At 72.9% G+C, this 54,067-nt stretch carries 56 protein-coding genes and 1 tRNA gene (2 of these 57 cut by a window edge); 26 read left to right on the top strand and 31 right to left on the bottom strand.

Annotation, left to right across the window (positions count from 1 at the left end):
- The 6 genes in view from BCF33_RS13220 to fdhD are tightly spaced (at most 29 nt apart) and all read right to left on the bottom strand, a layout consistent with a single transcriptional unit that may run on beyond the window.
- Window positions 1-6 carry the beginning of an MATE family efflux transporter gene (locus BCF33_RS13220; RefSeq protein ID WP_106161410.1) on the bottom strand. The gene continues 1,491 nt to the left of window position 1, outside the view, so the window shows 6 of its 1,497 coding nt (coding positions 1-6); its start codon is at window positions 4-6; its stop codon lies off the left edge, out of view.
- 29 nt (window positions 7-35) lie between these two features.
- Window positions 36-338: a cytochrome o ubiquinol oxidase subunit IV gene (locus BCF33_RS13215; RefSeq protein ID WP_106161408.1), complete on the bottom strand. Its 303-nt coding sequence runs from the start codon at window positions 336-338 to the stop codon at window positions 36-38.
- Window positions 335-952: a cytochrome c oxidase subunit 3 gene (locus BCF33_RS13210; protein ID WP_106161406.1), complete on the bottom strand. Its 618-nt coding sequence runs from the start codon at window positions 950-952 to the stop codon at window positions 335-337. Before BCF33_RS13210 ends, BCF33_RS13215 begins: the two co-directional genes overlap by 4 nt.
- Complete coding sequence (locus BCF33_RS13205) at window positions 949-3,024, bottom strand: cbb3-type cytochrome c oxidase subunit I (protein WP_106161404.1); 2,076 nt, start codon at window positions 3,022-3,024, stop codon at window positions 949-951. Before BCF33_RS13205 ends, BCF33_RS13210 begins: the two co-directional genes overlap by 4 nt.
- Window positions 3,017-4,006, bottom strand: a complete 990-nt coding sequence (locus BCF33_RS13200) for a cytochrome ubiquinol oxidase subunit II family protein (protein WP_106161402.1) — start codon at window positions 4,004-4,006, stop codon at window positions 3,017-3,019. Before BCF33_RS13200 ends, BCF33_RS13205 begins: the two co-directional genes overlap by 8 nt.
- Entirely contained in the window at window positions 4,003-4,872 is an 870-nt protein-coding gene (gene fdhD, locus BCF33_RS13195; RefSeq protein WP_106161400.1) for a formate dehydrogenase accessory sulfurtransferase FdhD, read from the bottom strand. Before fdhD ends, BCF33_RS13200 begins: the two co-directional genes overlap by 4 nt.
- Window positions 4,873-5,005: 133 nt before the next feature.
- On the opposite strand from fdhD, the gene BCF33_RS13190 reads away from it, so the two are divergent.
- From BCF33_RS13190 to BCF33_RS13155, 8 genes are all read left to right on the top strand, one after another.
- Window positions 5,006-7,303: an FdhF/YdeP family oxidoreductase gene (locus tag BCF33_RS13190; RefSeq protein WP_106161398.1), complete on the top strand. Its 2,298-nt coding sequence runs from the start codon at window positions 5,006-5,008 to the stop codon at window positions 7,301-7,303.
- 108 nt (window positions 7,304-7,411) lie between these two features.
- Window positions 7,412-7,576: a DUF1328 family protein gene (locus BCF33_RS13185; RefSeq protein WP_106161396.1), complete on the top strand. Its 165-nt coding sequence runs from the start codon at window positions 7,412-7,414 to the stop codon at window positions 7,574-7,576.
- Between the two features lie 48 nt (window positions 7,577-7,624).
- Window positions 7,625-8,479: an NmrA family NAD(P)-binding protein gene (locus BCF33_RS13180; protein WP_106161394.1), complete on the top strand. Its 855-nt coding sequence runs from the start codon at window positions 7,625-7,627 to the stop codon at window positions 8,477-8,479.
- Window positions 8,480-8,537: 58 nt separating this feature from the next.
- Window positions 8,538-11,081 (top strand): membrane-bound PQQ-dependent dehydrogenase, glucose/quinate/shikimate family, encoded by a 2,544-nt coding sequence (locus BCF33_RS13175; RefSeq protein WP_106161392.1) that lies wholly within the window; start codon window positions 8,538-8,540, stop codon window positions 11,079-11,081.
- Window positions 11,082-11,181: 100 nt separating this feature from the next.
- The gene (locus BCF33_RS13170; protein ID WP_106161390.1) at window positions 11,182-12,198 is read left to right on the top strand and encodes an acyl-CoA dehydrogenase; all 1,017 of its coding nucleotides are present in this window, start codon (window positions 11,182-11,184) and stop codon (window positions 12,196-12,198) included.
- Window positions 12,191-12,874, top strand: a complete 684-nt coding sequence (locus BCF33_RS13165; RefSeq protein WP_106161388.1) for a PIG-L deacetylase family protein — start codon at window positions 12,191-12,193, stop codon at window positions 12,872-12,874. The genes BCF33_RS13170 and BCF33_RS13165 overlap by 8 nt, the downstream gene beginning before the upstream one ends.
- Window position 12,875: 1 nt before the next feature.
- On the top strand, window positions 12,876-13,448 hold the full coding sequence (locus tag BCF33_RS13160) for a class I SAM-dependent methyltransferase (RefSeq protein ID WP_106161386.1): 573 nt from the start codon (window positions 12,876-12,878) through the stop codon (window positions 13,446-13,448).
- Window positions 13,445-14,356: a glycosyltransferase family 2 protein gene (locus tag BCF33_RS13155; RefSeq protein ID WP_106161384.1), complete on the top strand. Its 912-nt coding sequence runs from the start codon at window positions 13,445-13,447 to the stop codon at window positions 14,354-14,356. The genes BCF33_RS13160 and BCF33_RS13155 overlap by 4 nt, the downstream gene beginning before the upstream one ends.
- 10 nt (window positions 14,357-14,366) lie before the next feature.
- On the opposite strand, the gene BCF33_RS13150 is transcribed toward BCF33_RS13155, so the two are convergent.
- From BCF33_RS13150 to BCF33_RS14410, 4 genes are all read right to left on the bottom strand, one after another.
- The gene (locus BCF33_RS13150) at window positions 14,367-14,846 is read right to left on the bottom strand and encodes a nucleoside deaminase (protein WP_106161691.1); all 480 of its coding nucleotides are present in this window, start codon (window positions 14,844-14,846) and stop codon (window positions 14,367-14,369) included.
- 26 nt (window positions 14,847-14,872) lie between these two features.
- Window positions 14,873-15,769 (bottom strand): MBL fold metallo-hydrolase, encoded by an 897-nt coding sequence (locus BCF33_RS13145; protein WP_106161382.1) that lies wholly within the window; start codon window positions 15,767-15,769, stop codon window positions 14,873-14,875.
- Between the two features lie 196 nt (window positions 15,770-15,965).
- Entirely contained in the window at window positions 15,966-17,558 is a 1,593-nt protein-coding gene (locus BCF33_RS13140) for an isocitrate lyase (RefSeq protein WP_106161380.1), read from the bottom strand.
- Between the two features lie 47 nt (window positions 17,559-17,605).
- A complete protein-coding gene (locus BCF33_RS14410; protein WP_245883827.1) occupies window positions 17,606-17,920 on the bottom strand; it encodes an SMc00767 family acetate metabolism repressor in 315 nt (104 codons plus the stop codon).
- 135 nt (window positions 17,921-18,055) lie between these two features.
- Here BCF33_RS14410 and BCF33_RS13130 point away from each other — a divergent pair, with 135 nt between their 5' ends.
- Window positions 18,056-19,546 (top strand): helix-turn-helix domain-containing protein, encoded by a 1,491-nt coding sequence (locus BCF33_RS13130; RefSeq protein ID WP_106161378.1) that lies wholly within the window; start codon window positions 18,056-18,058, stop codon window positions 19,544-19,546.
- 77 nt (window positions 19,547-19,623) lie between these two features.
- Here the strand turns inward: BCF33_RS13130 and BCF33_RS13125 are convergent.
- The 3 genes from BCF33_RS13125 to BCF33_RS13115 all read right to left on the bottom strand — a co-directional run bounded on the left by BCF33_RS13125 (window position 19,624) and on the right by BCF33_RS13115 (window position 21,856).
- Window positions 19,624-19,713: transfer RNA gene (locus tag BCF33_RS13125), tRNA-Ser, on the bottom strand.
- A gap of 72 nt (window positions 19,714-19,785) precedes the next feature.
- Entirely contained in the window at window positions 19,786-20,691 is a 906-nt protein-coding gene (locus BCF33_RS13120) for a nucleoside hydrolase (protein ID WP_106161376.1), read from the bottom strand.
- 10 nt (window positions 20,692-20,701) lie between these two features.
- Entirely contained in the window at window positions 20,702-21,856 is a 1,155-nt protein-coding gene (locus BCF33_RS13115; RefSeq protein ID WP_106161374.1) for an MFS transporter, read from the bottom strand.
- Window positions 21,857-22,454: 598 nt separating this feature from the next.
- Here BCF33_RS13115 and BCF33_RS13110 point away from each other — a divergent pair.
- On the top strand, window positions 22,455-23,132 hold the full coding sequence (locus BCF33_RS13110; protein WP_106161372.1) for a 50S ribosomal protein L25/general stress protein Ctc: 678 nt from the start codon (window positions 22,455-22,457) through the stop codon (window positions 23,130-23,132).
- 348 nt (window positions 23,133-23,480) lie between these two features.
- Here BCF33_RS13110 and hmuQ read toward each other — a convergent pair whose 3' ends face one another.
- Window positions 23,481-23,795: a heme-degrading protein HmuQ gene (gene hmuQ / locus BCF33_RS13105; RefSeq protein WP_106161370.1), complete on the bottom strand. Its 315-nt coding sequence runs from the start codon at window positions 23,793-23,795 to the stop codon at window positions 23,481-23,483.
- A gap of 158 nt (window positions 23,796-23,953) precedes the next feature.
- Between hmuQ and pth the strand changes: the two genes are divergently transcribed.
- Genes pth through BCF33_RS13085 form a run of 4 tightly spaced genes read left to right on the top strand, consistent with a single transcriptional unit; the run spans window position 23,954 to window position 26,864 of the window.
- On the top strand, window positions 23,954-24,652 hold the full coding sequence (pth, locus tag BCF33_RS13100) for an aminoacyl-tRNA hydrolase (protein ID WP_106161687.1): 699 nt from the start codon (window positions 23,954-23,956) through the stop codon (window positions 24,650-24,652).
- Complete coding sequence (locus BCF33_RS13095; protein ID WP_106161368.1) at window positions 24,649-25,665, top strand: DUF2332 domain-containing protein; 1,017 nt, start codon at window positions 24,649-24,651, stop codon at window positions 25,663-25,665. The genes pth and BCF33_RS13095 overlap by 4 nt, the downstream gene beginning before the upstream one ends.
- 16 nt (window positions 25,666-25,681) lie before the next feature.
- Entirely contained in the window at window positions 25,682-26,062 is a 381-nt protein-coding gene (locus tag BCF33_RS13090) for a DUF2237 family protein (RefSeq protein WP_106161366.1), read from the top strand.
- On the top strand, window positions 26,049-26,864 hold the full coding sequence (locus BCF33_RS13085) for an alpha/beta hydrolase (RefSeq protein ID WP_106161364.1): 816 nt from the start codon (window positions 26,049-26,051) through the stop codon (window positions 26,862-26,864). The genes BCF33_RS13090 and BCF33_RS13085 overlap by 14 nt, the downstream gene beginning before the upstream one ends.
- Here the strand turns inward: BCF33_RS13085 and trpB are convergent.
- The 6 genes from trpB to rpsA form a co-directional block, all read right to left on the bottom strand.
- Window positions 26,861-28,105, bottom strand: a complete 1,245-nt coding sequence (trpB, locus tag BCF33_RS13080; RefSeq protein ID WP_106161362.1) for a tryptophan synthase subunit beta — start codon at window positions 28,103-28,105, stop codon at window positions 26,861-26,863. The two genes, BCF33_RS13085 and trpB, sit on opposite strands and share 4 nt — an antisense overlap.
- Before the next feature lie 36 nt (window positions 28,106-28,141).
- Window positions 28,142-28,810, bottom strand: a complete 669-nt coding sequence (locus BCF33_RS13075) for a phosphoribosylanthranilate isomerase (protein ID WP_106161360.1) — start codon at window positions 28,808-28,810, stop codon at window positions 28,142-28,144.
- Window positions 28,811-28,851: 41 nt separating this feature from the next.
- Window positions 28,852-29,031 carry a hypothetical protein gene (locus BCF33_RS13070; protein ID WP_106161358.1) on the bottom strand — a complete coding sequence of 60 codons (180 nt, stop codon included), beginning with the start codon at window positions 29,029-29,031 and terminating at the stop codon, window positions 28,852-28,854.
- A 41-nt stretch (window positions 29,032-29,072) separates the two neighbouring features.
- Complete coding sequence (locus BCF33_RS13065; protein ID WP_106161356.1) at window positions 29,073-29,426, bottom strand: lipopolysaccharide assembly protein LapA domain-containing protein; 354 nt, start codon at window positions 29,424-29,426, stop codon at window positions 29,073-29,075.
- An 80-nt stretch (window positions 29,427-29,506) separates the two neighbouring features.
- Entirely contained in the window at window positions 29,507-29,791 is a 285-nt protein-coding gene (ihfB, locus tag BCF33_RS13060; protein WP_106161354.1) for an integration host factor subunit beta, read from the bottom strand.
- A 280-nt stretch (window positions 29,792-30,071) separates the two neighbouring features.
- Window positions 30,072-31,748 carry a 30S ribosomal protein S1 gene (rpsA, locus tag BCF33_RS13055; protein ID WP_106161352.1) on the bottom strand — a complete coding sequence of 559 codons (1,677 nt, stop codon included), beginning with the start codon at window positions 31,746-31,748 and terminating at the stop codon, window positions 30,072-30,074.
- 223 nt (window positions 31,749-31,971) lie between these two features.
- Here rpsA and BCF33_RS13050 point away from each other — a divergent pair, with 223 nt between their 5' ends.
- From BCF33_RS13050 to BCF33_RS13040, 3 genes are all read left to right on the top strand, one after another.
- Entirely contained in the window at window positions 31,972-32,361 is a 390-nt protein-coding gene (locus BCF33_RS13050) for a Cu(I)-responsive transcriptional regulator (RefSeq protein WP_106161350.1), read from the top strand.
- A gap of 81 nt (window positions 32,362-32,442) precedes the next feature.
- Window positions 32,443-33,321, top strand: coding sequence for a DUF305 domain-containing protein (locus BCF33_RS13045; protein ID WP_106161348.1), 879 nt, complete (start codon window positions 32,443-32,445; stop codon window positions 33,319-33,321).
- A 113-nt stretch (window positions 33,322-33,434) separates the two neighbouring features.
- Window positions 33,435-34,148: a MauE/DoxX family redox-associated membrane protein gene (locus BCF33_RS13040; RefSeq protein WP_245883851.1), complete on the top strand. Its 714-nt coding sequence runs from the start codon at window positions 33,435-33,437 to the stop codon at window positions 34,146-34,148.
- Here the strand turns inward: BCF33_RS13040 and BCF33_RS13035 are convergent.
- From BCF33_RS13035 to BCF33_RS13015, 5 genes are all read right to left on the bottom strand, one after another.
- Complete coding sequence (locus BCF33_RS13035; protein WP_106161344.1) at window positions 34,145-34,459, bottom strand: hypothetical protein; 315 nt, start codon at window positions 34,457-34,459, stop codon at window positions 34,145-34,147. The two genes, BCF33_RS13040 and BCF33_RS13035, sit on opposite strands and share 4 nt — an antisense overlap.
- Window positions 34,460-34,571: 112 nt before the next feature.
- Complete coding sequence (locus BCF33_RS13030) at window positions 34,572-35,195, bottom strand: (d)CMP kinase (protein ID WP_106161342.1); 624 nt, start codon at window positions 35,193-35,195, stop codon at window positions 34,572-34,574.
- A complete protein-coding gene (locus tag BCF33_RS14550) occupies window positions 35,192-35,452 on the bottom strand; it encodes a GFA family protein (protein WP_483867465.1) in 261 nt (86 codons plus the stop codon). Before BCF33_RS14550 ends, BCF33_RS13030 begins: the two co-directional genes overlap by 4 nt.
- Before the next feature lie 172 nt (window positions 35,453-35,624).
- The gene (gene aroA, locus BCF33_RS13020) at window positions 35,625-36,974 is read right to left on the bottom strand and encodes a 3-phosphoshikimate 1-carboxyvinyltransferase (RefSeq protein WP_106161338.1); all 1,350 of its coding nucleotides are present in this window, start codon (window positions 36,972-36,974) and stop codon (window positions 35,625-35,627) included.
- 116 nt (window positions 36,975-37,090) lie between these two features.
- Window positions 37,091-38,665: a lysine--tRNA ligase gene (locus tag BCF33_RS13015; protein ID WP_106161336.1), complete on the bottom strand. Its 1,575-nt coding sequence runs from the start codon at window positions 38,663-38,665 to the stop codon at window positions 37,091-37,093.
- Between the two features lie 68 nt (window positions 38,666-38,733).
- Between BCF33_RS13015 and BCF33_RS13010 the strand changes: the two genes are divergently transcribed.
- On the top strand, window positions 38,734-39,168 hold the full coding sequence (locus BCF33_RS13010; RefSeq protein WP_211292391.1) for a tellurite resistance TerB family protein: 435 nt from the start codon (window positions 38,734-38,736) through the stop codon (window positions 39,166-39,168).
- A gap of 48 nt (window positions 39,169-39,216) precedes the next feature.
- On the opposite strand, the gene dacB is transcribed toward BCF33_RS13010, so the two are convergent.
- Together dacB and BCF33_RS13000 are read right to left on the bottom strand one after the other, a co-directional pair.
- The gene (gene dacB, locus BCF33_RS13005; protein ID WP_106161334.1) at window positions 39,217-40,728 is read right to left on the bottom strand and encodes a D-alanyl-D-alanine carboxypeptidase/D-alanyl-D-alanine endopeptidase; all 1,512 of its coding nucleotides are present in this window, start codon (window positions 40,726-40,728) and stop codon (window positions 39,217-39,219) included.
- A 79-nt stretch (window positions 40,729-40,807) separates the two neighbouring features.
- Window positions 40,808-41,416: a nicotinate-nucleotide adenylyltransferase gene (locus BCF33_RS13000; protein WP_106161682.1), complete on the bottom strand. Its 609-nt coding sequence runs from the start codon at window positions 41,414-41,416 to the stop codon at window positions 40,808-40,810.
- Between the two features lie 75 nt (window positions 41,417-41,491).
- Between BCF33_RS13000 and BCF33_RS12995 the strand changes: the two genes are divergently transcribed.
- From BCF33_RS12995 to BCF33_RS12985, 3 genes are all read left to right on the top strand, one after another.
- A complete protein-coding gene (locus BCF33_RS12995) occupies window positions 41,492-42,496 on the top strand; it encodes a PRC-barrel domain-containing protein (protein WP_106161332.1) in 1,005 nt (334 codons plus the stop codon).
- 104 nt (window positions 42,497-42,600) lie between these two features.
- Window positions 42,601-43,092: a lysozyme inhibitor LprI family protein gene (locus BCF33_RS12990; protein WP_106161330.1), complete on the top strand. Its 492-nt coding sequence runs from the start codon at window positions 42,601-42,603 to the stop codon at window positions 43,090-43,092.
- A 95-nt stretch (window positions 43,093-43,187) separates the two neighbouring features.
- Complete coding sequence (locus BCF33_RS12985; RefSeq protein WP_106161328.1) at window positions 43,188-43,631, top strand: PRC-barrel domain-containing protein; 444 nt, start codon at window positions 43,188-43,190, stop codon at window positions 43,629-43,631.
- A 29-nt stretch (window positions 43,632-43,660) separates the two neighbouring features.
- On the opposite strand, the gene BCF33_RS14110 is transcribed toward BCF33_RS12985, so the two are convergent.
- Complete coding sequence (locus BCF33_RS14110) at window positions 43,661-44,188, bottom strand: pyridoxamine 5'-phosphate oxidase family protein (protein ID WP_158259426.1); 528 nt, start codon at window positions 44,186-44,188, stop codon at window positions 43,661-43,663.
- A gap of 331 nt (window positions 44,189-44,519) precedes the next feature.
- Between BCF33_RS14110 and BCF33_RS12975 the strand changes: the two genes are divergently transcribed.
- Both BCF33_RS12975 and ettA read left to right on the top strand, forming a co-directional pair.
- Entirely contained in the window at window positions 44,520-45,797 is a 1,278-nt protein-coding gene (locus BCF33_RS12975) for a DEAD/DEAH box helicase (protein ID WP_106161324.1), read from the top strand.
- 172 nt (window positions 45,798-45,969) lie between these two features.
- Window positions 45,970-47,622, top strand: coding sequence for an energy-dependent translational throttle protein EttA (gene ettA, locus BCF33_RS12970; protein WP_106161322.1), 1,653 nt, complete (start codon window positions 45,970-45,972; stop codon window positions 47,620-47,622).
- Window positions 47,623-48,679: 1,057 nt separating this feature from the next.
- On the opposite strand, the gene BCF33_RS12965 is transcribed toward ettA, so the two are convergent.
- Together BCF33_RS12965 and BCF33_RS12960 are read right to left on the bottom strand one after the other, a co-directional pair.
- Window positions 48,680-49,312, bottom strand: coding sequence for a transposase (locus tag BCF33_RS12965; RefSeq protein WP_106161320.1), 633 nt, complete (start codon window positions 49,310-49,312; stop codon window positions 48,680-48,682).
- A 354-nt stretch (window positions 49,313-49,666) separates the two neighbouring features.
- Window positions 49,667-50,338, bottom strand: a complete 672-nt coding sequence (locus BCF33_RS12960) for an FkbM family methyltransferase (protein WP_106161318.1) — start codon at window positions 50,336-50,338, stop codon at window positions 49,667-49,669.
- 357 nt (window positions 50,339-50,695) lie between these two features.
- Here BCF33_RS12960 and BCF33_RS12955 point away from each other — a divergent pair, with 357 nt between their 5' ends.
- From BCF33_RS12955 to BCF33_RS12945, 3 genes are all read left to right on the top strand, one after another.
- A complete protein-coding gene (locus tag BCF33_RS12955) occupies window positions 50,696-50,902 on the top strand; it encodes a cold-shock protein (RefSeq protein WP_106161316.1) in 207 nt (68 codons plus the stop codon).
- A gap of 139 nt (window positions 50,903-51,041) precedes the next feature.
- A complete protein-coding gene (locus BCF33_RS12950) occupies window positions 51,042-51,935 on the top strand; it encodes an SDR family oxidoreductase (RefSeq protein ID WP_106161314.1) in 894 nt (297 codons plus the stop codon).
- Between the two features lie 75 nt (window positions 51,936-52,010).
- Window positions 52,011-53,594, top strand: a complete 1,584-nt coding sequence (locus BCF33_RS12945) for an alpha-amylase family glycosyl hydrolase (RefSeq protein WP_158259425.1) — start codon at window positions 52,011-52,013, stop codon at window positions 53,592-53,594.
- A gap of 54 nt (window positions 53,595-53,648) precedes the next feature.
- On the opposite strand, the gene BCF33_RS12940 is transcribed toward BCF33_RS12945, so the two are convergent.
- Window positions 53,649-54,067, bottom strand: the 3' portion of a protein-coding gene (locus BCF33_RS12940) for an SDR family oxidoreductase (RefSeq protein WP_106161310.1). 595 nt of this gene lie beyond the right edge of the window; only the last 419 of its 1,014 coding nucleotides appear in the window; the start codon falls outside the window, past its right edge — the gene reads right to left on this strand; it ends in the stop codon at window positions 53,649-53,651.

Here is a 54,067-nt window from a genome sequence, read left to right as displayed (position 1 = left end):
TGGCATCGGGGCGTTCCTCGGGCGGCGCGGCCCGCTCAGTACATCCGGTCGTGCAGGCTCGACATAATCCAGATCGTGCCCCCGACCATCAACGTGCCGAGCACGAGCGAGAACAGGATGAGGTGCAGATCCTCGCGCTTCGAGCTGCTGCCGACGTGCAGGAAGCAGCGCATCTGCACGACGATCTGCGCCAGCGCCGCCGCCCCCACGATCCACAGCGCCGTGCTCCGCGCCATGCCGTGGCTCATCACCGCCCAGAACGCCAGCAGCGTAAGCGCCGCCGACAGCACCGCGCCGATCGCGTAGCGCCGCATCTCGCTTCGTGCGTCGTCCTTCATGCCAGCCCTCCGAGGTAGACGACCGACAGGATGCCGATCCAGATGAGGTCGAGGAAATGCCAGTAGAGCCCGAGGAGCAGCAGCCGCGTCTTGTTGCGGTCTGAGAGGCCGAACCGCGACAGAAGCGCCAGCATCGTGGCGATCCAGACGAGGCCCGCCGTCACGTGCAGCCAGTGCAGCCCCGTGAGCGCCCAGAGCGCCGAGAGGAACCCGCTGCGCTGCGGCGGGCCTCCCTCGCCGACCATGTTCACGAAGTCGCGCAGCTCCAGCAGGACGAAGGCGGCACCGAGCGCGGCGGTGACGATCAGCCAGATCGCGACGGGTCGGACCTGCCGCTGATGCTTCAGGGCGAGGCTCGCCATCCCGTAGGTGAACGAGCTGGCCAGGAGCAGGAAGGTCTGCGCGGCGACGCTTCGAAGGTCGAAGAGCGTGGACGGCCCCGGCCCCCCGGCCCGCGCGCCCGTCATCACGACGTAGTGGGCGAAGAGCACCCCGAAGATGATGAGGTCGCTCATCAGGAAGACCCAGAACCCGAAGGCCGGGGTCTCGCTCTCGCGTTGGGCCTTGGGGTCCCCGCCCCCGAGGTTGATGCCGGGATGCGCCGAGCTGCTCATGCCGGCACCGCCGGCCGGGCATGGCCGAGGTTATCGGGCGCGATCTCGTCGTCGCGGCCCACCGCGGGCGTCCTGGACGCTTCCCTGAGGAAGGCCCGGTGCGCGACCTCGACCTCGACGGCCTTGATGGTGCGCGTCGTCTCCCGGACGAAGGCCCTGGCGATCAGGGCGGCCACGATGACGGCGAAAGACAGCGCGGCCAGCCACCAGATCCACCACGTGATCGCGAAGCCCATCGCGGCGGAGGCGCCGCCGATCACGACGCCCATCGCCGTCGAGCGCGGCATCTCGATGTCCGTGTAGCGCGGCGCCATCTCGTAGGGGTGGCCGACGGCCTTCTCGACGGTCCAGGCGTCCACCGTGTTCACTCGGGGCAGCGCGTAGAAATTGTACTCGGGCGGCGGCGAGGGGATCGACCATTCCAGCGTCCGCCCGTCCCACGGATCGCCCACCGGGCAGGCCAGCGCCTCGCGGTCGCGCGCGCTGGCCCAGAAGTTCCAGATCGCCACCCCGAGGGCCCCGACCACCATCGCGGCACCCACCACCGCGAGCCACATCGCCGGCTCGAAGGCCGGGTTGTCGTAGCTCGCCGAACGGCGCGGCATCCCCATCAGCCCCAGCCAGTAGAGCGGCAGGAACGCCAGGGAGAAGCCGCCGAACCAGAGATACGCCTCCAGCCGCGCGGGCCCTTCGTGCAGGCGGAAGCCGAACGCCTTGGGGAACCAGTAGTGCACGCCCGCCAGGACCCCGAAGAGGACACCGGGGATCAGCACGTTGTGGAAGTGCGCGACGAGGAACTGCGAGTTGTGGACCTGGTAGTCGATGGTCGGGTTCGCGAGGATCACCCCCGTCAGCCCGCCGAACACGAAGAGGAAGAAGAACCCCACCAGGTAGATGATCGGCACCGAGAGGCGCACGCGCCCGCGGAACATGGTCGCCATCCAGTTGTAGACCTTCACCCCCGTGGGCACCGCGATGATCATGGTGGCGATGCCGAAGGCGGCGTTCACGCTCGCCCCCTGCCCCATGGTGAAGAAGTGGTGCAGCCAGACCGTGAACGAGATCACGGCGATCGCCGACGTCGCGATGACCATGCTGTTGTAGCTGTAGATCCGCTTGGCCGAGAAGGTCGCCGCGATCTCCGAGAAGACGCCGTAGGCCGGCAGGACAACGATGTAGACCTCCGGGTGGCCGAACATCCAGAAGATGTTCGCGTACTGCATCATGTTGCCGCCCAAGTCGTTGGTGAAGAACCGGAAGTCCAGCGACCGGTCCAGCGCCAGCATCGCCGTCGACACCGTCAGCGCAGGGAAGGCGTAGATCATCATGATCGCCGTGCAGAGCGAGGTCCACGTGAAGATCGGCATCCGCAGGAACTTCATCCCCGGCGAGCGCTTCTTGTAGATCGTCACGGCGATGTTGATGCCCGCCAGGGTCGAGCCTATCCCCGATATCCCGATCGCCCACACCCAGTAGTCTACCCCCGGCCCCGGGCTGAACGTCGTGCCGGTGTAGGGCGGGTACATCGTCCAACCCCCCGTGCCGAACTTGCCGATCACCAGCGAGATCATGACCAGCCCGGCCCCTGCGGCCGTCAGCCCCAGGCTGATCTGGTTCAGCACCGGGAACGCGACGTCCCGCGCGCCGATCTGCAGCGGCACGACGTAATTCATCAGCCCGGTGATCAGGGGCGTGGCCACGAAGAAGATCATGATCGTGCCATGGGTCGAGAAGAGCTGCGCGAAGTGCTCGGCCGACAGCACGCCCCCGTCGAGGGCGGTGACCTGATGGGTGCGCATCACCGCCCCCTCCAGCACGCCGCGCAGCATCATCACGCCGGCCAGCACGAAGTACATGATGCCGATCTTCTTGTGGTCCGCGCTGGTCAGCCAGTCGCGCCAGAGCGGGCCCCAGAGGCCCTTCCAGGTCAGGAAGGCGATCACCGCCACCGCGCCCAGGGGCACCGCCGAGGCGGCCGCGGCGGCGACGCCCTCGTTGATCGAGGGGTCGCGGAAGAAGTCGTCGAACGGCGTGACGGTCCAGTCGAGACGTCCGAAGATCGGGTCAGCCATCGCTCTCTCTCCCTTCGTGGGCGAATGCCTCGTAGGCGGGCGATCCGGGCTGCGCGGCGGGCGGCACGGGACGGCCCTGGTGGTAGCGGGCGATCACCGCCTCGAAGAGGTCCGGCCCCTCCAGCCGGAAGCGCGCCGGCTCGTCGGGAAGGAGGCCCAGATCCTCGCGCGCCTCCGACGCGGTGCTCCGGCGCCCGAGGATCGCGTAGGCGTCGGCGTCGAGGACGCGCCAGGATTCGGTCCCGGTCCATTCGTCCCACCCGTCGACGGGCAGCACCTGGACGGCGAAGTTCTGATGGGGGAAGCCCCGGCCGCTGTACTGCATGTTCTCGCCCCGCATGGTGCCGGGCCGTTCGGCCATGACGTTCACCTCCGTCCGCATGCCCGGCATGGCGTAGATCTGCCCGGCCAGCGCCGAGATGCGGAAGCTCTGCATGACGGAGTCGGTGGTCAGCGCGATCCGCACCGGCCGGTCCTCGGGGATCACCAGCCGGTCGAGCGTGGCGAGCCCCTCGTCGGGGTAGAGGAACAGCCACTTCCAGTCGAGGCCGATCGCCTGCACCTCGACCGGGTCCGGCCCGAGCGGCTTGTAGGGGTCGAAGCGCATCGTATCGTGCCAGAGCCCCCAGCCCAGCACGGCGACGATGGCGAAGGGCACGCCCCACATCACGACCTCGAGCGGGCCGGAGAACTGCCAGTCGGGACGGTAGAGGTGATCGTGGGGCGTGTAGCGGCCGCTGCCCTTGCGGCGGTGGTAGCGCCAGATGATCAGCGGAACGAGGACGAGCACCGGCACGATCGCGATCATCGTCATCCCGGTCACGAAGATCAGGTGGTCCCTCTGGGACGCCGCGACCGGGCCCGCGGGATCGAGGAACGTGATCTGCGCGCCCGCCGCGCCCGGCGCCGCCGCGAGGGCGAGCGCGGCGAGGACGCCGCGCAGGCCGATCCCGCGAAGGGCCGCCGGCCCGGACGCCCTCATGCCCCGCCCCGCACGGCGGGCCGGAAGCCGCGCGCGGCCCCGCCCAAGGCAAGGGGGCGGCGCATCCCGCCGCGCCGCGCGCGGACCACGACCGGCAGGCCGGCTTCCTCCGCACGGGCCAGCGCCATGCTCGTCGGCGCGGAGATCGCCACGAGGCCGCCGGCCCCCGCCCGCGCGGCCTTCTCCACCAGCTCGAAGGAGAGGCGCGACGTCATCAGCACGAACCGCCCGCTCAGCGGCAGGCCCGACCGGGCCGCGCCGCCGACCAGCTTGTCCAGCGCGTTGTGGCGGCCGACGTCCTCCCGGGCGAGGACGATGCGACCGTCCGGCTCGCACAGGGCCGCGGCGTGCGCCGCCCCCGTCGCGCGGGCGAGGGGCTGATGCCCCCGAAGCGCGCGCAGCGCCCGCGCCACCGCCGCCTCGCCCGGCCGGACGGGACGGGCCACGCGCGGCAGCGGCTCGGCGAGGGACTGGAGGCTCTCCAGGCCGCACAGCCCGCAGGCGCTCTCCGAGAGGCGGGTCCGCACCCGGCCCCGCGCCGCCTCGGCCGCCGCCCCCCCGAGGCCCAGCCGCGCGATCCAGCCGTCCGGCACCTCCGCGACGCTCACGTCGCGCGGCAGCGCGCCGGGCCCCAGCAGGCCCTCGGCGACCGCGAAGCCCACGGCGAAATCCTCCAGATCGGCGGGCGTGACCATCATCACGGCGATGCCGAACCCGTCCACCTCGACGGCCACGGGGGCCTCGCAGGCGACCTCGCGCTCGGACGGCCCCTTCGTGCGGCCCTCGCTGAAGCGGTATCTCGTCCGGTCGCTGGGCGGAGGCGTGGCACCGCCCCGGGGCGGCTCGGCGGTTTTTCGCGGTCGCATCGTATGTTGCCTTCTCGATCCGCTGCAACGTCTTGTCGTCGCGCGTTCGGGATTCAGCTTAACGTGAACCGCTTAGCGTTCCAGCGCCCCACGCGGGAATTCGCGGAGTATCGCCGACGAGGAGGGTCCGGCCATGGCCGACGAGACCAAGCACGATCCGACCGGGCACGACCCTGGAACGCCTGAGTACGATCATCCCACCGGCGGCTGGGGCTCGATGAAGGGCATCGCGCGGATCTTCGGCGAGGAGCGCTCCTCGCCGCTCGTGGCGTCGGTGCTCGCCAGGCAGAACAAGCCGGGCGGCATCATGTGCACCGCCTGCGCCTGGGCCAAGCCGGCCAAGCCGCACCCGGCCGAATTCTGCGAGAACGGCGCCAAGGCGACCCTGTGGGAGCTGACGCGCGCCCGCGCCACGCCTGAGGTCTTCGCCGAACGCACCGTCGCCCAGCTGCGCGAGATGCACGACCACGACCTCGAGCAGCTCGGCCGCCTCACGCACCCCATGCGCTACGACGCGCCAAGCGACCGCTACCTGCCGGTCTCCTGGGCCGAGGCCTTCGCGGAGATCGGCGCCGAGCTGCGCGCGATGGAGCCCGAGCAGGCGGTGTTCTACTCCTCCGGGCACGCGGGGCTCGAGGCCAGCTACCTCTACGCCCTCTTCGCGCGGGCGATGGGTCACAACAACCTGCCCCAGTCGTCCAACATGTGCCACGAGACGACGTCCGTGAACCTCAAGTCGCAGATCGGCGTGCCCGTCGGCACCTGCATCCTCGAGGATTTCGACCACTGCGACGCGATCTTCTTCTTCGGCCAGAACACAGGCTCCAACTCGCCGCGCTTCCTCCACCCGCTGAAGGACGCCGTGCAGCGCGGCTGCCGGATCGTCACCTTCAACCCCGTGCGCGAGCGCGGCCTGATCGAGTTCGCCGATCCCCAGAACCCGATCCAGATGACCTTCGGCAAGACCACGAAGATCTCGGAGGAGTACCTCCAGGTCCGCCCCGGCGGCGACGTCGCCGCGATCGCCGGGCTGATCAAGTGCGTCCTCGCCGCGGAGGACGCCGCGCCGGGCACGGTCCTCGACCGGGACTTCATCGACACCCAGACCGCCGGCTTCGAGGAGGCGATGGACGCGGTCCGCGCGATGGAATGGCCCGAGATCGAGCGCCACTCCGGCCTGACGCGCGAGATGCTTCAGCGCGCGGCCGACATCTACCTCGGCGCGAGGAACGTGATCGGCATCTACGGCATGGGGCTGACCCAGCACGTCGAAGGGTGGCTCAACCTCGGGATGCTGGTGAACCTCCTGCTGCTGCGCGGCAACGTCGGACGGCTCGGCGCCGGCATCTCGCCCGTGCGCGGCCATTCCAACGTCCAGGGCCAGCGCACGGTGGGCATCGCCGAGAAGACGGGCAGCGTGCCCCTCGACAAGCTGCGCGAACTCTTCGACATCGACCCGCCGGAGAAGGAGGGGCTGAATGCGGTCCACGCCTGCGAGGGCATCCTCGACGGGTCCGTTCGCGCGATGGTCCAGCTCGGCGGCAACCTCGTGCGCGCCCTGCCCGACCGCGAGCGGATGGAGGCGGCCTGGCCGAAGCTGCGCCTGACGGTGTCCATCGCCACGAAGCCCAACCGCTCGCACCTCGCCCCGGGCGAGGTGGCCTACGTCCTGCCCTGCCTCGGCCGCACCGATCGCGACGAGCAGGACGGCGCGCCCCAGGCCGTGACGATGGAGGACTCCCTCTCCCACGTCCACGGCTCGATCGGCACGGCCGAGCCGCCGAGCGAGCACTGCCTCTCCGAGCTGGCGATCGTCGCCGGCATGGCCGAGGCGACCCTTCCCCCGAACCCCAAGCTGCGCTGGCGCGACTGGACGCGGAACTACGACCTCGTGCGCGACCTCGTCGCCGCGACCTACCCGGACGAGTTCCACGACTTCAACGCGCGGATGCTGCAGCCCGGCGGCTTCTACCGGGGCAACGCGGCGCGCGAGCGGCGGTGGAAGACCGACAGCGGGCGCGCCAACTTCACCACGCCCACGACGCTCACGGCACTGGGCCACGACACGGTGGGCGAGGACGCGGCGATGACCCTGGTCACGCTGCGCTCCAACGACCAGTTCAACACCACGATCTACGGCTTCTCGGATCGCCTCCGCGGCCTGGAGGGAAGCCGCGAGGTCGTGCTGATCAACCGCGACGAGATCGCCCGCCTAGGCCTCGCCGAAGGGCAGCCCGTCACCCTGCGCTCGGCGATCGAGGACGGCGTCACGCGCGAGGTCGGCCCCCTTGCCGTCACCGCGTTCGACCTGCCGCCGGGATGCGTCGCCGGCTACTACCCCGAGCTGAACCCCCTCGTCCCGCTCTCCTACCACGAGCGGAACTCGCAGACGCCCGCATACAAGGGCGCGCCGGTCCGGATCATTTCCTGACCCGGCGGGTTGTGGGGCCGAGACGGGACCCGGCGGGAAGCCGTGGCGCCCATCGGGAATCCGGCCTCGGGCGCCCCCGCGCCGGCCGACAACGAAAGGAACCTATCGATGATCAAGTGGATCTTCATCCTCCTCGCCATCGCCGCGATCGCCGCCCTGCTGGGCTTCGGAACCCTCTCGGGCGTCGCGCTGACCGGGGCCAAGGTCCTGATCGGGATCGTCCTCATCCTGTTCCTGCTGGTGCTCTTCGGGATCATCGCGGTGCTCGACTAACGGGCGGGGCGCGGCCGATCGCGCGCGGGCGCGCGGAAAGGAGGGTTCATGATCTTCGTGATGGGCGCCAGCGGGCGCATGGGGGGGTCGGTCCTGCGCCACGCGGACGGCCCGAAGCGGGCCGGGACGCCGTCGGGGCGCCCGGTCGAGGGCGCGGCCGAGACCGTGCCCTTCGACCTCGACGCCCCCGGCACCTTCCACGCCGCCCTGCACCGGTGCGAGGCGATGTTCGTCATGCGCCCCCCCACCGCCACGAAGCGCGGTCCGTTCGACGACCTGATGGCCGCCGCCAAGAAGGCTGGCGTGGGCCATGTCGTCTGCGCGTCCGTCTACGGGGCGCAGGACTCGCGCGTGCTTCCGCACCGGCACATGGAGGCCGCCGTCCGCGACAGCGGCCTGCCGCACACGTTCCTGCGGCCGGCGGACTTCATGCAGAACCTCGCCGACGTCCACGCCGAGGCCATCCGCGACCGGGACGAGATCGTCGTTCCGGCGGGCGAGGGCCGCTCGGCCTTCCTCGACGTGGACGATATCGGGCGCGCCTGCGCCGCGGTGCTCGCCGCCCCGGGCGAGCACGACGGCAAGGGCTACGACATCACCGGGCCCGAAGCCCTCTCCTTCGAGGACGTCGCCGCCACGCTGACCCGGGTGCTGGGCCGGCCGATCCGCTACCATCCCGTATCGCCGCCGCGCTTCGTCGCCAGCCAGATCCGCCACGGCCGGCCGGCGTCGATGGCGTTCGTGATGGCCGCGCTCTACACCGTGCAGCGGCTCGGACGGGCCGCCCCCGCCAAGCCCGACTTCGAGCGCCTGACCGGACGACGGCCGGGCGACCTCGCGTCATGGGCGGCCCGCAACCGCGACGCCTTCGAGAAGGACGGTCACGGATCGGCCACGTCCTGAGGGGCGGGCCACGTACCATCGGCCCCGCGCCACCCCACTTCGAACGACTGGAACTCCGATGATCCGAAACCTCCTCGCCGCCGTCGTCCTCCTCTTCGGCCTCGCGCTCCTCGTCGGCGGCGTCCGGCTCGTCACGCTGGGCGGCACGTGGGGGTACGTCGTCCTCGGGGCGATCCTGACCCTCTCGGGGGCGCTGCTCCTCGGGGGGCGCAAGGGCGGGCTCGTCGTCTATGCGGCCGCGATCGCCTTCGCCCTCGTCTGGGGCGTGTGGGAGGTGGGCCTCTACTGGTGGGGCCTCGCCCCGCGCGGCGGCGTCCTCGTGCTGCTCGGGCTTCTCCTGCTGCTGCCGCCCGTGGTCCGCGCCCTGCCGCGGGGCACCACGGGCTTCCGCGGCTACGGCGCCGAAGGGATGATCCTCGCCGCCTCGGTCGTCGCGGCCGCGGTGGTCGCGGGCATCTCCATGATAACCCAGCCCTACGACACGCCGGGCGCCCTCGCGGCGGACCGCGCCCTCGCCCCGCCGGCGACGGATGCCGGCGCCCCGGACGGCGAATGGCCCGCCTATGCCGGGTCCCTCGCGGGCGAGCACTACTCCCCCCTCGCGCAGATCACGCCGGCCAACGTGGGCGCGCTCGAGGTCGCGTGGCACTATCACGCCGGCGACGTCCACGTGGACCTGCCGGGCACGGCGCTCGAATCGACGCCGCTGGTGGTCGAGGACACGATGTACCTCTGCACCCCCAAGAGCGAGATCATCGCCCTCGACCCCGTCACCGGTGAGGAGCGGTGGCGCTTCTCGCCCGTCCTGGCCGAGCTGACGCCCGAGCTGTCGACCTACGCCACCTGCCGCGGGCTAGCCTACCACGACGGCCGGGACCTCGGGTGGGAGGTGTCGGACGCCCCTCCGCCCACCGCGGAGGAGAACGCCGCGCTCGTGCAGGCCTCGATGGAGGGCGTGACCACCGCCGCCGCCGGCGTGTCGCAGAACATCGTCGCCGGCACCGCCATCCCCGGCGAGCCGAACCCGATCATCGTCGACGACGCCCCGACCGAGCCTTCGCCCATCCGCGCGGACTGCCTGCGGCGCATCTTCCTGCCCACCCGCGACGCGCGCCTCGTCGCCGTCAGCGCCGAGACGGGGACGATCTGCCCCGGCTTCGGCGGCGGCGACGGCACGGTGAACCTCTGGATCGGGCAGCCGAACGTCTCGCCCACGGCCTACTACTCGACCTCGCCCCCGCTCGTCACCGACGAGGCGGTGATCGTCGGCGGGTCGGTCAACGACAACCTCTCCGACATGCTGCCCTCCGGCGTGATCCGGGCCTTCGACATCCGCACCGGGCGCATGATCTGGAACTTCGACCCCGGCGCCCCCGAATCGACCGAGCCGATCGAGCCGGGCGAGACCTTCACCCCCAACGTCCCCAACTCCTGGAGCCTCGCGAGCTTCGATCCCGAGCTGAACCTTGCCTACTTCCCCATGGGCAGCGGATCGCCCGACCAGTACGGCGGCGCGCGCACCGAGAAGCAGGATCTCCTGGCGACTTCCGTGATCGCGCTCGACGCCTCCACCGGCGAGCTGGAGTGGTCCTTCCAGACCGTCCATCACGACATCTGGGACTACGACGTGCCCGCGCAGCCGCAGCTGGTGGACCTGACGATCGAGGGCGCGCTCGTCCCCGCCCTCGTGCAGCCGACCAAGCAGGGCGAGGTCTTCGTCCTCGACCGCCGCACGGGCGAGCCCGCGCTGCCCGTGACCGAGGTGCCCGTCAGCCTCGACGCCGTGCCGGGCGAGCGCCCCGCCCCCACCCAGCCCGTCTCGGCCATCTCCTTCGCGCCGCCCTACCAGACCGGCGCGATGATGTGGGGCCTCACCCCCGTCGACCAGATGCTCTGCCGGATCGCGTTCCAGAAGCTCGAGTACCACGGCCGCTTCACCCCGCCCTCGCTCGAGGGCACGCTGACCCATCCGGGCAGCTTCGGCGTCCTGAACTGGGGCGGCGTGGCCATCGATCCTGCGCGGCAGGTGGCCTTCGCCATGCCGGTCTACCTCGGCTTCACCTCGACGCTGATCCCGCGTCCCGACACGCTGGACGAGGTCGTGTCCGCGCCCGGCTACCCCATGGGCAACGAGAACTTCGGCACGCCCTACGCGGCGAGCCTCAAGCCCTTCATGTCGCCGCTCGGCCTGCCGTGCCAGCAGCCGCCCTGGGGCTTCGTGCAAGGCGTCGACCTGACCACGGGCGCGACGATCTACCGCCACGTCAACGGCACGGTGCGCGACATGGCCCCGATCCCGCTGCCCTTCGAGACGGGCGTGCCGGGCATCGGCGGGCCCATCGCCACGGGCGGCGGCCTCGCCTTCCTGTCCGGCACCGTGGACTACTACGTCCGCGGCTACGACATCGCCACGGGCGAGGAGCTGTGGCGCGCCCGCCTACCGGCCGGGGGCCAGTCCACGCCCGCGACCTACATGGGCCGGGACGGGCGGCAGTACCTCGTCGTCGTGGCGGGCGGCCACGGCTACGTCGGCACCAAACTCGGGGATTCGGTGATCGCCTACGCCCTGCCAGAGGCGGGGGTGGTCGCCGCATCCCGCTGAGGCTGGCCGCGGCCCTTCGCCCCGCCCGCGGGTCGCGCGCGCCACCTGGCCGGAACGAACGGTATATCAGGACGTTGTCCCCACCGGAGGGCATGAGTTCATGCGAAACGACCGGCCGATCGACTTCCTGGCCGCAAAGCTCGGCGATGCCGCCGCGGCCGAGGACGGGGGCCGGTCCCTCGCCGGCTCGGTCGAGGCGATCGTCGTTAGCAAGGTCCTGGAGGAACGGCGGCCCGTCCCCCTCGCCCGCACCCTCGTCGCCATCGCGGAGGCGAACCTCTCCGCCGCCCGCCTCGCCGAGGGGCACGTGAACGCCCTCCGCCTGCTCCGCCTCCACCGCCCCGACGCGATCCCCGAAGGCGGGTTCCTCGGCGTCTGGGGGGCCGACGGGGACGATCCTCTGCGCCTCGAGGACGGCGTGCTCCGGGGCTCCAAGCGCTATGCCTCGGGCCTCGGGATCGTCACGCACGCCCTGGTGACGGTGGCCGACGGCGACGCGTCACGCCTGGCGCTCGTCGACGTCGCCGACGCGGCGCGCCACCGCCCCGGGTCCTGGGCGATGCTGGGGATGCGCGCGACGATCTCGGGCGACGTCGACCTGACGGGCCTCGACCCGGTCTGGATCGGCCCGCCCGGCGCCTATCACGCCGAGCCGTCCTTCGTCGGGGGCGTCTGGCGCATCGCCGCGCTTCAGCTCGGCGGGACGCTCGGGCTGCTCGGCGCCGCGCGGGACGAGCTGGCGGCGCGCGAAAGGCTGGACGCGGACGCCCAGGTCTCGCGCCTGGCGGCCCCGCTCGGGCGCGCGCTGGCCGCCTTCGGCCTGGTCGAGAAGGCCGCCGCGGTCGCGGAAGGGCCCGAAGGACGGGCCGACGCGGACCGTGCCGTCGCGCTCTCGATCCAGGCGCGCCTCCTGACCGAGGACCTCGCCCAGGACGCCGTCGCGGCGACCGAGCGCGCCGTCGGGCTGCCCCATTTCGCCGACGGATCGCGGACCGGGCGCGTGGCGCGCGATCTTGCCACCTACTGCCGGCAGGTCGCCCGCGACGCGATGGAGCAGCGCGCCGGACGCACGCTCCTCGCCCGTCCCGGACCGCTTTCGGGGGCGTGGCATGGATGACCGTCCCGGCGGCTTGGTCGGGCGCGGTCCCGTCCTCGTCCTGGCGCCGCATGCCGACGACGAGGTGCTCGGCTGCGGCGCCCTCCTCGCCGACTGCTGGCGCGAGGGGGTGCCCGCGCACGTGGTCTGCCTCACCGACGGCGCCGCCTCCCATCCCCGCAGCGCGACCGACCTCGCCGCGCTCCGCCGGACGGAGCTGGAGCGCACCATCACGATCCTCGGCGGCGTGCCCGCGCGGGACCTGACCTGCCTCGGCCATCCCGACGCCGCCCTGCACGACGTGCCGGAGGGCGTGGTCGCGGCCCAGCTGCTCGCGCTGGTCGACGCGGGGGGCGCGCGCGTCCTCGTCGTGCCCTCGCCCCTCGATCCCCATTGCGACCACGTGACCGCGGCGGCCCTGGCCGATCGCGTCGCCGCGGCCCGGCCCGCGCTCGTCGTCCTCCACTACCCGATCTGGTCGCGCTGGACCGGCGGGGGCGCGGCGCCGCCGGTGCCGGGCAGCCGGCGCCACGCCTACCCCGTCACCGCGCCCGCCCTGAAGGCGCGGGCCATCGCAGCGCATGCCAGCCAGCAGGGCGGCGTGATCCGCGACGACCCGGACGGCTTCGCCATGCCCGAGGGCTTCGCCGCCATGTTCGCCCAAGGTCCCGAGATCTACGACGAGAGGATGGCCTGACATGGCCGTCGCCCCGGACCATCTCGACCGCCTCTACGCCGAGACGGACGATCCCTGGAACTTCCGCGCCTCGCCCTACGAGGCCGCGCGCTTCGCCGCGACGACGGCCGCGCTGCCGAAGGCGCGCTACGGTCACGCGCTCGAGGTCGGGTGCGGCAACGGCGAGCTCGCGCGCCGGATCGCCCCGCGCTGCGCGGCCTATACCGGCGTCGACGCCGTCGAGGGGGCGCTCGCGGCGGCGCGCGCCGCGGTGCCCCGCGCGCGCTTCGTTCGCGCCTTCCTTCCCTGCCCGCTGCCGGAGGGCGACTACGACCTGATCGTCCTGTCGGAGATCCTCTACTTCCTCTCCGAGGGCGGCCTGCGCGAACTCGCCCGGCAGATCGACGGACGCTGGCCGGGCGCCGACGTGGTGGCGGTCACCTGGCTCGGCCCCTCGGGCAACCCGATCGAGGGCGAGGCCGCGCTCCGGTGCTTCTCCGGCGCGACGGGCAGGCGCGCCGGCACGGCGCCGCCCGGCGATCCGCGCCACCGGATCGACGTGTTCGCGCCCCTCGGCGGGGCGCGCGCGGGATGAGCGGCACGCTCCACCTCCCGCCGGGCTGGGGCCGCAGCGGCTTCGTCGTCGTTATCCCGGCCCGGAACGAGGCGCGGCGCCTGCCGCGGGCGCTCGCCGCCCTGGCGCGCGACGGGGTGGCCGGCGACGTCCTGGTCGCCGCCAACGGCTGCGAGGACGCGACCGCCGCCATCGCCCGTGCCTACCCGGGCCTTCCCGTCGCCGTGCTGGAGGGCGACCCCGCGCCGGGCGGCGTCGGCGAGGTGCGCCGGGCGGCGATGGCGGCGGCGATGAAGGCGGCGCCGGCGGCCGGCATCCTCGCCACGACGGATGCTGACTGCGTCGTCGCGCCCGGCTGGGGCGCCGCCACCGTCCGGGCGCTGCGGCTGGCCGAGGTCGCCTGCGGCCGCGTCGTGCCCGATCCCGGGGAGTTCGCCGCCCTCCCCGCCACCGTACGCCGGCACGGCGCGCTGGAGGACGAGGTGGCCGCCCTCGCCGCCGAGCTCGAACGGCTCGAGGACCCCGTCCCGCACGACCCCCTGCCCCGCCATGGCCAGACGCCGGGCGCCAGCCTCGCCTTCCGGCGCGGCGCCTACCTGCGCGCCGGCGGCTTCGAGGCGATCCCCTGCCACGAGGATCGCAGGATCGTCGGGCGGATCGAGGCGGCGGGCGGGCGCGTCGCCCGGCCCTGGGACCTCGCCGTCGTCGCGTCCTGCCGCCTCACGGGGCGCGCGCCGGGCGGCATGGCCGACACCATCGCCGCGCGGACCGCCGACCCGCTCCTCGTCGGCGAGATCGCCCGGCTGGGGGACGAGCGGGCCCGCCTCCGCGCGGCCATCGCCGCCCACCGCGCCCGCCGGCAGCCCCCGCCGGGCCGCGTCCCATCCGCCGGGAACGCGGCTTCCGCCCCTGGGCGTGCCCTTCGGTAGGAAAGGGCGCTCAGCCCCCGGCCGCGCCGTGGCGGCGGGCGTGCAGCGCGCGCACCTCCTCCGCCAGCTCCGGCACGGGGCCGTCCACGGGCACGTCAGGCGCGACCTCGTTGACGGCAAGGGGCGCCACCGGGGCCTTCGGCGCGCCCATCTCCTCCAGCCACCCGGCCAGCTGCGCGGCCGAGCTGGCATAGGCGATCCGCCCGAGGCCGGCCCAGGCATGGGCGGCCGCGCACATCGGGCAATGCTCGCCCGACGTATAGACCGTCGCCGCCCGCCGCGCCTCCGGCCCGAGGTTGCGCGCCGCCCACCGCGCGAGGGCGAACTCCGGGTGCTCGGTCGCGTCGCCCGTCTCCACGCGGTTGCGCGCCTCCCGCAGCACGCGCCCGTCCCCGCCGACGAGGATCGACCCGAACGGGTCGTCCCCCGCCTCCAGCGCCTCGCGGGCGAGGGCGACGCACCGCCGCAGATGCCTCATGTCGGGTTCCATGGCCCCGCCCTCCCCTTCCGCCTCCGTCACCGAGACAAGTCCCCCTGGGGCGGCGCCGTTCCACCAGGGCCCGGGTCCGGCCGTCCGTCGCCGCGGAGGAGCGCGCGGTAGAGACGGGCCGAGTCCCGCACGACCCGGCCGCCGCCCTCCCTCACCGTCCTGCCGTCGAACGCGCCGTAGATCCGCTCGAACGGCACGCGCGACAGCTTCTCGGCGATGGCCCCGACCGTCTCCGCCGGCAGCGGCAGCATGTTCGGATAGCTCCACATGAAGGAGACGCGGCCGCGGTCGGCGGCGACCTGCACGATGTCCGAGGAGAGCAGCGCGCCGCGCCCCCCGCACCCCGCCGCCCAGCGCAGCGCCGTGCCCCCCGCGAAGTGCCCCCCGAGGCGCGTCAGCGTGCAGCCCGGCGCCAGCTCGCGCTCCTCCCCCGACCAGAAGCGGACCCGCGGGCTCGGGCGCATCACCCATTCGCGGTCGTCCTCGTGCAGGAGGACGGGCGCGCCGAACGCGTCGGCCCAGTCCTGCATCGTGGTGTAGTAGTGCGGATGCGAGATGGCGATCGCCGCGAGGCCGCCCAGCGCCTCGACGATCTCGCGCGTCGCCGCGTCGAGAAGCGCCAGGCAGTCCCACAGCACGTTGCCCGCCGGCGTGCGGACCAGGAACGCGCGTTGGCCGATGCCGAAGGCCGGCGCGGTCTCGATCGCGAAGAGGTCCGGCTCCGGGCGGCTCCAGCGGTTGGCGTGGCCGGCGGCCAGCCGATCGGGCGTCGTCCAGCCCTGCCCCCCGTCCGGCACGTATTGCCGCGCGTCCTCGCAGATGGGGCACAGAGGCGGCGGGGCGGCGGCGGGCGGATAGGACGTCCCGCAGGCCGTGCAGATCGAGACGAACCCCTCGCCGCCTCCCGGCCCGTCCTTGCCCATGGCGCCATCTCCTGCCCGAAGCCGCGGCAAGGCGCCAACGCGCGAGCGGCCCGATCGGCACCACCGCGTCCCCGGCCCCGAAAAGGGGTTCGCCCCACCCCGCCCTCTCCCGGCAGCACGCGCGCAGACGGGGCGGGGCGATACGGGCGGGGGGCGACCCGTGCCGGCCGGCCCCCGCTCCCGCATCGCGGCGGCCTCAGGCGAACTGGTTCATCGTGTTGTCCTCGCCCGCCGCCTTCAGCGCGGCCTCGCCGGCGAAGTACTCCTTGTGGTCGTCGCCCATGTCCGACCCGGCCATGTTCTGGTGCTTGACGCAGGCGATGCCCTCGCGGATCTCGCGCCGCTGCACGCCGGCCACGTAGCCCAGCATCCCCTGCTCGCCGAAATACTCGCGCGCGAGGTTGTCGGTCGACAGCGCGGCGGTGTGGTAGGTCGGCAGGGTGATGAGGTGGTGGAACACGCCCGCCCGCCGCGAGGCGTCGGACTGGAAGGTGCGGATGCGCTCGTCCGCCTCGGCCGCGAGCGGGGTCGCGTCGTAGTCCTGCGACATCAGGCGGTCGCGGTCGTAGCCCGACACGTCGCGCCCCTCGTCCGACCAGGCGTCGAGGACCTGCTGGCGGAAGTTGAGCGTCCAGTTGAACGAGGGCGAGTTGTTGTAGACGAGCTTGGCGTTCGGCACGACCTCGCGGATGCGGTCCATCATGCCCGCGATCTGCTCGACATGCGGCTTCTCGGTCTCGATCCACAGGAGGTCCGCCCCCGCCTCCAGCGAGGCGATGGAATCCAGGACGCAGCGGTCCTCGCCCGTGCCCTCGCGGAACTGGAACAGGTTCGAGGGCAGCCGGCGCGGGCGCACGATCTTGCCGTCCCGGTGCATCACCACGTCGTTGGGGCCGATCTCGCCCGGCGACACCTCCTCGAAGTCGAGGAACGAGTTGTAGCGGTCGCCCAGGTCGCCCGGCTCGCCGGACACGGCGATCTGCTTGGTCAGCCCAGCGCCCAGGCTGTCCGTGCGCGTCACGATCACCCCGTCCTCGACGCCGAGCTCGAGGAAGGCGTAGCGGCAGGCGCGGACCTTGGCGAGGAAGTCCTCGTGCGGGACGGTGACCTTGCCGTCCTGGTGGCCGCACTGCTTCTCGTCCGAGACCTGGTTCTCGATCTGCAGCGCGCAGGCGCCCGCCTCTATCATCTTCTTGGCCAGCAGGTAGGTCGCCTCCGCGTTGCCGAAGCCCGCGTCGATGTCGGCGATGATCGGCACCACGTGCGTCTCGTGCGCGTCGATCGCCTTCTCGATGCGCTTGGCCTCCATCTCGTCGCCGGCCTCGCGGGCGGCATCCATCGCGCGGAGCATGTCGCCGATCTCCCGCGCATCGGCCTGGCGCAGGAAGGTGTAGAGCTCCTCGACCAGGGCGGGCACGGCGGTCTTCTCGTGCATCGACTGGTCGGGCAGCGGCCCGAACTCGGATCGCAGCGCCGCGACCATCCAGCCCGACAGGTAGAGGTACCGCCCCTTCGTGGTGCCGAAGTGCTTCTTGATCGCGATCATCTTCTGCTGGCCCACGAACCCGTGCCAGCACCCCAGCGACTGGGTGTAGGCCCCCGGATCGGCGTCGTAGGCGGCCATGTCCCGCCGCATGACGCCGGCGGTATGGCGCGCGATGTCCAGCCCCGTGGGGAAACGGTTCTGGACGCGCATCCGCGCCGCGGCCTCCGGCTCGATGCCGGACCAGGGCGCGCCCCGCGCGTCGACGGTCCGGCGCGCCTGCGCGATCGCCTCGGAATAGGTCATGGCTTCTCGTCTTCCTGCTTGTTTCTTCCTCGTCCGGCGGGGCGCGATCAGCGCCGCACCACGACCGGGACCATCATGTCGCCCCAGTTGCCGTTGCCGCCATGGTGGCGGCTGGCGCGCACCAGCTCGATCGTCACGCCGGCCTCGACGGCCTGCGTCACCGCGTGGTTCAACCGGTGGAGGTCGCCCGCGAGGCGGCGTATCGCGCGCTCCTGCGCCTCGTCCATCGCCGCCCCCTGCGAGAGGCCGGCGGCACGCCGCTTGGCGGCCGCGACCTGGGCCGGGGTCTCGTGGAGGCCCTCGTCGGCGGCCTCGGGATACGTGTCGGGGGCCATCGAGGCCGGCGAGGGGATCTGGGTCATGTCCGCGCTCCTTCGCTTCTGGTGACGCCATTGATCTTGGTCGGTATGTAACGGGAATCCAGATACCTGTTGCTGTATTGGTGTTCGCGTGTAAGCGTCTGTGGGACTGGAAACTGTAAACCTGTAAGGTTTGTGATGTCCGACGGCGCGGCGCGGCAGAAGCTCTTCCTCGGGCGCCGGATCCGGCGGCTGCGCCGCGACCTCGGGCTCACCCAGGCGGTGATGGCGGGCGAGCTCGGGATCTCCGCCAGCTACCTCGCGCTGATCGAGCAGGACCAGCGCCCGGTCACCGCGCAGGTCGTCCTCCGGCTCGCCGAGACCTACGACGTCGACCTGCGCACCCTGTCGCCGGCGGTCGATCCCGAACGGGCCGCGGCCTTGGGCGAGGTCGCCGCCGACCCGCTCCTGGCCTCGACCGGGCTCGGCGCGATCGACCTGCACGAGCTCGACCGGAACCAGCCGGAGGTCGCCTCGGCCATGATCCGGCTGCACGAGGGCTACCGCGCCGCGCGCGAGGACGCCAAGGCCCTCGCCTCCACGGCGTCCGAGGGGGCGGACTACATCGGCGCCCCAGGCAACGTGATGGTCGAGGAGACGCGCGCCGCGCTCCAGCGCAACGACAACTTCTATCCCGGCCTCGAGGACTTCGCCGCCGACCTCCTCGCCCGGCCCGGCATCCGCGCCGACCTGCCGCAGGCGCTGACGACCAGCCTGGTCGACCACCTGTCGGACCGGCACGGGATCGAGGTCCAGATCATGCCCTACGACGTGATGCGCGGATACCTTCGGCGCTACGACCGGCATCGGAAGCGGCTGATGCTCTCCGAGCTTCTGGCCCCATCGGGGCGGACCTTCCAGATCGCGCTGCAGGTCGGGCTGCTGGAGGCGAGGGCGCTGCTCGACGCCCTCGTGGAGGAGGCGCGCCTCTCCTCCAGGGGCTCGCGCGACATCTACGCCCTCACGCTGGCGAACTACGCGGCCGGGGCGTTGATGATGCCCTACGACCGCTTCCACGAGGCCGCCGTCCGGCTGCGCTACGACGTCGAGGTGCTGGCCAGCCGCTTCGGCGCCAGCTTCGAGCAGGTCGCCCACCGCCTCACCACGCTTCGCCGCCCCGGCGCGCGGGGCGTGCCGTTCTTCCTCATCCGCGTCGACCGGGCGGGCAACATCTCCAAGCGGTTCGGCGGCGGCGTGTTCCCCTTCGCGCGCTCGGGCGGGACCTGCCCGCGCTGGCGTCTCTACGAGGCGTTCCGCTCGCCGCGCCGGGTGGTCGTCGACCTCGCCGCGCTGCCCGACGGCGAGACGTTCCTGACCGTGGCCCGCACCGTCGACCGCCCCGCCGCCGGCGCCCTGATGCCCGCGCAGGACCTCGTCGTGGGCCTCGGCACGGAGGCGCGCCACGCCCCCCGGATAGTCTACGGCGACGGGATCGCGCCCCCCGCCCGGGCGCCGGGCAAGGGGGCGAAGGACGGCCCCCACGGGGTCGAGCCCACCCCCATCGGCATCACCTGCCGCCTCTGCACGCGCGAGGACTGCAACTGGCGGGCCTTCCCGCCCCTCGACGGCGCGCTGAGCGTGCAGGCCTCCGAGCGCCGCATCACGCCCTTCCGCCTCCACCATCCGTAGGATGGGGCCGCCGCGCCCCCCGCGGCCACGGCCCGCAGCCATCGGAACGAAGCCTGTGGCGGAGACGAAGGGTGTAATGGCGGAGACGATGGGATTCGAACCCACGAGACGGTTTCCCGCCTACTCCCTTAGCAGGGGAGCGCCTTCAGCCACTCGGCCACGTCTCCGCCGACCCGCCTACCGGGCCCGGCGCCCGCCCGCAAGGCGGCAAGGGCCGGACCCCGCGCCCCGGGGGCGCCTCAGTCCAGGCGGGCGATGCCCTCCATCCAGATCTCGCGGATGCGGGGCGCGTCGCATCCGCGCGCGACCAGGACCGGCGGCCCCTCGCCGCCCGCCACCGTCCGCCCGGCCTCCTCGCCCTGCGTGACGACCCGCAGCGGCGTCTCCTCCCAATCGAAGAGCTCGGGCCGCAGGCAGGCGATCACCGCCGCCGGGTCGTGCAGCGCGCAGCCGCTCAGGCCGACGCTCTCGTAGAAGTCGATGTAGAAGTCCGCCATCTCGGCGATGCGCCCGCCGAGGCGCGGCGCCCGCTCGGCGAGGCGGGCCATGTCGGATCGGTCCATGAGGATGCCGTTCGTCACGTCCAGCCCCACCAGCCGCACCTTCGCCCCCGAGGCGAAGACCTCCGCCGCGGCGTGGGGGTCGTGATAGATGTTGGCCTCCGCGTGGGGGGTGATGTTGCCCGGCACGAAGACCGCGCCGCCCATCACCACGATCTCGGCCCCCGAGAGGCCCGGCGACCGGCGGAGCGCCGCCGCCACGTTGGTCAGCGGCCCCACCGGGCAGAGCGTGGCGCCCGCGGCGCACTCGCGCACGATGAGGTCGGCCGCCCCTTCGGCGACGGGCGCGCCGGCGGGCGCCTCGGCCGGGATGGGGCCGAACCCCTCGGCGCCGTGGACATGGGCCGAGGGCGTGAAGGGCGGCAGCACGAGGGGGGTCCGCGCGCCCTCGGCCACGGGCGCGTCCACCCCGGCCCATTCCAGCAGCCGCAGGGCGTTGCGCGTCGCCTGGTCGGTGCGGACGTTGCCGAAGACGGTGGTCAGCGCGGCGATGCGCACGTCCGGCTCGGAGGCGGCCCAGAGGATCGCCATGGCGTCGTCGATGCCCGGATCGGTGTCGACGACGAGGGGGAGGGGTCGTGTCATGGGCGCCCGGCTAGGCGGCCCGGCCGGGCTTCGCAACCCGTCCCAGCCCCAGCGCCAGCGCCGCCGCGCCCAGGGCGGCCAGCCCGAGCGTGGCGATCGCCCAAGGCAGCCCGAACGCCTCCGACACCGCGCCGAGCAGCGGCGGCCCGAGGAAGAAGCCCCCGAAGCCGATCACCGCCACCCGGCCCACCGCCGCGCCGCGCCCCCCGGGCCGCGCGCGGGCCCCCGCCTCCGCGATGCCCAAGGGGCCGATCACCGACACCCCGAGGCCGAGCAGCCCGAAGCCCAGATAGGCGATGCCGGGGGTGGGCGCGGCGGCGGCGACGAACGCGCCCGCCGCGGCCGCGACCCCCGCCGGCACCGCCAGCCGCAGCCCCGGCACGCGCCTCGCGGCCAACTGCCCCCCGAGGCGCCCCGCCCCCATGGTCAGACCCAGCACCGCCGGGCCCAGCGCGCCCTCGGCCGCGCCGCCGCCCAGGGTCCGCTCGACGTGAAGGGCCGACCATTGCTCGACCCCGCCCTCGATGGCGAAGGCCAGCAGCACCAGCGCGCCGCAGGTCGCCATCAGCCAGAGGGGCAGGCCGTGCGCCCGCCCGCCGGTTCCTTCCTCCGGCCGCTCCGGCGCGGCGCGCCCGCCGGTCGAGAGGGTCAGCACCGCCAGGGCGGCCGCGGCGAAGACGGCCCAGGGCGCCCACCCCCCCTCCCGCGCGAGGCCCGTCGCCAGCGCGGCGCCCGCATAGGCGAAGGAGAACGCCGCATGCCCGAGGTTCATCAGGGGACGGCCCGTCCGGGCCTCCGCCTCCGAGAGGCGGGTGTTCATCACCACGTCGAGCAGCCCGCTCGCCAGCGCCATGGCCAGCATCGCCAGCCCGAACGCCGCCGGCCCGCCGGCGAGGCCGGGCCCGAGGCAGGCCGCCGCCAGCAGCGCCATGCCCGCCCGCATCCCCTGCGGCCCCGCGCGGCGGTCCATCAGCGGCGCCGTCCACAGCGCGAGCGCCAGCCCCGCCGCCGAGAAGGTCAGGAGAAGGCCGAACAGGGCGTCCGGCGCCTCGATCCGCGCCTTCAGCACGGGCACCAGCGCCGCGAAGGCGCCCCAGGCCACCCCCATCCCGGCGAAGGCCAGGACCGGCGCCCGCGCCGCCCGCAGATCCCGTCGCAGTCCCATCCCGCCGCGCTCTCACGGACCGCCCGCCGCGGCAAGCGCCGGAGGACGTGGGACGCCCAGAGGACGCCCGGGGGCCGCCCGGCCGCCCGGCCGCCCGGGGGCCGCCCCGCCGCCGCGCCGCGGAAAGGCCCCGCCCCAGGCATCCGCCGCCCCTGCCGATCCGGCACTCCGGCGCGCCGGACCCGCCGGCCCCCCGGCCGCTCCGGACCCTCCGACCCCCAGGCCCGCCAGACCTTCGGCTCCCCAACCGAAGCCCCCGGACCAAGGCCCCCAGGCCCCCGATCCGGCCCGTTCCGCTGATCCGTCGCCGCGCGCCTGGCGCACCTCTCCCGTCCGTGCGCCCGAAGGCCCCGCGCGCGGGCCCCGATCGCCCGCCCGGGGGGAGAGGGCTCCCCCCGGCGATGATGGTGGTTCGCAAGCGCACGGCCCGGCCCTCCCCCTTCGCCCGAAGGACCCTAGCGGGCCCGGGTTAACGGGGCGTGAAGCCACCGCGCGCCCTTTGCAACAAGGGGCTTCCCATCCCCGCGCGGGGCCGCTAAGGGGCCGCTTCCACGCGCGGGACACCCTTGGAGGCCCGCGCCCGATCAGGAGAGAACCAATGGCTGGAGAGATCCCGGATCTCGTCGCCGAGCACCGGACGGGGACAGGCAAGGGGGCCGCCCGTCAAGCCCGCAGGGCTGGCAAGGTGCCCGGCATCGTCTACGGCGGCGGCGCCGACCCGCTGCCCATCAACATCGGCTTCGACGCGCTGCTCACGCGCCTCAAGCACGGCCGCTTCCTGTCGACCCTCTACAACATGAAGGTCGAGGGCCAGGAGGACGTGCGCGTCATCTGCCGCAACGTCCAGCGCGACGTGGTGAAGGACCTGCCGACGCATGTCGACTTCATGCGCCTGCGCCGGAACTCGAAGATCAACCTCTTCATCCCCGTCGAGATTGAGGGCGAGGAGGAGGCCCCCGGCCTGAAGTCCGGCGGCGTGCTGACCATGGTCCGCCCGGAGGTCGAGCTGATCGTTACCGCCGGCGACATCCCCGAGAGCGTCACCGCCTCCGTCGCGGGGATGGAGGTGGGCGACACGCTCACCATCTCCTCCGTGACGCTGCCGCAGGGTGCCCGGCCCGTGATCGACCGCGACTTCGTCATCGCGAACATCCAGCCGCCCTCGGGCCTCGCCTCGCAGGCCGAGGACGACGAGGAGGGTGACGAGGACGTCGCCGCCGACGAGGTCCCCACCACCGAGATGGGGCCCCCGGACGGCGAGGAAGCCCCCGAGTGACGAGGACACGAGAGGCCGCGGCACCGCCCGCGGCCTTTCTTCTTCCGCCCCCGCCCCCCTCCGGCCGTCCGGGCTGCGGGGTTTCTGCACAGCCGCGCCGGACGCCCGCCTGAATCCCTTCCGTTGCCAGAAGGTTACACCCCGAAGTTCAGGCGGTGCGCCAGGGCCGCGCCTCGAGGCGGCCCCCGAAAGCCCCGATCCCCATGCCTCGCGGCCCGGCGGCGGCGCCGGCGCCTGTCATGCCTCGCCCCCCGTGGCCCTTCCGCAACGAGGCCAGCGCCCTCGGGGCGACGGGCGACGCGGCGCGGCGCCGGGGCTCCGCCCACCGACTTGTCCACAGGCCCCGCGCTAGCCTTCCTGGGACAGCACGCTCTCGAAGGTCTCCAGCTCCGGCGGGCCCAGATACATCTCCCTGCCGCCGCCGGCCCCGCGATGCGCCGCCCTGAACGCCTCCGAGCGGGTCCAGGCCTCGAACGCCTCCCTCGACGCCCAGACCGTGTGCGAGGCGTAGAGCGTGTGGCCCTCGCCCTCCTTGCCGCGCAGGAGGTGGAAGCCCTCGAAGCCCGGCACGGACGCGAGATGCGAGTCGCGGCTGCGCCAGACTTCCTCGAAGGCATCCTCGTGGCCCTTGGCGACCCGGAAGCGGTTCATCGTCAAGTACATGGCATGTCTCCTATCGAGGTCGGGCCCATCGCGGTCGGGGCCCCGCGGGGGCGCGCCGGCCGCACGGCCTCCAGCTATCGCGGGCACGGCGCGCGGCAACCGCGTCTGGCCTCCGGCGCCGCGCCGCGGCATGAAGGGCCATGGGGGAGGGACGCGCCATGCAGCTCTGGGTCGGCCTCGGGAATCCCGGCGCCAAATACGCCGGCAACCGCCACAATGTCGGCTTCATGGCCGTGGACCGCATCGCGGGCACGGCGGGATGGTCGCGCAAGTTCGGGGGCGAGGTCGCGGACGTCCGGTTCGGATCGGATCGCGTCCTCCTCCTCAAGCCCATGACGTTCATGAATGAATCGGGCCGCTCCGTGCAGGAGGCGATGCGCTTCCACAAGCTCGGGCCCGACGCGATGACCGTCTTCCACGACGAGATCGACCTCGCGCCCGGCAAGGTCCGCGTGAAGTCCGGCGGTGGCCATGCGGGGCACAACGGGCTGCGCTCAATCCACCAGCACGTCGGTCCCGACTACGACCGGGTGCGCCTGGGGGTCGGCCATCCGGGCCACAAGGACGCGGTGCCTGGCTACGTGCTGCGCGACTTCCCGAAGGCCGACCGGGATTGGCTGGACGACCTCCTTCGGGGGATCGAGGACGGCGCGCCGCTGCTGGCGACGGGCGATCCGGGCCGCTTCCTCAATGCGGTGAACCTGCGCCTGAACCCTCCTCGCCCCTCGACGCAGAAGCCGAAGGCCGAAGGGGGCGGCGACCGCACCCTTCCGGCCGATCCCAGGCCCGATCCCGGCCCCGCCCCCGAACCAGCCCCCGGCCCCTTCGCCAAGCTGGCCGGCAAGTTCCGCCGGTGAGCTGGCGCGAGGCGTTCGAGGGGCAGGCCGCGTCCTGCGGGCGGCTCGGCTCGCCCTTCATGGCCCGGATGCTGCGCCTCGCCCCGGACGCGATGCCCGAAGGCGCGCTGAAGGACCGGTTCCGCCGCTGGCCCGAGCAGGCGGAGTTCTGGTCCGGCGCCACGGCCCTGCGCCTCGCGGGGGGGCTTCACGCGCTGGTCCGGCAGGGCGACCCGCTCGCCGCCGCCTATCCGCCGAACGACGTCTCGGACGCGGCGCTCTCGGCGGCGCTGCGGGATGCCATGGCGCGGGAGGAGGGGTTCCTCCTCCAGGCGCTGGAGAGCCCGCCGCAGACGAACGAGGTGCGCCGCTCCGCCGCGCTGATCCCCGCGCTGCACCTTCTCTCCGCGCGCCACGGGCTGCCCCTCGCCCTGTCGGAGCTGGGCGCCTCGGCAGGGCTGAACCTCCTCGCGGACCGCTTCGCGCTCGAGACGCCGGCGGGCCGCCTCGGTCCCGCGGGCCCCGTGCTGACCCTCCGCCCCGACTGGCGCGGCCCCCTGCCCGCCCCCGCGGACCTTCGCATCGCCGAGCGGGCGGGCGTCGACCTCCACCCGATCGACGTGGCCGACCCGGCGCGGCGCGCGCGCCTCCTCTCCTTCCTATGGCCCGACCAGCCCCGCCGGCTCGCGATGACCGAGGCGGCCATCGCCGCCGGCCCGCCCCTGCCGGACCGGGGCGATGCCGTGGACTGGCTGCGGCGCCGCCTCGGGCCCCGCCCGGGCCGTCTGCACATCGTCTTCCACACCGTGTTCCGCCAGTACCTTCCCCCAGACGCCTCGGCCCGGCTGACGGCCGTCCTGGACGCGGGCGGCGCGCGCGGGGCGCCCGATGCGCCGCTCGCGCACCTCTCGATGGAATACGACGGCGAGGGGCCCGGCGCGGCCGTCGTGCTGACCACCTGGCCCGGCACGCGCGAGCTGCTGGGCCGGGTCTGCTTCCACGGCCTCTGGGTGGACTGGCGGGTCGCCGCCTGAGGGCTAGCTCCGGTCGATGGACAAGGACCCTTCCGTGAACGTTCTGGGCGGCCCGCTCGCCCCCTGCGGCACCGAGCCCATGACCGGCTTCTTCCGCGACGGCCTCTGCGACACCTGCGCGGCCGACCGCGGCTCGCACACGGTCTGCGCCGTCCTCACGGCCGAGTTCCTGGCCTACAGCAAGTACGTGGGCAACGACCTCTCCACCCCCCGGCCCGAGTTCCGCTTCCCCGGCCTCAGGCCCGGCGACCGCTGGTGCCTCTGCGCGGGCCGCTTCGCACAGGCCGCCGAGGAGGGGGCTGCCCCGAAGGTGGACCTCGCCGCCACGCATCGCCGCGCGCTGGAGGTGGTCCCGCGGGCGGTGCTGGAGGCGCACGCCCTCGATGCGGCGGGCTAGGACGCTGATCCTCTGGCTGATCGGGGTCGCGGCGGCGCTCTACGCGCTCGTCGTGGGGGCGTTCTGGCTGGGGCAGGAACGGCTGCTCTATCCCGGCTGGTCAGTGGGGCTGCCGCCCCTCTCCGCCTACGAGACGCCCGGCGCGGTCCCCGTGGAGGTTCCCGTCTCCGGCGGGATCGTCCTGCGCGGCCTCTACCGCGCGGCGGATCCGGACGCGCCCACCCTCGTCGTCTTCCACGGCAACGGGGGGCACGACGCGCGCAAGCTCTGGGCGTTCGGCGCGCATGGCTGGGGGACGCTGATGGTCCCCTACAGGGGCTTTTCCGGCAATCCCGGCCGGCCCTCGCAGGCCGCCCTCGTCGCGGACGCGCGCGCGGTGCTGGACTTCGCCACCGGGCCCCTCGGCCTCTCGCCAGATGACGTGGTCGTCTACGGCGAGTCCCTCGGCTCGGGCGTGGCGGTTCGCGCGGCGGCGGGCGGCCCCTGGCGCGCCGTCGTGCTCGAGGCGCCCTATGCGGCGGTGGTGGACCGCGCCGCACAGCTCTTCCCCTGGGTGCCCGTGCGGCTCCTCCTGCGCGACCGCTGGCGCAGCGTCGACCACGTCGCGGCGCTCGGCGTGCCGCTCCTGGTGCTGCACGGCACGGACGACCCGATCATGCCCATCGCCCAGGGCCGGCGCCTCTTCGAGGCCGCGTCCGGGCCCAAGCGCGCCGTCTGGATCGAAGGGGCTGGCCACCAGCTCCCGCCCCTGCGCGTCATGGAGGAGATCGAGCGTTTCCTCGCGGACCTTCCGGCCGCCTAGCCCGCGTCGCGCCCCACGGGGCCGTCCATATCGAAGCCGAAGGCCCGGGCCACGGTGAAGATGTCCTTGTCGCCCCGCCCGCACATGTTCATGCAGATGATGTGCGAAGCCGGCAGGCCGGGCGCGATCTTCATCACGTGCGCCAGGGCGTGGCACGGCTCGAGCGCGGGGATGATCCCTTCGGTCTCGCAGCAGAGCTGGAACGCCTCCAGCGCCTCCTTGTCGGTGATGGCGACGTATTCGGCCCGGCCCACGTCGTGCAGCCAGGAATGCTCCGGCCCGATCCCGGGATAGTCCAGCCCGGCCGAGATCGAGTGCCCCTCGAGGATCTGCCCGTCATCGTCCTGCAGGAGGTAGGTCCGGTTCCCGTGCAGCACCCCGGGCCGCCCGCCGGTCAGCGAGGCGCAGTGCTCCATCTTCTGGTCGACCCCGTGCCCCCCGGCCTCCACGCCGATGATGCGGACCTCGCGGTCGTCGAGGAAGGGGAAGAACAGGCCCATCGCGTTCGAGCCGCCGCCGATCGCGGCGATGATCGTGTCGGGCAGCCGGCCTTCCTTCTCCATCAGCTGGGCCTTGGCCTCCTTGCCGATGACGGACTGGAAGTCGCGGACCATGGCCGGATAGGGGTGCGGGCCCGCCACCGTGCCGATGCAGTAGAACGTCTCGCGCACGTTGGTGACCCAGTCGCGCAGGGCGTCGTTCATCGCGTCCTTCAGGGTGCCCCGGCCGGAGGTGACGGGGATCACCTCGGCCCCGAGCAGCTTCATGCGGAACACGTTCGGGGACTGCCGCTCGACGTCCGTGGCGCCCATGTAGACGACGCATTGCAAGCCGAACTTCGCGCAGACGGTTGCGGTGGCGACGCCGTGCTGGCCGGCGCCCGTCTCGGCGATGATGCGCGTCTTGCCCATGCGGCGCGCCAAGAGGATCTGCCCCAGGACGTTGTTGATCTTGTGCGCGCCCGTGTGGTTCAGCTCGTCGCGCTTCATGTAGATCGTGGCGCCGCCCAGCCGCTCGGTCAGGCGGTCGGCGCGGTACATGGGCGAGGGGCGGCCGACGTAATCGGCCCAGAGCGCGTCCATCTCGGCCCAGAACTCCGGGTCGTCCTTCGCGATCTCGTACTGGCGCTGAAGCTCCAGGATCAGCGGCATCAGGGTCTCGGAGACGAAGCGCCCGCCGAACTGGCCGAAGCGGCCGTCCTCGTCCGGCCCCGCCATGAAGCTGTTGAAGAGATCGTCCATGGAACCTGCCTTTCCCCCCCGTGTGCGACCGGCGTTCTACGCCAGCCGGGGCACGGCCGCCACCGGTGCCTCCGCGGCCGCGATGAAGCGGCGGACGAGGGCGGCGTCCTTGACGCCCGGCGCGCTCTCCACCCCGGAGGAGACGTCGACTTGCCGGGCGTTCGTGCGGGCCATGGCCTCGGCCACGTTGCCGGGGGTCAGGCCGCCGGCCAGCATCCAGGGCCCGAACCAGCGCCGGTCCGACAGGAGCGTCCAGTCGAAGGCCAAGCCGTTGCCGCCCGGCAGGTCCGCCCCTTCGGGCGGCTTGGCGTCCACCAGCACCTGATCGGCCGCGCCCGCCCAGAGGTTCAGCGCGGCGAGGTCGGCGCGGTCCCGCAGGCCCACGGCCTTCATCACGGGCAGGCCGGTGCGCGCCTTCACCTCGGCCGCCCGGGCGGGCGTCTCGCCACCGTGAAGTTGGATCACGTCGAGCGGGACGGCCGAGAGCACGGCGTCGAGGTCGGCGTCGGACGGGTCCACGAGGAGGCCGACCTTCGCCACCCCCGCCGGCACCGCCCCGGCCAGCGCGGCGGCGCGCGGCGGCTCGACGTTCCGGGGGCTCCTGGGGAAGAAGACGAAGCCCACATAGGCCGCGCCCGCCGCGACGGCGGCGTCCAGGGCGTCCCTTTCGGTCAGTCCGCAGATCTTGACGCGCGCGCGGTCCATGCGGCCGGTGATGGACCCTCCGCCGTCCCGGCGCAACGCCCTCAGAGGGCGGAGCTGTCCGGCGTGTAGCTGCTGTCGAGCGCGTCGGTGTTCGTCACGCCCGAGAAGCTCGGGTCGTTCACCTGCTGGTCCTGGCTGTTCGGCGCGCCCCCCGCGGCGCACGCCCCGAGCGCGATCAGGAGGAGGAGCGGCCCGGAGGCCCTGGCGATTCGTCTGGTCATGGCGATGTCCCCTTCGGCTGGGCTGCCGGCCGCAACCTAGCCTAGCGCGCGGGACGGTCCAGCAGGGCCAGCACGTCGTCCTCGCCCTCGTGGGCCTTCTCGCGCAGGCGCTCGTTCTCGCGGGCCAGGAGGTTGACTTGGCGGCGGCGACGCTCGGCCTCGCGGCGAATGCGGTACTCGCGCAGCCATTCCCACACGAACCCCAGGACGAGACCCACGACCACCCCGCCGAGGATCACGGCATAGAGGGGCAGGAAGAGCAAGCCCTGATAGCCCACGAGTTCAGCCAAGGCGGCGGGCAGCAGCTTCAGCTCGACGGTGGCGCGGTTCGCCATCGCGACCGTCACCAGCAGGATCGCGACGAGCACGAGGAAGGCGTATTTCAAGTAGCGCATCTATGGTCCCCGGCTGCCTGCTCCGCCCGCACCTAGCGCAGCCCGGCGGCGCTGTCACGCATGCGCGGGCGTCCCGGCCGTCAGCCTTCCTCGTTCAGCCGCTCGCGAAGCCCCTTCCCCGCCTTGAAGAAGGGGACCGCCTTGGCGTCGACCGCCACGGACTCGCCCGTGCGGGGATTGCGGCCGGTGCGGGCGTCCCGGTGCTTGGTCGAGAAGGCGCCGAAGCCGCGCAGCTCGACGCGGTCGCCGCGCGCCATGGCGCGGATGATTTCGTTGAACACCGTGCTGACGATCTTCTCCACGTCCCGCTGGTAGAGATGCGGGTTCTCTTCGGATATTCGCTGGATCAATTCCGATCGGATCATGTCGGCCCCCAAAGGCGGATTGTCGCAGGCCGCGCGAAATGCGCGTGCACGACGGCCGCACGTTAGCGGTTTCGACCCTGGCCGAAAAGGCGAACCGTGCCGCAACGAACCGCCGTGCGCGGGAAATCCGCCGGGCTTCGGGACGGGCGGGCGGAATCCGCCGGGTCTACGGCGCTGTGTCCCAGGACATTCAGGGCGAATGCGCCCGCCCCCGCGAATCGCGAGCGGCCCCGCAATCGCCTGCGGGGCCGCCCACCGTGCTAAACCAGTTCGATCGAACTCAGTCGTCGCCCTTCAGCGCCGCGCCGAGGATGTCGCCCAGGCTCGCCCCCGAGTCGGAGGAGCCGTACTGCTGCACCGCCTCCTTCTCCTCGGCGATCTCGCGCGCCTTGATCGAGAGGCCCAGGCGCCGGGTCTTCGGGTCCACGCTGGTCACGCGCGCGTCGATCTTGTCGCCGACGCCGAAGCGCTCGGGGCGCTGCTCGGCCCGGTCGCGCGAGAGGTCCGAGCGCCGGATGAACGACTTCGCGCCCTCGTACTCGACCTCGATGCCGCCATCCTCGATCTTCGTGACCTCGACCGTGACGATGCTGCCGCGCTTCACGCCGCCCACCGCCTCGGAGAACGAGTTGTCCAGCGCCTTGATCGAGAGGGAGATGCGCTCCTTCTCGGGGTCCACCTCCGTGACCACGGCCTGCACGACATCGCCCTTGCGGAAGTCGCCGATCGCGTCCTCGCCGCGCCCCTCCCAGGTGATGTCGGAAAGGTGCACCATCCCGTCGATGTCGCCCTCCAGGCCGACGAACAGGCCGAACTCGGTGATGTTCTTGACCTCGCCCTCGACGGGGGTGCCGACGGGGAACTGCTCCTGGAACACCTCCCACGGGTTGCGCTGGGTCTGCTTGAGGCCGAGCGACACGCGCCGCTTCTGCATGTCCACCTCGAGGACCATCACCTCCACCTCCTGCGAGGTCGAGACGATCTTGCCCGGATGGACGTTCTTCTTCGTCCAGCTCATCTCCGAGACGTGGACGAGGCCCTCGACCCCCGGCTCCAGCTCCACGAAGGCGCCGTAGTCGGTGATGTTGGTCACGCGGCCCGTGTGGACCGAGCCCAGCGGGTACTTGCCCTGCACGAAGTCCCAAGGGTCCTCCTGCAGCTGCTTGAGACCCAGGGAGATGCGGTGCGTCTCCTTGTTGATCTTGATGACCTGCACCTTGATCGTCTCGCCGATGTTGACGATCTCGGAGGGGTGGTTGACCCGTCGCCAGGCCATGTCGGTCACGTGCAGCAGGCCATCCACGCCGCCGAGGTCGACGAAGGCGCCGTACTCGGTGATGTTCTTGACCACGCCGTCGACGTTCTGCCCCTCGGCGAGGTTGGCGATGACCTCGGCGCGCTGCTCGGCGCGCGACTCCTCCAAGATGGCGCGGCGCGAGACGACGATGTTGCCCCGGCGGCGGTCCATCTTCAGGATCTGGAACGGCTGCTTGAGGCCCATCAGCGGCCCCGCGTCGCGCACCGGGCGCACGTCCACCTGGCTGCCGGGCAGGAACGCCACGGCGCCGCCCAGGTCGACGGTGAACCCGCCCTTCACGCGGCCGAAGATCGCGCCCTCGACGCGGTTCTCGTCGGCGTAGGCCTTCTCCAGCCGGTCCCAGGCGGCCTCGCGCCGGGCCATCTCGCGGCTGATCACGGCCTCGCCGCGGGCGTTCTCGGCGGCGCGGAGATAGACCTCGACCTCGTCGCCCGGGTGGATGTCGGCTTCCTCGCCGGGCTCGGCGAATTCCTTCAGGTCGACGCGGCCTTCCATCTTGTAGCCGACGTCGATGATGGCCTGACCCGCCTCGACGGCGATGACCTTGCCCTTCACGACCGATCCTTCGGTCGGGGTGTCGATCTCGAAGCTTTCGTCGAGGAGGGCTTCGAAGTCCTCCATGGTGGCGTTCTGAGCCATAGGCTGAGCGGTTCCTCTCGGATACGGGTTTTCACTGGCCGGGCGGTTGGGTCCGCCGGTCTTCGTCTAGGATTGGTCATGGCCGGGTTGCTGGCCCGCGCGGGGCGGGCCCGCGCGCGACGAGGGCCACCTATGCGATCGGGGGGGCTTTCGCAACGGCCCTTGACCTTCCAGTTACTGGAACCCCTACTTCACCCCCCGGACGATCGGCAGGAGGTCCGACATGAACATCGGCGAGGTCGCGGCCCGCTCGGGCGTTCCCGCGAAAACCATCCGCTACTACGAGGACATCGGCCTGATCCGCCCCGCGCGTGGGGCGAACGGCTACCGCGACTTCTCGGACGAGGACGCGCACCGCCTCGCATTCGTGGGGCGCGCCCGCGCGCTGGGCTTTCCGGTCGAGGATTGCCGCCGCCTCCTCGCGCTCTGGTCCGAGGGGCGCCCCTCGCGCGAGGTGCGTGCGCTGGCCGCCGGCCATCTCGCGGAGATCGAGAGGAGGCTGCGCGAGCTTCAGGCGATGCGCGACGCGCTCTCGGACCTCGTGGACCGCTGCGCCGGCGACGACCGGCCCACCTGCCCCATCATCGACCGGCTCGGGCGCCCGTCCGCCTGACCCGCCCGCCGCCCTGGACCCGCCCGGGCGGGTGGGCCGTTTGACCACCGTCCCCGAACGCCGCCGAGAAGGAAGAGGAACATGGACGATCGCAAGCATGGAACGGACTGGGGGCGCTACGGGCGGCTTCTGGGGATGGTCGCGACCTCGTCCGTCGTGATGTGGTTCTTCATGTACCTGAACGCCTGGTCGGTCCATCACCTCTACTTCAGCGAGACGCGCGCCTTCATGGCGATGCTGATGGGCGGCGCGATGCTGGCCATCATGCTGACCTTCATGCTGGGCATGTACGGCAACCGCGCCGCGAACGTCGCGCTCTACGTCCTGTCGGCCGCGCTCTTCGCGCTGGGGCTCTGGCTCGTGCGCTCGCAGGCGACGGTGCAGGACCTTTCCTGGATGAAGGCGATGATCCCGCACCATTCCATCGCCATCCTCACCTCCGAGCGCGCGGAGATATCCGATCCCCGCGTCGCCAAGCTGGCCGGCGAGATCGTCGAGGCGCAGGACCGCGAGATCGCCGAGATGCGCTGGATGGTCCGCGAGCTCGAGGCCGGGCGCGACGTCGGCGGCCCCCTGGGCGACGACGGCGCGCCGGCCCCCGCGGGCACCCTGGCGGACGCCCTGCGCCGCGCCCCGGTCCCGACGCTCGACCTCGCGCCCATGGACCCCGGGACGCTGCGCGCGGCCGGCCTCGGCGGCGCGCCCTGCGCCTTCCGCATGATCGAGGATTCCCCGCCGGTGATGGCCGCGGACCCGTCGGGCACCGGCGCGGTCCTCCTGAACGGCACGTTGATCCCGGTGGAGGGCATGCGCGGCCCGGACGGCATCCGCGCCCGCGCCGAAGGGCTCTCGATCCTCCTCGAGCCGCTCGCCGGCGACGAGGCCAACCTCCTCATGGACCTGGCGACCGAGCCGCCGCTGCGCGTGGGCTACGGCGGCTTCTGGTCCTGCACGAACTGAACGGAGACGACGACATGGCCAAGGACCTCATCGAGGACGTGAACCGGCGGGGCGACGGCCCCCCCGACCCCGCCCGGGCCTCGCGCGGCGAGAAGCGCGCGGTGCTCTACCGGATGACGCTGCCGGACCACACCTGCCCCTCCGGGCTGAAGGCCCGGGACCTGCTGCGGCGCGAGGGATACGCGATCGACGACCGCCCCTTCCTCGAGCGGCCCGAGGTCGACGCCTTCAAGCGGCGCTGGAACGTCGAGACGACGCCCCAGATCTGGATCGACGGCGAGCGGGTCGGCGGCTACCAGGCCCTGCGCGAGCGGCTGGGAAAGCCCGTCCGGCAGAAGGGCGAGACGTCCTACCGCCCCGTGATCGCGATCTTCGCGGTCTGCGCGCTCCTCGCGGCGGCGACGACCTGGTGGGCGGCCGGCACGCTCCTGTCGGTCCGCACGGCCGAGCTCTTCGTCGCGTTCGCCATGTCCGTGCTCGGCATCCAGAAGCTGCAGGACATCGAGAGCTTCTCGACCATGTTCCTGAACTACGACCTTCTGGCGCGGCGCTGGGTGCCCTACGGCTACGTCTATCCGTTCATCGAGACGGGGGCCGGCATCCTGATGGTCGCCGGCGCGCTGATCTGGGTCGCGGCGCCCCTCGCGCTCTTCGCGGGCACGATCGGGGCGATCTCGGTGTTCAAGGCGGTCTACCTCGACAAGCGCGAGCTGAAATGCGCCTGCGTGGGCGGCAATTCGAACGTGCCGCTGGGATTCGTCTCGCTGTCCGAGAACCTCGCAATGATCGGCATGGCGCTCTGGATGGGCGCGCGCGCCCTCTTCTAGAGCCCTCCGCCGAGGGGCCGCCTGAGGCGCACGTAGCCGTGCGGCCCCAGCGCGCGGACCGTGTGGAAGCGCGCGAAGAGCCAGCGGAGCACGTCCATCGGCGCCTCGGCAGGCCGCTGCCCTTCGCCGCGCGTCAGGATGCTGACCGTGTGCATCTCGTCGGTGTAGGCGCGGGCGGTGATCCCCGCCTCCTCCCACTGGTAGAGGAGGTAGTCGCAGACCTCCTCGGGGGCGGTCTCGTCGCCTATGATCTCGTGCAGGTGCTCGATCGTGTTCGGCGCGCCGTCCTCGCGCCCTCCGTCGTCTTCCATGCGTCCCCTCCCCGCGCGGCCGGCCCCTCCCGTAGCGCGCGCCGCCCCCCGCGGGGAGAGGGGGGCGCCCCCGCCCGCGCGCCGCTGTGGCCCCCCTGCCCCGGGGCGCCCCTCAGCGGGCGGCCAGGGCCCGCTCCACGAAGCCGGACGCGGCCTCCACCGCCTCCTCGATCGTCATCGCGGTGGTGTCGACCACCTCGGCGTCCTCGGCCCGCACCATGGGCGCGTCGCGGCGCCGGGCGTCCCGCTCGTCGCGGGCGCGCACGTCTCCGACGACCTCCTCCAGCGTGGTCTCGACGCCCCGCGCGCGCAGCTCCTCGAAGCGCCGCTCGGCCCGGCGCTCCGCGCTCGCCGTCACGAAGAGCTTCACCTCCGCCTCGGGCGCGATGACGGTGCAGATGTCGCGCCCGTCCAGCACCGCGCCGCCCGCCTGCCGCGCGATCCGGCGCTGGAAGCCCACGAGCGCGCGCCGCACCTCCGGGTCGGCGGCCACGCGGGACGCCTCCTGCGCGACCTCCGGGGTCCGCAGGTCGGCGCGCTCAAGCTCGGCCATCATCAGCGAGGTCGCGGCGGCCACGGGGTCCGCCCCCGCCAGCGCCTGCGCCGCCACCGCCCGGTAGAGCAGCCCCGTGTCCAGGTGCGCCATCCCGAACCGCTCGGCCAGGGCGCGGCTGACCGTGCCCTTGCCGGCCGCCGCGGGCCCGTCGATGGCCACGGTGAAGGGTCCGTCGATCATGCGTCCCCAACCATCGCGGCCGGCTTCGGGTCCCGCCCTTCCGCGCGGGGCAGGTCCTCGGGGACGTCGTGGCAGGGCCCCTTCTCGGCGCAGAAGATGTGCCCCGCGATCCCCAGGCCGGCCGCGTCGCCCGGCGTGCCGGCGTGGATCGAGAGGTTCCCGCCCGCCCCGTCCCGGAGCAGGCCGGACCCGCAGGCCGGGCAGGATCCCCGCCATCCCCGCCGCCGCGCGCCCCCCAGGGCGCACCACCGGCGCACGTCGCCCCCCGCCGCCGCCGCCTCGCGCTGGGCAAAGGTGGCGGCGACGAGGCGGCCCGGGATCCGGCGGCACGTCCCGCGGTGGCAGGCGATGACGGGCCGCGGCGGGCCCTCCGCGCGGCGGCGCGCCGGCCCGCGGGCGCCTCCCCCCGCCCGGCTCATCCCGTCCGGCTCATCGGTTCTCCGCCCGGAACTGCGCGCCCAAGGCGCGCATCAGGGGCTCGAAGACGGGGAAGGACGTGGCGATCGGGGCGGCGTCGTCCACGGTCACCGGCTGCGCGGCGGCCATCCCGGCGATCAGGAAGGACATCGCGATCCGGTGGTCCAGCCGCGCCTCCACCCGCGCGCCGCCCGGCACGCCGCCAGCGCCGCGCCCGTGGACCGCCCACCAGTCCTCGCCCTCCTCGACCTCGACCCCGAGGGCGCGCAGCCCCGCTGCCATCGCGTCGATGCGGTCGCTCTCCTTCACGCGCAGCTCGCGCACGCCGCGCATCAGCGTCGTGCCTTCGGCGTTCGCGGCGACGACCGACAGGATGGGGTACTCGTCGATCATGGACGCCGCCCGCCCGGGCGGCACCTCGATACCCCGCATACCGTCCGAGAAGCGCGCGCGCAGGTCGGCGACGGGCTCGCCGCCCTCCTCGCGCTCGTCCTCGTAGGAGAGGTCCGCCCCCATCTCGCGCAAGGTCTCGTAGAGGCCCGCGCGCGTCGGGTTCAGGCCGATGCCGGGCACCAGCACGTCGGACCCCGGGACGACCAGCGCCGCGCAGACCGGAAAGGCCGCCGAGGACGGATCGCGCGGCACCGCGATCGCCTGGGGCCGCAGCTCGGGCTGGCCCCCCAGGGTGATCACCCGGCCCTCCGGCCCCTCCTCGACCCCGATCCGCGCGCCGAAGCCCGCGAGCATCCGCTCCGTGTGGTCGCGCGTGGCCTCGCGCTCGACCACCACGGTCTCGCCGGGGGCGCCCAGCCCCGCCAGAAGGACGGCCGACTTCACCTGCGCGGAGGGCACGGGCGTCTCGTAGCGCACGGGCACGGGCACCTCGGCCCCCAGGATCGTCAGCGGCAGGCGCCCCCCCGAGCGGCCGAAGGCCTGCGCGCCGAAGCGGGCCAGCGGGTCCGTCACCCGTCCCATGGGCCGCCCGTTCAGCGAGGCGTCGCCCGTGAAGGTCGCGGCGATCGGCGTGGTCGCCATCGCCCCCATGATCAGCCGCACCCCCGTGCCCGAGTTGCCGCAGTCGATCACCCGGGCAGGCTCCTTGAACCCGCCCGTGCCGACGCCGTGGACGGACCACGCCCCTTCGCCGGTCCGCTCCACCTCGGCCCCGAGGAGGCGCATCGCCTCGGCGGTGGCGAGGACGTCCTCGCCCTCCAGAAGGCCCGTGACGACGGTCTCGCCCACCGCCAGCGCCCCGAGGATCAGCGCGCGGTGCGAGACGGACTTGTCTCCCGGAACCTCCGCGACCCCCTTCAGCGGGCCGGAGGCGGGGGCGGTCAGCGGGCGGGCGTGGGCATGAGGCATGGCCCGTCCCTTCGCCCCGCCCCCGCCGGAGGTCAACGCCCTCCCCGCCGCGCGCCCTCCGGATCGCCCCCGGACGTGCCCGCCGGAGCCCCCGCAGGGCGCGTGCGGCACGGGCCCTACCGGCGGCTCAGCGCGCCCCGGATCATCGCCGCCGTCTCCCGCGGTCCGTAGAGCGCGGCGAACCCCCCGAAGCGCGGCCCCTGGCTGGCGCCGAACAGGACCTCGTAGAGGGCGCGGAACCAGTCCCTCAGCGGCTCGAACCCGTGCGCCTTGCCGACGGCGAACACCTCCGACTGCAGGCCTTCGGCGTCGGCGGCGTCGCCCTGCCAGCCCTCCAGCCGCGCGGCGAGGTCCTCCATCGCCGCCCTCTCCCTCTCGTCGGGCGCGCGCACCGCCCGAGTCGGCAGGATCACGTCGCGGTAATAGGCGATCGCCCCGCGGATCGCCCGGTCCAGCCCCGGGTTCGCCTCCGGCGAGGCATCGGGCGCGTAGCGGCGCACGAAGCCCCAGAACACCTCCGGATCCTCCGTATTCGCCACCCCGGCCAGGTTCAGGAGCATCGCGAAGGGCACCACCATGTCCGACCGCGGAACGTCGCCGCCATGGATGTGCCAGACCGGGTTGCTCACCCGCGCCAGGGGGTCGTTCGCCTCGTGGAAGGCGCGCAGCTGCTGGTGGTACTCGTCCACGGCCTTCGGGATCACGTCGAGATGCAGCCGCTTCGCCGTCTTGGGCTTGAGGAACATGAAATAGGCCAGGCTCTCGGCCGGCGCGTAGGCCAGCCACTGGTCCATGGAGATCCCGTTGCCGGAGGACTTGGAGATCTTCTGCCCGTCCTCGTCGAGGAACAGCTCGTAGACCAAGTGCTCGGGCGCCTCGCCGTCCAGGGCCCGGCAGATCGCGTCGTAGATCGCCGTGTTGGTCCCGTGCTCCTTGCCGTACATCTCGAAGTCGACCCCGAGGGCGGCCCAGCGCGCGCCGAAATCGGGCTTCCACTGCAGCTTCACGTGGCCGCCCGTGACGGGCAGCGTCCACTCGCGCCCGCCCTCGTCGTCGAAGGTGACCGTGCCCGCCTCGCCGTCGACCTCCTTCATCGGCACGTAGAGCACCCGCCCCGTCTCCGGGTGGATCGGCAGGAAGATGGAATAGGTCTCGCGCCGCTCGTCGCGAAGGGACTTCAGCATGATCGCCATCAGGGCGTCGTAGCGCGCCGCGCACAGGCGCAGGACCTCGTCGAACGCGCCCGAGCGGTAGAACTCCCGCGCGCTGTAGAAATCGTACTCGAAGCCGAAAGCGTCGAGGAAGCGGCGCAGCATCGCGTTGTTGTGCTCGCCGAAGCTCTCGTGGGTGCCGAACGGGTCGGGCACGCTCGTCAGGGGCTTGTGGAGGTGCTCGGCCAGCATCTCGCGCGCCGGCACGTTGTCGGGCACCTTCCGCATCCCGTCGAGGTCGTCCGAGAAGCAGATCAGGCGCGTCGGCCGGTCGTCGATCGCCTGGAACGCCCGCCGCACCATCGTCGTCCGAAGCACCTCGCCGAAGGTGCCGATATGCGGCAGGCCGGAGGGGCCGTAGCCCGTCTCGAACAGGACCTCGTCCTTGCCCAGCCGCTCGGCGCGCGCCTTCAGCCGCCGCGCCTCCTCGAAGGGCCAGGCCTTGGACTTGAGGGCGGCGTCGCGAAGCGCGTCGGACATCGGGGGCTCCATCACGGGGACGCGGGCACCTATTGCCGGGGCGCTGGGGCGTCAATATGAGCGGTCCCATGCTCGACGACCCCTCCGCACCCGAGGCGCCGATGACGGCGCAGGACGCCCTCGTCGCGGTGATGATCGCCGTCTCCGCCGCGGACGAGAACGTGCGCACGGCCGAGCTGGTGACCATCGAGCAGATCGTGAACCACCTGCCCGCCTTCGCCGGCTACGACGAGGGGCGCATCGCGCAGGTCTCGCGCATCGTGTTCGACCTCTTCTCGGAGGAGGACGGGCTCGACGCCCTCTTCGGCCTGATCCGCGGCGCCCTGCCCGAGCGCCTTCGCGAGACGGCCTACGTCCTGGCCTGCGACGTCGCCGCCGCCGACGGCACCCTGCGCGACGCCGAGCTGCGCCTCCTCGAGGAGATGCGCTACGAGCTCGACCTCGACCGCCTCCACGCCGCCGCCATCGAGCGCGCCGCCCGGGCCCGGCACATGACCCCCTAGGGCGGACCCGCCCCGTCGCCGCCCCGCAGCCCTCCCGGCGGGGGCGCCCTAACCGTAGACCTTGGCCCAGCGCTCGATCAGCTGCGACTGCAGCACCCGCGCGCGCGCCACATAGGTGCGCGAGCCGGCCGGCCGCTCCTCTCCGCGGGCGGCCGCGGCGGCGCGGCGCTCCTCGTCGGCCACAAAGATCGCGAAGGCGATGGGCCGCCCGCGCGGCGGCATGGCCCGGCCGGCCAGCGCGCTGACGAAGTTCAACGTCCCGGTCTTGGCGCGCACGTCCACCGGCTGCACCTCGTAGCGTCCGCCGCCGGGCCCGCGCAGCGGGAAGGGGTAGAGCAGCGCGGCCACCTCCTCGGGCATGCGCCGCATGGCCTCGGCCATCTCGCCCGCGCGCACGTCGCTCTCGACGTTCAGGCCGGAATGGTCCCAGGCCGCCAGCCGCCGCATCCCGAGGGTCGGACCGGCCCAGGCCGCCATCGAGCCGCCCGAGGCGAGCAGCGAGGACACCGCCCGCCCCCCCGCGAGGGTCGCGTTCAGCCCCAGCACCTCGGCCGTCGCGTTGGTCGAGTAGCGCAGCATGTCGGACGCGATCTCCCTCAGGGGGGGCGAGCGGAGGGTGGCCAGGGCCGCGCCCACCGGCGCCTCGACCGCGACGCCCGCGCGCGGCAGCTCGATGCCGGCGTCCCCCGCGAGGGTCCGGAACACGTCGCCCGCGTAGCGCGCGGGGTTGCGCACGGGCAGCCAGCGCGAGCCGCCCCCCCCGAGCTGCCCGCGCGCGACCGTCCAGGCGTCGATCCCGTCCACGTCGCGATAGGTGTAGACCGGCCCCGCGCGGTCCACGACCTCCATCCGGCTCGACGCGACCTCCGGCACCGCGCCGCCGCCGCGCGCGTCCATCTGCACGTCGTAGCCCCCGCCCGTCCGCTCCCACGAGAAGTGGACCCGCCCGAAGTTCAGCATCAGGCCCGAGACGGTGGGGTTGTAGCCCAGGTGCTCCGGCTGGTCGGGATCGACGGGCCCGACGACCGGCAGCGCGCCGTCGAAGACGCGGAACGCCCCCTCCACCTCCGTCACCCCGGCGGCGCGCAGATCCTCGGCCAGCGCCCGCAGCCCGCCCGTGCCCAGGACCGGATCGCCCCCGCCGGCGAGGATCAGGTCGCCCCGCAGGACCCCCCCCTCCACCGGGCCGGTCGCGACGAGGCGCGTCTCGAACCGGTGGTCCAGCCCCAGGCGGTCCGCGGCGTAGGCCGCCGTCAGCGCCTTCATGGACGAGGCGGGGGGCATGCCGCGCATGGGGTCGCGGCTCTCCAGCATGGTGCCGGTCTCCATGTCGACGGCCGCGAAGCCCACCCGGCCGGAGAGGTTCGCGCGCGCGATCAGCTCGTCGGCGGTGGGGATCGCCGGGCGCGGCGCGGGGCGCGGCCCGGCATCGGCGAGGACGCCGGCGCCGCCGGGACGGGGCCGGGGCCGGGGCGTGGCCCGGGGCTGGGCGAAGGCGGCCCCGGCCGCCCCTCCGGCGAGGAGGCCCAGCACCGCGCGCCTGTGGAACGTGCGTGTCATGGGGGGAAGGTTTAGCCCCGGCGGGCCCGGCAGCAACCGGGGACCCGCGCCAAGGGGGAAGGGAAGTGGGGGGGGGGCGTCAGCGCCGCCAGCCGCCCCTCGCCCGGATCGCGGTGCTGCTCTCGCCGCGCATGGGGATGTTGACGAGGCACCAGGCCGGCGGCCCCCGCCGCAGCAGCAGCCCCGGCGCGCGCACGCGCGCCCGCTCCATCGCCTGGGCGGCGGGGGCGGTGCGGGCGGCCACGCGCAGCCCCGGCCGGGCGAGCACGCCGATCGGATGGTGCGCCGCGATCCCCCGCCAGTCCCGCCAGCGGTGGAACTGGACCAGGTTGTCCGCCCCCATGAGCCACACGAGCCGGAGGTCCGGCCGCAGCGCGCGCAGCGCGGCGAGCGTCTCGGCGGTGTAGCGGGTGCCCAGCGCCGCCTCGATCCCCGTCACGGCGATGCGCGGGTCCGTGGCCACCGCCCGCGCCCGCGCCAGCCGCCGCTCCAGCGCGGCGGGCGCGTCGGGCTTCAGGGGGTTGCCGGGCGAGACCAGCCACCACGCCCGCGAGAGGCCGATCCGGGCCATCGCCTCGCGCGTGATGGCGAGGTGGCCCTCGTGCGCGGGATCGAAGCTGCCCCCCAGCACGCCGACCGCCCCCCCGCGGGGCGCGGGGGGCAGCGCCCGCCTCGCCGCCGCGCTCATGCAGGAACGGCCCGCGGCCGGCGCGCGTTCGCCCTGCAGACGCCGGCCGGACACCCCTTCGGGAGGACAGAACCCATGCGAACCCTTCTCGCCGCCACCGCCACCGCCGCCTCCGCGCTCCTCGCCGCCCCCGCGCTCGCCGAGGGGCCCGTGTTCCCCGACGCCGGCATCGGGGAGAGGCAAGGATACCTCGCCTCCGAGCTGATGGGCACCCGCCTCCTGGTCACGGACGCCCCCGTCGCGGCGGACGCGGTGCTGCCGCCCGGCGGCGCGGCGGCCTTCGACGACGTCGGCGAGATCGACGACGTCTTCATCGGCGCCGGAGGGGGGTTCGAGGCGGTGATCGTGAACGTGGGCGGCTTCCTCGGGGTCGGCGAGCGCGAGGTCGCCGTCGCGTGGACGGCCATCGTCCCCGTGCGGGAGGGGGACGATCCCGGCGAGGTGTTCCTCGTGCTGCCCACCACCCGCGAGGCCCTTCGCGCCGCGCCCGAGTTCCGCCGCGCCGCGCCCGGCGGCGTCCTCGTGCGGGGCGAGGGGGCGGCGGACGCCCTCGCCGAGGAGCCCTTCGAGGCGGAGGCCGCCCACGACGCCGCCGAGCTGCGGGCGCTCAACGCCGAGGTCGAGGCCGCCGAGGCCAGCGCCGCCGAGGCCGCGGACATGGCGGACGCCGCCCCGCTGGCCGCCGCCCCGCCGACCGTCGACCCCCTGGCCCCCGGCGCCGTGGTCGAGGAGGAGGTCCTGCCGCGGGCCACCGACCCCCGCACCCTGCCCGAGCCGGTGCTCGGCCGCGACGGCTACGAGGTGGTGGGCCGCGACGCGCTGACGGCCGCCGACCTCGAGGGGCTGCGCGTCTTCGGCGCGAACGACGAGGACGTCGGCGCGGTCGAGGAGGTCGTCGTCACGCCCGAGGGGCTGCCCGACCGCCTCGTGCTCGAGATCGGCGGCTTCCTCGGCATCGGCCGACACCCGGTGGCCGTCTCGCTCGACGAGGTCCGGGTCCTGCGCTCGGGAAGCGACGTCCGCGTCCACGTGGACGCCACGCGCGAGCAGCTCGAGGCCTTGCCGGAGTACGTCCGCTGAGGGGCGGGACGCCCCGCGCGGGCCTCGCCGCGCTCGCCCTCCTCCTCGTCGGCGAGGCGGCCGCCGCGCAGGCCCCGCCCGCCTGGTGCGGCGCGTCGGTCCGGTTGAACCCCGCCGAGCAGGCGGTCTGCGCCGACCCCCTCCTCTGGGAGAAGGACGCAGCCCTCCAGCGCCTCTACGGACGGCTGCCGCAGGATGCCGCGCTGCGCCGGACGCAGGGCGATTGGCTGCGGGGGTCGCGCGACGCGTGCGGCTGGGACGTGCTTTGCATCGACTGGGCCTATGACGACCGCATCGCCGCGATGCGCGCCGCGCTCTCGGCCCCGCCGCCGGCCGCGGCGCCCCGCCGTCCCTGGTGCGACGCCGCCGGCCTGAACGCCGCCGAAGGGGCGATCTGCGCCGACGACACCCTGTCCAACCTCGACGCGGTGATGGCCGCGGCCTACGGCGCCGCCCGGGCCGCCACCACCGACGCCGAGCAGAACGCCTGGCTGCGCGAGCGCGACGCCTGCGGCGCGGATCGTCCCTGCATCGGCGGGGCCTATGTCCGCCGCCTGACCGCGCTGGGCGCCCGCCTGCGCGCCGCGGGCCGCTAGGGCGGGCGCCCCCCGCTGGCGGGGCCCCTGTGGCAGGCTAGCTTGCCTCCGGGGCACCCTCCGCGCCCCGGCGCAACCTCTCGGGAGGCCCCTTCATGCGACTTCTCTCCACCGCCGCGACCGCCGCCGCCGCCTGCGCCTGCGCCTGCGCCGCCCTAGCGCAGGACGCGACCGGCATGCTCGACGCCGGCAACCTCGAATACGGCGAGACCTACCGCGCGACCACGCTCCTTGGCTCGCGCGTCTACGCGGTCGAGGACGAGTACGCTCCGGGTACGGTGCTGGCCGCCGGCAGCGCGGGCGGATGGACCGACATCGGCGAGATCGGCGACTTCCTCGTCGGGGTCGACGGCACGCTGCAGGGCGTGGTGGTCGACGTCGGCGGCTTCCTCGGCCTCGGCGAGCGCGAGATCGCGATCCGCTGGGACGCGATCCGCCCGGTCCACGAGGAGGGTGCCGAGGACCGGTGGCTCCTGACGATCCCCGCGACCCCCAAGATGATCGAGGCCGCCCCCCCGCTGGAGCGCGACCCCGCCTGACGGGGTGGGGACGGGCCCGCCCCCCCTCCTTACATGTCGACGTGCGCCACGTCGCCGGCCTTCGGCGGCTCGCCGGTGACGGCGGCCTTGAGGTAGCCGTAGGCATGGAGGACCTTGCCCGATGGGCTGTCCCAGTACTCGGCCGCCTCGGGGTCGACCTTCACCGCGACCAGGCGCGGGCTGTCCTTGCCCTCGGGGAACCAAGTCCGCATCGGCTCGGACCAGAGTTCCTCGATCTTGCCGCGGTCGCGCACGATGGCGGCGCGGCCCTCGATCGACAGCCACTCGCTGTCGGACTGGTTGCCGTAGGTCAGCAGGACGCGCGGGTCGCCCTCGATCTCGTCGATCTTGCGCGAGCCCTCGTCGGTCACGAACCACAGCGCGCCGCCGTCCTCGGCGTCCTCGTGGTCGGCCGCGGCCATGGGCCGGGCATGGGCGGTGCCCTTGTCGTCATAGGTCGCCATCATGGCGATGCGGGCCTTGCGGGCGATCTGCAGGACCTTCTCGCGGGCTTCCTCGTCCGCGCGGTGGTCCATGCTGGTGGCGTCGTCTGACATGATCCGTCCTCCGTCTCGTGTGTGCTGCCCGGGCAACGCCCGCGGCGCCCGCGCCGTTCCGGCCGGGGCGGGTTGACCCCGCGCCCGCCATGCCCCACCTGCAGGCCATGCCGCGCCGCCGCGTGGGACGTCAAAGTCGCCCTTCGGGGCCAGCGGCGCAGATGCATCCGATCCCCGGGAATTCCACACGCAGGGTCCTCGGCACGCCGGCCGGGCGCACGGGGGGAACGCCCCCGCGCGCCGACGGGCCGCGCCGCACCCTCGCCCGCCTCTCGCGCGGGCCCATGCCGCCCGCCCCGAGGGGATGGCCGCGGCCCGAAGGACGACGACCATGACCGACTTCACCATGCTGGGCCTCGCGCCCGCGCTCGAGAAGGCGCTGAGCCGCCTGAACCTCACCGAGGCGACGCCGATCCAGGCCCGCGCCATCCCCCCCGCGCTCCAGGGCCGCGACGTGCTGGGCCTCGCCCAGACCGGCACGGGCAAGACCCTCGCCTTCGGGCTGCCGCTGCTCGACGCGCTGCTGGCCAAGGGCGGCAAGCCCGCCCCCAAGACCGCCAAGGCGCTGATCCTCGCCCCCACGCGCGAGTTGGCCAACCAGATCGCGGACAGCCTGCGCGCCCTCGCCGAAGGCACCCGGATCAAGGTCGCCGTCGTGGTGGGCGGGCAGTCGATCAACCGCCAGATCGGCGTCCTGGCGCGCGGGATCGACGTGCTGGTGGCGACGCCCGGCCGGCTGATCGACCTGATGGACCGCCGGGCGGTGGACCTCTCCACCGTGGGGCACCTCGTGCTCGACGAGGCCGATCAGATGCTGGACCTCGGCTTCATCCACGCCCTGCGCCGCATCGCCCCCGCCCTCGGGACCCCGCGTCAGACCATGCTGTTCTCGGCCACCATGCCGGGGCAGATGGAGGAGCTGAGCCGCGCCTATCTCGACCGCCCCGAGCGGATCCAGGTCGCCCCCCCGGGCAAGGCCGCCGACAAGATCGAGCAGTCCGTCCACTTCGTCGAGAAGGCCCGCAAGCCCGCGCGCCTGCGCGCGATCCTCGACGCGCACCCGGACGCCCTGACCCTCGTGTTCGGGCGCACCAAGCACGGGTCCGAGAAGCTGATGAAGGGCCTTCGCACCGACGGCTACGACGCCGCCTCGATCCACGGCAACAAGAGCCAGGGGCAGCGCGACCGCGCCATCGCCGCCTTCAAGGCGGGCGAGGTGCGCGTCCTCGTGGCGACGGACGTGGCCGCGCGCGGGATCGACGTGCCGGGCGTGGGCCTCGTGGTGAACTACGACCTGCCCGAGGTGCCCGACGCCTACGTCCACCGCATCGGCCGCACCGCACGGGCGGGCGCCGACGGACAGGCCGTGGCCCTCTGCTCGGAGGAGGAGGTCGACCTGCTGGCTGCCATCGAGAAGACCATGAAGATGCCCATCCCCGTGGCCTCGGGCGAGCGCCCGGAAGGCACGGGAACCCAGCCGAAGCGGCGCGGCGGCGGCGGCCGGCGCGGCGGGCCCGGCAAGCCGCAGGGCAAGTCGCAGGGCGCGAAGCGCGACGGCGGGCCCGCGGGCGGCCGTCCGGGCCGCCGGCGCCGCCGGCGCGCGGCGTAGCGCGGAACCCGTCCCGCGACCGGCGGGCCGAAGCGCCCCCGCCCGGGCGGGCGTGCCGACCTCTCGCGCGGCCCGGCCCGCTCCACCTCCCCGGCCCGGGCTTCACCCCGGCTTCCCGCGCCTCTAAGTGCACCCCGACCCCCGAACGCACCCGAATCCGAGAGCATCCCCAATGTCCCAGAAATTCGTCTACTTCATGGACGGCGTGTCCAAGACCTATCCCGGCGGCAAGACCGTGTTCGAGGACATCCGCCTGAACTTCCTGCCCGGCGTGAAGATCGGCGTCGTGGGCGTGAACGGCACGGGCAAGTCGTCCCTCATGCGGATCATGGCCGGCCTCGACACCGACTTCAAAGGCGAGGCATGGGCCGCCGAGGGCGCCCGCGTCGGCTACCTCCCCCAGGAGCCCGAGCTCGACCCCCAGCTCGACGTGCGCGGCAACGTGATGGGCGGCGTGAAGGCCCAGACCGACATCCTGGACCGCTACAACGAGCTCGCGATGAACTACTCCGAGGAGACCGCGGACGAGATGGCCGCCCTCCAGGACCGGATCGACAGCGAGGATCTCTGGAACCTCGACTCGAAGGTCTCCATCGCGATGGAGGCCCTGCGCTGCCCCCCCGGCGACGCCCCCGTCGACAGCCTCTCGGGCGGCGAGAAGCGGCGCGTCGCCCTCTGCAAGCTCCTCCTGCAGGAGCCGGACATGCTCCTCCTCGACGAGCCCACGAACCACCTCGACGCAGAGACGATCGGCTGGCTCCAGCAGCACCTGATCGACTACAAGGGCACCTGCCTCATCGTCACCCACGACCGCTACTTCCTCGACGACATCACCGGCTGGATCCTCGAGCTCGACCGCGGCCGGGGCATCCCCTACGAGGGGAACTACTCCGCCTGGCTCGAGAAGAAGGCCGAGCGCCTCGCCCGCGAGGCCCGCGAGGACGAGGGCCGCCAGAAGGTCCTCGACCGCGAGCTCAAGTGGATCCGCTCGGGCCAGAAGGCCCGCCAGGCCAAGCAGAAGGCCCGCATCAACGCCTACGAGAAGATGGCCGGCGAGAGCGTCCGCGACCGCGTCGGCAAGGCCCAGATCGTCATCCCGAGCGGCGAGCGCCTCGGCGCCAAGGTGATCGAGGTCGAGGGCCTCCAGAAGGCCTATGACGGCCGCACCCTCATCAAGGACCTCTCCTTCTCGATCCCCCCCGGCGCCATCGTCGGCGTGATCGGCCCCAACGGCGCGGGCAAGTCCACCCTATTCCGCATGCTCACCGGCCAGGAGGCGCCCGATTCCGGCACCGTCGAGTACGGCTCGACCGTCCAGCTCTCCTACGTGGACCAGTCCCGCGACGCCCTGAACCCCGACAACAACGTCTGGGAGGAGATCTCCGGCGGGGCCGAGCGCATAGTCCTCGGGGACGCCGACATCAACTCCCGCGCCTATTGCGGCGCCTTCAACTTCAAGGGCCCCGACCAGCAGAAGAAGGTCGGCCTCCTCTCCGGGGGCGAGCGGAACCGCGTCCACATGGCCAAGCTCCTGAAGGAGGGCGGCAACGTCCTCCTCCTCGACGAGCCCACGAACGACCTCGACGTCGAGACCCTGCGCGCGCTCGAGGACGCCATCGACGACTTCGCCGGCTGCGCCGTCATCATCTCCCACGACCGCTTCTTCCTCGACCGCCTCTGCACCCACATCCTTGCCTTCGAGGGCGACGGCCACGTCGAATGGTTCCAGGGCAACTTCGAGGACTACGAGGAGGACAAGGTCCGGCGGCTGGGCGAGGACGCGCTGCGGCCGTCGCGGACGAAGCACAAGAAGTTCGCGCGGTAGTGGTAGTAAAGCGTTCAGTCGTAGTCTGGGCCGCGATGGTTGTCGGGATCGTTTATCTGATCAATCTGACTTACGCGATCCTGAGCGGGCAAGAAGGTGGAACGTTTGGAGACACATTCGGAGCTTCGAACGCCCTCTTTTCAGGAACTGCCTTGTTCTTTCTTGTCCTGGCGTTCGCATCTCAGAGAGAAGAACTGAATCTCGTTAAGGAGGAGCGTAACGACACCAGACAAATACTGGAGGGGCAAGAAAAACTTACACGGGAACAGTCAGAAGCTCTTGAGAGGCAATCATTCGATAGTTCGTTCTTCTCAATTCTGTCGTTAGTGGCAGGCGCCGAAAGTCACCTAAGAGTGAGTCGGCAACATACGCTGTTGACTGGAACGAATGTATTCCTAACAAACTGGGAATACCTTCATCGTCACCTAAGGCCGCCAGAAGAGATGATTCTCGGCTCGCTTCGATGAATGATGGGTATTTCGGGGTGGTGGCTGGAAGTTTCTGGAACTTGCATGGCCTCCGAGAAGCTGCCTCAAGGCTTATCGACCGGTCGTCGTTCGATGAAAGTATCAAAGAAACCTATCGGCAAACGCTTTCGGCTTACGACGGTGAATTCTCAGACGATGTAACCGAAATGATGCTGGAACTGGCTCAATAAGAAGAAGCCAACAATGCAGCGTTAGCAGAAATAATCCTTTCCGGGAGTATGCAGGCGCCGGACACTGCATGACAATTGTATTATGACCCCACCTGCGCCGACGAGCTCCTAACCGGCGTGCCGAATCTCCCACCCCCGTAGGGCGGAACTCGTTCCGCCACGCTCCGCCGCCCGGAAAGGCGGAACGAGTTCCGCCCTACGACGCCGCGAACGGGGGCGCGCCGGGCCGTGTCCCGTCCCGTGAACCGGCCCCGCATCGGGCTGAAGCCCGACCTACGCCAGCCTCGCGGGCGCACCGATCCCCTGTGGGTCGGGCTTCAGCCCGACATCCCCCGCATCCCTCCATCCACATCGCCACGGGACCCGGCCGAACGGCCGGGTGTCGGGCTGAAGCCCGACCTACGCTCGCTCATCTGCCTCGCTTCCAATCGCGAACGTCCCGTCCCACCGCACCGGCGCCCGCCGCTCCCCCCGCCCGCGCCACGCGGTCGAGAACGGCCAATCGCGCGCGTCCTCCACCAACCCGTGCCTCGCCGGGTTCCTGTCGCAATACGCCACCGCCGCCGCCCGCTCCTCCTCGCCGCGCAGGTGGTGCTCATAGAACCGCCGCTGCCATATCCCGGCCTCCCGCCGCTCCGCCCGCGGCCGCCCCAGCGGTCGCCTCGTCGCGCGTCCATCCCCCCATCGTAGGTCGGGCTTCAGCCCGACGCCCCCGGTTCCGCCGTCGAACGATGTCGGGCTGAAGCCCGACCTACGACAGTCCCGCCGCAGGCTCGCCGAGAACCGCGCCTTCATCGCGCCGATCCGGACCGCATAGTCGCTGTCCCCCTCCGGCAGGTCCCACACGAAATGCATGTGGTCCGGCAAGACGACCCAGGCCGCGACCCCCACGAGCCGCTCCGCCAGCGTCGCCCGGACGGCCGTGCGCAGCCGGGCGACCTCCTCGACCAGCAGCCAGGACCCTCGCCGGGCGAGGCAGACGGTGGCAAAGACCGACGCGCCGGGGACGCGGGGGCGGCGGTAGTTCGGCATACTCCGATCCTGCCGTCCGAATGGTTAAGGCGGGGTGAACCCCGTTCCGCGGCACCGCCGGCCCGCCCGTCCGGTCGGCCCCGCCGGGGCGACCCGTGACCCCGTCCGGACGCCCCCGGGATCCGCACGTTCCGCCGATCCGCCGCCGGGCGGCGGACGCACCTCTCCCGTCCCCGCGCGGCCCCCGCCCCGCATGCCCCTGCCAGTCCCCCGATGTGGACGCTTCGTCGCCGCATTCCGATTCCTCCCTCGCCCGCACGATGCCAGCGAAAGGTTGACGGAATCCTGCCGCGCCGCGCGCTGCCCCGGCGCCCGCCGGATCTCCTCGCGCGCCCAAGGCCCTGGCCGTTGCGCTTAGCCCCGCTCCGCCGCCCAGACGGTGCGGGTCGAGAGGTCCTTCACGGGCTCCAGCCCCGCCTCGCGTAGGGCGCGCTTGCAGGCGCGCATCCCCGCCACGCCGTAGGCGCCGGGGTGGAACTCGACCACCGCGGCGCGGATGCCCGAGAGGTCCACCCGGCCCAACAGCTCCGCCTCGCCGCCCTCGATGTCGCAGATCAGCACGTCGGGCCGCAGCGCGCCCACCACGTCGTCCCAGCCGGCGGTGGGCACGTCCACCCGCCGCCCCGCCCCCCCCAGCGAGGAGCCCAGATAGCTCGCGTGGACGGCGAAGGGCCGCGTCGCGGGCCGGTCGGGCGAGGCGTCGAGCACGGCGTGCCGCAGCTCCACGTTCGTGAGCCCGTTCGCCGCGTGGAGCGCCTCGATGGAAGGGATGAGGGCGGGGTTCGCCTCGAAGGAGAGGACGGCCGAAGGCCCGCGGGCCAGCGCCACCGTGGCGCCGACGACGCCGATCCCCGCCCCCAGCTCGAGCACGCGGTCCCCCTCCCGCACGAGGGCGAGGGCGCCCGCGATCTCCTGCCCTTCGTAGCGGCCGGCGGCGATCCGCTCGGCCCGGCGGTCGTTCAGGAACCGGGAACGGGGCACGACGAGGCCGTGGACCGTGCGGATCGGATCGTCGAGATCGGTCATGAAAGGCGGCTCCGGGCGGGGGATGTACCGAACTACCCCCCGCCTTACGCATGCGCCATACCCCAGCAGAGCGACGGCCGCGCGCGTTCCGCCCCCGGCCCCGCGCCGCCCGTAGGCGGCGTGCCGCCTACCCGTGCGGACGCGGTGGGCACCTTCCAGGCGTGCGCGCGGCCCCTCGGGGCCGGGACGCGCGGCCGTTCGCCTTTGCCCCTTGCCCCAGGGCCCCGCCGGCGTCATGTGTGGGGTGCTGAGGACGTTTCTGCCTGCGCGCCCTTCGGGACGTGCGTCGGCACCCGATACGCTGACGCCGACCGCCGCCGCATCCTGCGGGCGGCAATACATGAAGGGAAAGCGGATATGCCGAGCGGCACCGTGAAGTGGTTCAACACGACCAAAGGCTACGGGTTCATCGCCCCCGACGGCGGCGGCAAGGACGTCTTCGTCCACATCTCGGCCGTCGAGCGCGCCGGACTGACCGGCCTCGCCGACGACCAGAAGGTCAACTACGAGCTCGAGTCCGGCCGCGACGGCCGCGAGAGCGCGATCGACATCAAGCTCGCCTGAGGCGCAGCATCGGCGCGGGCCGCGATCGGCCCACGCCACCCCCCGCCGGCGGCGACGCCGGCATTCCCTCCCCCGATGCTGGAACATCCCCCGGGGGCACCGGCGTTCGCTTGGCAGCACACGCACCGAGGAGAGCGTCATGGCCGAGCATTCCAGTACCACCCAGCCCCGCACCCCGCCCAAGGCGGAGGACATCCCCCCTCAGTCGCAGGACTCGATGCCCGCGAACGAATACGAGATGGATCCGCCACCCGACTACGCGCCCCGCCATCCGGGCGTGGGCAAGCTGAAGGGCAAGGTCGCGCTGATCACCGGCGGTGACAGCGGCATCGGCCGGGCGACGGCCGTCCTCTTCGCGCGGGAAGGCGCGAGGATCGCGGTCGCCTATCTCGAAGAAGACCGCGACGCGGAGGAGACGAGGCGCATCGTCGAGGAGGAGGAAGGCTCTGAATGCCTGCTCATCCCCGGCGACCTCGGCGTCAAGGAGAACGCGACCCGCGCCGTGGAGGAGACCGTGTCCCGGTTCGGCGCGCTCGACGTCCTGGTGAACAACGGCGCGCAGCAATGGCTCGACCAGGACTTCGGCGCCCTCTCCGAGGAGCGGATGCGCCGCATGATCGAGTCGAACATCATGGGCTACCTCTTCACGACGCAGGCCGCGCTGCCGCATCTGAAGGAGGGGGCGTCGATCATCAACACCACCTCCATCAACGCCTTCGCCGGGAACGCGTCGCTCATCACCTACTCGACGACGCGGGGCGCCACCCTGGCGTTCAGCCGCTCGATGGCGAAGGCCCTGGTGGGCAAGGGCATCCGGGTGAACGCCGTGGCGCCGGGTCCCATCTGGACGCCCTTCATCCCTGGCACCATGCCCGCCGAGGAGGTCGAGGGCTTCGGCGGCGACGTCGCGATGGGCCGTCCGGGCCAGCCCTGGGAGGTCGCGACCGCCTACCTCTTCTTCGCGTCCTCGGACGGCAGCTACTACACCGGGCAGACCCTGCATCCCAACGGCGGCGAGATCGTCGGCGCCTGAGGCGCCTCACCCGTTCTGGAACGGCGCGCGCCGCGGCCTATGTCGCGGCGCGACGCGCGCTTGGAAGGACGATACTTGGCCATCGAAAGACCCCGGCGCGGCAAATGGCCCGCCGCCCCCGTCATCTACGAGGTCTATCCCCGCTCGTTCTTCGACACCGACGGCTCCGGCGAGGGGGATCTGAAGGGGATCGCGGCGCGGATGGGGTACGTCGCGGATCTTGGCGTGGACGCGATCTGGATCGCGCCCTTCTTCCTCTCGCCGATGTTCGACGGCGGCTACGACGTGCAGGACCACGCGCTCGTGAACCCGCGTTTCGGCACCATGGCGGATTTCGACGCGGTGGTCCGGGCCGCGCATGACCAAGGGCTGCTCGTCATGATCGACCAGGTGCTGAACCACACCTCGCACCGGCACGCTTGGTTCGCCAAGTCGGTGGAGCGCGAGGGCGGGTACGACGACTGGTACATCTGGCGCGACCCAAAGCCCGACGGCACGCCGCCGAACAACTGGCTGTCGCAGTTCGGCCCGCCCGCCTGGACGTGGAGCCACCGGCGCGAGCAGTACTATGCCCACCAGTTCCTCGACTGCCAGCCGAACCTGAACCTTCGCAACGATGCGGTGAAGACGGCGCTTCGCGCCATGATGCGCGGCTGGCGCGAGCGGGGGGTCGACGGGTTCCGCTTCGACGCGATCACCTCCTACATGTGGGACGAGGGGTTCCGCGACAATCCGCCCGCCGATCCGCAGACGCGCCGGAAGGTCACAGGGCCGTCGTTCAACCCCTACACGATGCAGGACCACGTCCACGACATGATGCCAGGCGACGGGGCCGAATGGGGACCCATCGTGCGCGGTTGGGCGGGCGAGGACGCCTATCTCCTGGGCGAGATAACCTCCGGTAACCAGTCGGTCGAGCTGGTGAACCGTCTCTGCGGCCCGAACGCCCTGGATGCGGCCTACACCACGGACCTCGCCGCGGGCGGGATGAGGCCGGGAACCGTCCGCGACGTCTGCGAGCGGCTGGAGGTGCCGGGCAGCTTCCTCTGGTGGCTGTCCTCCCACGACCAGCCCCGGCCGGCGTCCGCGCATGGCGACGGCTTGCCCCGGGACGCGCGCTTCCTGATGACGGCGCTCGCGCTGATGCCGGGCCCGTGGCTGATCTATCAGGGCGAGGAGTTGGGCCTGCCCCAGCCGTTCCTCGACTACGAAGAGGACGACGACCCGCTCGACCGACTCTACTGGCCCGACGGTCCGGGCCGGCAGGGTGCACGGGTGCCGATCCCCTGGGCCGAGGGCTATGTCGGCTTCGGCTTCACCGCCGGCACGCCATGGCTGACTATGCGCTGGGGGCCCTGCCTGTCGGTCGCCGCGCAGGAGGCGGACGAGGGCAGCACCCTCGCCTACGTCCGCCGCCTCGTCCGCTTCCGCAAGAAGGCCGGCCTGGCGACGGCGCGGGTCGAAGGCATGGAAGTCGAGGGGGGGCGGCTCGCCGTCCACCTCGCGGGGGACGGCGGGCGGGGGTGGATCGCGCTCATGAACTTCGGCTCGGACACGGCAGCCCTGCCGGAAGGATCGGAGGGCGAGGCGCCCGTCTTCGCCTCTTCCGTGGTCGAAGGGAACCTGCCCGCCCGAACGGCCGCCATCTGGGAGCGTTAGGGCCGAACGGGCGCGGGCCCCGCCCCCTCTCGTATGAGGCGGGGCCGAACGAGGTCAGCGGCGACGACGGGCGAGCGCGGCCCCCGCCGCCATGCCCGCCCCGAGGGCGAGGATCATAGGCGCGCCGAAGGCGACCGCCCTCGCCGTGCCGCCGTCGATGATCAGGCCGCTGCTGCGCGCCCGGTCCCCGAAGGAGCCATAGGCGGTGGAGGGGTATTCGGCCGGCTCGAACGTGTTGGGACCCCGGTCGGGGTGGGTGCGGTCGTCGTCATTCTTCTGCCCCTCGATCCCTTTGCGGGCCATCAGGCGGTCGAGCCAGTGGGGCGCGACCATGTTGCCGAAGATCAACTCCACCGCGGGCTTGCCCACGATGACTTCCTCGAGGCCTTCGTCGATCGCCTTCATGACGCCGCGCGCGGCGACGTCCGGCTGATAGATCGGCGGGGCGGGTTGGGGATGCTCGTCCATGCGGT

Origin of the sequence: Hasllibacter halocynthiae (genome assembly GCF_003003095.1) — a bacterium.
Taxonomy (GTDB): domain Bacteria; phylum Pseudomonadota; class Alphaproteobacteria; order Rhodobacterales; family Rhodobacteraceae; genus Hasllibacter; species Hasllibacter halocynthiae.
This window is presented reverse-complemented; position numbering and strand designations above follow the sequence as displayed.

Coding starts and splice junctions, on each gene's coding strand:
- BCF33_RS14410 (WP_245883827.1), bottom strand. CDS start 17,920: ATGACCCAGATCCCCTCGCCGGCCTCGATGGCCCCCGACACGTATCCC.
- BCF33_RS13190 (WP_106161398.1), top strand. CDS start 5,006: ATGGCCGACGAGACCAAGCACGATCCGACCGGGCACGACCCTGGAACG.
- BCF33_RS12955 (WP_106161316.1), top strand. CDS start 50,696: ATGCCGAGCGGCACCGTGAAGTGGTTCAACACGACCAAAGGCTACGGG.
- BCF33_RS13160 (WP_106161386.1), top strand. CDS start 12,876: ATGGCCGTCGCCCCGGACCATCTCGACCGCCTCTACGCCGAGACGGAC.
- BCF33_RS13070 (WP_106161358.1), bottom strand. CDS start 29,031: ATGACCAGACGAATCGCCAGGGCCTCCGGGCCGCTCCTCCTCCTGATC.
- BCF33_RS13030 (WP_106161342.1), bottom strand. CDS start 35,195: ATGATCGACGGACCCTTCACCGTGGCCATCGACGGGCCCGCGGCGGCC.
- BCF33_RS13165 (WP_106161388.1), top strand. CDS start 12,191: ATGGATGACCGTCCCGGCGGCTTGGTCGGGCGCGGTCCCGTCCTCGTC.
- BCF33_RS13045 (WP_106161348.1), top strand. CDS start 32,443: ATGGACGATCGCAAGCATGGAACGGACTGGGGGCGCTACGGGCGGCTT.
- ihfB (WP_106161354.1), bottom strand. CDS start 29,791: ATGATCCGATCGGAATTGATCCAGCGAATATCCGAAGAGAACCCGCAT.
- hmuQ (WP_106161370.1), bottom strand. CDS start 23,795: ATGTACTTGACGATGAACCGCTTCCGGGTCGCCAAGGGCCACGAGGAT.
- BCF33_RS13185 (WP_106161396.1), top strand. CDS start 7,412: ATGATCAAGTGGATCTTCATCCTCCTCGCCATCGCCGCGATCGCCGCC.
- BCF33_RS13140 (WP_106161380.1), bottom strand. CDS start 17,558: ATGACCTATTCCGAGGCGATCGCGCAGGCGCGCCGGACCGTCGACGCG.
- ettA (WP_106161322.1), top strand. CDS start 45,970: ATGTCCCAGAAATTCGTCTACTTCATGGACGGCGTGTCCAAGACCTAT.
- BCF33_RS12950 (WP_106161314.1), top strand. CDS start 51,042: ATGGCCGAGCATTCCAGTACCACCCAGCCCCGCACCCCGCCCAAGGCG.
- BCF33_RS12960 (WP_106161318.1), bottom strand. CDS start 50,338: ATGACCGATCTCGACGATCCGATCCGCACGGTCCACGGCCTCGTCGTG.
- BCF33_RS12965 (WP_106161320.1), bottom strand. CDS start 49,312: ATGCCGAACTACCGCCGCCCCCGCGTCCCCGGCGCGTCGGTCTTTGCC.
- BCF33_RS13075 (WP_106161360.1), bottom strand. CDS start 28,810: ATGGACCGCGCGCGCGTCAAGATCTGCGGACTGACCGAAAGGGACGCC.
- fdhD (WP_106161400.1), bottom strand. CDS start 4,872: ATGCGACCGCGAAAAACCGCCGAGCCGCCCCGGGGCGGTGCCACGCCT.
- BCF33_RS13170 (WP_106161390.1), top strand. CDS start 11,182: ATGCGAAACGACCGGCCGATCGACTTCCTGGCCGCAAAGCTCGGCGAT.
- BCF33_RS13000 (WP_106161682.1), bottom strand. CDS start 41,416: ATGAGCGCGGCGGCGAGGCGGGCGCTGCCCCCCGCGCCCCGCGGGGGG.
- BCF33_RS13010 (WP_211292391.1), top strand. CDS start 38,734: ATGCTCGACGACCCCTCCGCACCCGAGGCGCCGATGACGGCGCAGGAC.
- BCF33_RS13145 (WP_106161382.1), bottom strand. CDS start 15,769: ATGGGCAAGGACGGGCCGGGAGGCGGCGAGGGGTTCGTCTCGATCTGC.
- BCF33_RS13215 (WP_106161408.1), bottom strand. CDS start 338: ATGAAGGACGACGCACGAAGCGAGATGCGGCGCTACGCGATCGGCGCG.
- BCF33_RS13015 (WP_106161336.1), bottom strand. CDS start 38,665: ATGTCCGACGCGCTTCGCGACGCCGCCCTCAAGTCCAAGGCCTGGCCC.
- BCF33_RS12995 (WP_106161332.1), top strand. CDS start 41,492: ATGCGAACCCTTCTCGCCGCCACCGCCACCGCCGCCTCCGCGCTCCTC.
- BCF33_RS12985 (WP_106161328.1), top strand. CDS start 43,188: ATGCGACTTCTCTCCACCGCCGCGACCGCCGCCGCCGCCTGCGCCTGC.
- BCF33_RS13110 (WP_106161372.1), top strand. CDS start 22,455: ATGGCTGGAGAGATCCCGGATCTCGTCGCCGAGCACCGGACGGGGACA.
- BCF33_RS13090 (WP_106161366.1), top strand. CDS start 25,682: ATGGACAAGGACCCTTCCGTGAACGTTCTGGGCGGCCCGCTCGCCCCC.
- BCF33_RS13205 (WP_106161404.1), bottom strand. CDS start 3,024: ATGGCTGACCCGATCTTCGGACGTCTCGACTGGACCGTCACGCCGTTC.
- BCF33_RS13155 (WP_106161384.1), top strand. CDS start 13,445: ATGAGCGGCACGCTCCACCTCCCGCCGGGCTGGGGCCGCAGCGGCTTC.
- BCF33_RS13120 (WP_106161376.1), bottom strand. CDS start 20,691: ATGACACGACCCCTCCCCCTCGTCGTCGACACCGATCCGGGCATCGAC.
- BCF33_RS13085 (WP_106161364.1), top strand. CDS start 26,049: ATGCGGCGGGCTAGGACGCTGATCCTCTGGCTGATCGGGGTCGCGGCG.
- pth (WP_106161687.1), top strand. CDS start 23,954: ATGCAGCTCTGGGTCGGCCTCGGGAATCCCGGCGCCAAATACGCCGGC.
- BCF33_RS13065 (WP_106161356.1), bottom strand. CDS start 29,426: ATGCGCTACTTGAAATACGCCTTCCTCGTGCTCGTCGCGATCCTGCTG.
- BCF33_RS13200 (WP_106161402.1), bottom strand. CDS start 4,006: ATGAGGGCGTCCGGGCCGGCGGCCCTTCGCGGGATCGGCCTGCGCGGC.
- BCF33_RS13035 (WP_106161344.1), bottom strand. CDS start 34,459: ATGGAAGACGACGGAGGGCGCGAGGACGGCGCGCCGAACACGATCGAG.
- BCF33_RS13210 (WP_106161406.1), bottom strand. CDS start 952: ATGAGCAGCTCGGCGCATCCCGGCATCAACCTCGGGGGCGGGGACCCC.
- BCF33_RS13175 (WP_106161392.1), top strand. CDS start 8,538: ATGATCCGAAACCTCCTCGCCGCCGTCGTCCTCCTCTTCGGCCTCGCG.
- BCF33_RS12975 (WP_106161324.1), top strand. CDS start 44,520: ATGACCGACTTCACCATGCTGGGCCTCGCGCCCGCGCTCGAGAAGGCG.
- BCF33_RS13050 (WP_106161350.1), top strand. CDS start 31,972: ATGAACATCGGCGAGGTCGCGGCCCGCTCGGGCGTTCCCGCGAAAACC.
- BCF33_RS13180 (WP_106161394.1), top strand. CDS start 7,625: ATGATCTTCGTGATGGGCGCCAGCGGGCGCATGGGGGGGTCGGTCCTG.
- aroA (WP_106161338.1), bottom strand. CDS start 36,974: ATGCCTCATGCCCACGCCCGCCCGCTGACCGCCCCCGCCTCCGGCCCG.
- BCF33_RS13150 (WP_106161691.1), bottom strand. CDS start 14,846: ATGGAACCCGACATGAGGCATCTGCGGCGGTGCGTCGCCCTCGCCCGC.
- BCF33_RS13040 (WP_245883851.1), top strand. CDS start 33,435: ATGACGCTGCCGGACCACACCTGCCCCTCCGGGCTGAAGGCCCGGGAC.
- BCF33_RS13115 (WP_106161374.1), bottom strand. CDS start 21,856: ATGGGACTGCGACGGGATCTGCGGGCGGCGCGGGCGCCGGTCCTGGCC.
- BCF33_RS14110 (WP_158259426.1), bottom strand. CDS start 44,188: ATGTCAGACGACGCCACCAGCATGGACCACCGCGCGGACGAGGAAGCC.
- dacB (WP_106161334.1), bottom strand. CDS start 40,728: ATGACACGCACGTTCCACAGGCGCGCGGTGCTGGGCCTCCTCGCCGGA.
- BCF33_RS13130 (WP_106161378.1), top strand. CDS start 18,056: ATGTCCGACGGCGCGGCGCGGCAGAAGCTCTTCCTCGGGCGCCGGATC.
- trpB (WP_106161362.1), bottom strand. CDS start 28,105: ATGGACGATCTCTTCAACAGCTTCATGGCGGGGCCGGACGAGGACGGC.
- rpsA (WP_106161352.1), bottom strand. CDS start 31,748: ATGGCTCAGAACGCCACCATGGAGGACTTCGAAGCCCTCCTCGACGAA.